A 55,139-nucleotide genomic window follows, 5' to 3' on the forward strand; every position below is an offset into this window, starting at 1 on the left:
TGGTCCGGCCGGAGGGCGGACCTTGCGTTGAAAGCGGTCCGCACCACGGGCGCGGGCCGTGAGGGACGATCGGCTCGCGGGCCGTCGCGCCCTGCGCGACGGCAGGGGCTGCCGCGCCCCCGCGGGGCGCGTCCGCTGCAGTCCGGTGCCCGTCGTCGGTCGGCGGAGCCGCCTGCGGCGGAGTCGGCCGGCGGCGGTGAACGCACCGGACCTGTCCTGCCGCCCCGAAGGGGTGTCCGCTTGAGTGCTGGGGGCCCGCCGGTCCGGAGGTGTTGCCCTCCCCCCGAACCGGCGGGGCCTTGGTCAGCTGCGGTGGAGCGTGTGGCGGGCGGCCGGGTCGGCGTCGGCCAGCCCGGTCCGCTCGCGCCATGCCTGGCGGACGGCGGCGCGGAGCGCGTCCCCGTCGTCGTAGGCGAACCGGCCCCGGCGCAGGCTGCGGACGATGTCGCGGAACGTGTCCTGGCGCATCGTGGTCAGCGTGTCGTCCAGCGGGGTCAGCTCGTGCGGGAACATCGCCTGGACGCTGTCGCCCGGCTGCGGGGCACCGAGGGTGAAGAACCAGACCACGGACATGGTGGCCTCGCCCGCGAACTCCGGCCCGCCGAACGGGCCGACGACGACGGCGGGGCGGGTGTCGAGCTGGCGGCCCCGGAACCAGGGTCCGCCGATCACGAGCGTCGCGGTGGGGAAGTCCTGGACGGTGGGCTTCTGGTCGGTGGTGAGCATGTCGTGTCCTGTCTGGTGAGAGATTCCGCCGGGGCCGGTCGGCCCCGGCGGGGGTGTCGGTCGGGGGGTTGCCCTCCCCCTTCCGATACCATTAATTAAACCATGTTTCTGGGCCTGGGTCAACCGGCCACGGCAAGTTCGCGGCGGCGCTCGGCGACCATCGTGACGGCGCGGGCGATGGCGCGGCCGGTCTCGATTGCCCGGACGGCGGATTCGTGTACCGGGGGCTTCTTATCCTGGGTGATGATGCCCGCGAGCGGTGGCATGACGGCGGGGCCCGGAGTGATCTTCAGGATGAGCGCGGCGACGTGGGCGGCTGAGGCGACTTCGGCGGCGTGCTGGCCGGGAAGGGGGGCGTCCGCCTCGCTGATACGTCGCCACGCGTGGCCGTACAGCAGGATGCGGACGGCGTTATCGGGGGCTTCCTGGGTGAAGTCGAACCCTCCGGCCTGCTCGGGGTCCTCGTGGTACTGGTCGCGGTACTGGTTCACCAGGACATCGCGGATGACCTCGGCGGCGAGCGGGGCGGCGGCGGGCGGCTCGTAGGCGTCGCCATCGGTCTGACTGATGTCGAAAACCGGCCCGGCTTTGAAGCCGGACACCTTGCGCGTCTCACCCCCGGCGGCCTTGCCGGTGGCCTCGCGCTGCCCGCCGTCGGCGGCTGCGGCCGTGGCCTCCTGACCCTCCTCGGGCCGCCGCTTGATCGGCGTCCAGATGCGGAGGGAGGTGGAGCCCTTGACCGGGAAGCGTCCGGCCTTTCGCCAGTCTCCGGAGCTGAGTACGTGGGTGGCGTTGGGGTGCTGGGCGGCGATGGCGATGCAGTTGGCGGGGCTGCGGTCGTCGCGGTCCGGGTGGGTCAGGTTCGCGGCCGTGCGCATGACGGTGGCCCAGAAGTCTTCACTGGCGACCATCGCGCCGTACGCGCGATCCATGACGGCTTCGAGTTCACCGCGCATCTTGGCGGAGTAGGCCCGGCGCTCTTCGTCGGTCATCTTCGGCTTACGGGGCATGTCGCGGTCCTCCTGGTGAGAGATCGTCCGGGGCCGGCTGGCCCCACGGTGTCAGTTGGGGGGTTGCCCTCCCCCTTCCGACACAATTAATTAAACCATGTTCTTAGGTGATCGGCAACCCCCCTAAATCCAGTACAACCCTGCTTCGTTGCTCACGGCCCGGTATGCGGCTATGACCTCATCCTCTATTTGCGTCCAGCGTTCGAGGATATCGGGGGCGGTCGTCTTGTCGCTGGCCGCGCGCCTGACCCTGCGCCACTCAATGGCGATTTTGAGTGTGCGGAGTTGGGAACGGGTCAGTTCCCATCGGCCGGAGTCCGGGAGTTGATCGCCGTAGGCCATCGCCACGGCGTTGTTGATGTGCTCGGTGCCGGACCACACGCCCTGTGTGGCCTGGAGCGCAAGGGCGCGTTTGAGGGTGCACCGGAGGTGCGGGGCCTGCACGATCCATTGCGGCTCGATCGTGAATACGTCGGCGCTCATCCTGGGGCCTGTCTGGGGGGCGGCGCGCTGGGGTAGCGCGCCGCCGTGACGCGTGGGAATTAGAGGGCGTATCCGTCGACGTATTCGCCGCGCTCTCCCTCGGGGGTCTGAACATGGGGAAGGAATCGGCTCACCGCGAATACGACGGCGTCAGCGATAAGCCGGGGCACGTCGTTGAGTACAAGACTCACCGTGTCGCCGTCGAGTCCGATACGGACTTCACCCGGTTCAAGATCCATGTAGACAAAGGCGGTTGTGCCGTCGATTCGGGTTTGCGCTCCGGGAAGTCGGGCGGAGAGATCGCGTGCGGCTTCCTCAACACCCCGACGCATTGCGGCCTGTGCACGGTTGTGCCCCTTCACCCGCTCGTGAACCTCGCGGTGCACGGGGATGAGGTCGGCAGCGATCCGGGCCGCGATGTCCGCCGGGTCCTCGCTCATGGCAACTCGGACCGTGTCACGCTCGCCCCTGCGGAACGGATAGTCGGTGGCGGGGAACGCGCCCCGGATCTGCAGATGTCCGGGGTCGTCGAACCGTTCGGAGAGGTGGAGCTGTCGGCCGTCCAGATGGGTGAACGTGGCGGCGTGGTCCAGCTCCTGGACGCCGTGGCGCGCGGGCTGCGGTCGCCAGTTTCCGCCGAGTTCGAGAGCGATCGGGTGGGACAGTTCCGCGACGGTGAGAGGCATGTTCATCGTCCATCTCCTGGTGAGAGAGGTTGTCGGCGGCCGGTCGGCCTACCGGGTGCCGGTCGGGGGTTGCCCTCCCCTTCCGGCATCACTAATTAAACCATATTCTAGGGGTTGGGTCAACCCGGATACATGCTCTGACCTGCTCTTTTCTCGCCCCATCGACCCGCACCCGCCCGGCCGGGCCCGGCCACAACGGGCCTGGGCGGGGTTCCCTCCTCGGTCGGACAGCTCCGCCGTATCAGGGTTCCGGGCGCGGTGTCCTGGCTCGCGCAGCGACCGCGCAGCGGCTCGGCCTGGACGCCGTGCCCGGGTTCCTGATACGCCCCCTGGGTGTCCGGCCGAGGAGGGAACCCCGCCTTCACCACCCGCACCACAACGCTCCCGCACCCGACCGACCAGCCCCCACCCCCTCCGAGGAGGACCCGCCGGAGGCTGCCTTTCGCCCTGGCCGGCACCCAAAGAATCTGTTCGCCGGAGTCGCTGTTGGTCGGACGCGGCGCCTGTGCGGCCGGGGTCCGCGGGTGGTGCGGAGGGCTCCTCGGATGCATCACCGTCACCACAAGGCGGGTTGCACGGCGGTGTGCCGGTGCAGGGGCAGGATGATCCGGACGGGCGGGTTCGCGGGGGCGCCTGCTGCGGGGCGCGGAGTGTCCGCGCCGGGGCAGTAGCCGCCCTCGTCCTCCCACCGGTCGACGGCGTCGCGCTCGGCGCGGGCCTGCTGTTCGGTGAGGGTGACCGGCTTCCGGTACAACTTCCGCGCGCTGGAATCGAGCGGCGGGAGCACTCGGGCGGCGGCTTTCTGGTCGTCGCGACGCTTGTGGCGTCGCCGTCCCCGGGCGAACCGTGCCTCGTAGGCGGCCTTGTCGCTGCCGTGGAGCCCGGCGGGATGGAGCCGGGCCAGTTCAAGGGCGACTTGGCCCATCGGGCTGGGCATCAGTACGCGGGTGCCGTCGTCCTGACGGACGGCGACGAGGAACCGCGATGCGAACAGGGCTGCGGTTCGCTCGCGGCTGATCCGCCGGCCACCGTTCCACACGCCGCGCCGTGCTGCCTGCCGGGCCCTCCCGTCTCGCCAGTATGGCGCCCGGACGCGGCGGCCTCCAGCACACGGACGTGTCCCGCCGTCCAACCGAGTTCGGCAACGTGCCCTTCGGCGAGATAGCGGTTCCTCGCCGCCCGGTCCCGGTTGTCCGCGTCCATGCCGGTGGCCGCACGCTCCTCGGCCTCCCGCTCGGCTTCTTCCCGGCGGCGTTCGGTCTCCCGCTCGGCGTACTCGGCCGCCGTCAACTTCCGCTCCAACTCGGCCCGCAGGTCGGCGGCCGTCGTCTCGACTCCGGCGGCCGACTGCGCCCGAACAGCGTGGTCGACGGCCGCACGGGCGCAGTACAAGGGGGCACTGCTCGGCATGGTGGGGTCGTCGGCGTATTGCTCGGCGCGGTCGGCGTGACCCTCGGCTTCGACGGCTTCCTTGTGGGCCGCGTGCATGGCCGCCTCCAGGCGGGCGGCGGCGCCGGATCGGCTACGGCACACGGCAGTCATGGCGTCGTCGGCTGCGGTGACGGCGAGGATCGCGGCCTGTCTGGCGACCTGGAGACAGGTCTGCGGAGACGTGTCTCCCGCGAGGGCAACCTGATGTTGGACGGCGGACGCGTTCTCGGGCATCGGCTGTTCCTCTGGATCTCGGTGGTGCGGTCGGCGGCGTGCCGTTCCTTCGTCGGGGAGGTGCCGCCCGTGGTCGCGCGGAGCGCGATGGACAGGGCCGTCGTGCCCGAAGGGCACGTCCATCGGCCCGGCGTCCGGACGGGGCGGGAGGGCCGCCTGCGGCCCGGACGTTCCGGCCGGCTGCGAGCCGGGCCGGGCTGAGTCGTCCCGGAGGGGGGCCGGTGAGCGGGGCCGGCCGCCGACGTGGGCGGCCCCGGTCGGTGGTGGGCGGAGCGTGGGGTGGGCGGCTCGATGCCGCCCACCCCACGGCCCGGCGGCCGGGGTCCGGCCGGGCGGTGGCTCCCGCCCGGCCGGGCTGCTGCTACGCGGCGACCGGTTCGTGTGCGGCGACGCGGCACCGGGTGAGCACGGTCTGTGCGGTCTCGCCGTAGATGCTGTGGTCCTTGACCGTGCCGGTCAGCTCGACCTCGTCGCCCTGGTCGGGGACGTCGGCGGCGGAGCTGAACCAGACGAACACGTTTCCGTCGCCGTCCTGGAACTTCACCAGTCGGCGGCGCTGGGTGTGGTAGCCGTACGTGCGGCCCTCCAGCTCGATCACGGTGGTGACGGTGGCGTTGGTGGTGATGCGCTCGCCCACGGTGCCCTGCGGCTTGCTGTTCTGGGCGGCTCGCTCGGTGGCCTCCTTCTCCTGGTCGCGGTACCAACCGGCGATGGCGGACACGAGCGTTGGCAGGTGACGCGGGTCGACCGTTTCCGCCTTGGCGAGCTGGCCCACCTTGTGGCGGTAGTCGGAGAGGCTGCCGTATCCCTGGACGGCCCATGCCCGGACGGCGGCGGCGGTGGTCGGCGCGTCGGGGTCGGCGTCGATGGCGGCCCGCCAGTCCATCGGGGCCTTGCGGTCGAAGAAGTACGCTTCGACGCCGTCGGCGGTCGGCATCGTGTTCTTCCACTGCTCGGAGCGGCTGTAGAAGCGGCCTTCGGCGTTCACGATGGCGGCGGTCACCCGCAGGACCTCGATCACCGGGACACGGAGATCGGCCGGGATGCCGCCCTCGTCGCCGTCCCAATCGGAGTCCTTCAGCGTGCCGAACCGCCACAGCGCCTCAAGCCCCTTGATCGGCAGACCGGTGTACGGCTCGACGCACGTCGTGCCCAACTGCCGCATCTCGCCGTTCTCGTGGCGCGCGAGATAGGTGGCGGTGCGGTGGCGGGCGACGGCGCACCCGTGGCAGAAGTTCTCGATGGCGCGGTACTGGCGCGCGGCCTCGGCGTCCTGCTCAGGAAGTCCGGGGAACAGGCTGGTGATCGTCTCGCCCTCCTCGTCGTGGTCCAGGCGGGCGATGACGGTCCAGCCGTGGTGACGGGGGATGTCACCGGAGATCGTCACGGTGACGGTGGGGCGCTGGCCGATCAGGCGGCCGTCGATGTCGTGGTAGTCGGCAAGGAACGGCTTGGAGATGTCGAGCGCGTACGCGGTGAGCTGGTGGACGGCGGCGCGGGCGTTGGCGGCCTCGACAAGCTGACGGACGCGGGACTGGGCCGTGGCCGGGGCGGAAAACCGCATGGCTGCGCTGGTCATCGTGGGTGCTCCTGCTGGTGAGAGAGGAATCGAGCGCCCGGCCGGGCGGGTTGCCCTCCGCGCACGGCCGGGGTCGGGGCCGACTTGCGGCCCGTGGTGTCGGAGGGGGTTGCCCTCCCCCTCCGACACCATTAATTAAACCATGTTTTGAGGTGTGGGGCAAGCATCCCGGCCGGGAATGTCGAGTGCGGCGCGGTCGCGCAGGAACGCGGCGAACAGTGCGGCGGTGTAGCTGTCGGCAGTGCCGTAGGTGCGGCGGCAGTCCAGTGCTCCGATGCGCTCGCCCCGGTGGCGGACGGGGAACGGCTGGCCGGGAGCCGGGATGGCGAGCGCGTACAGTCCGCGCGGGGTGTCCACGCGCAGGACGACGGCGGCGGCCTGGTGGTCGTAGGCGGCGGACCAGCGGGCGGGCCCGATGCCGAACTCCGCGAGTCCGCCCGCGATGGCGCGGGCCTGCATGATGTCGGCGGTGGTGCCGGGGTCGGGCTCGGCGGGGGCGGGGACGCATCCGCAACCGTGGTCGTCGGCGTGGGTCTCGAACGAAGCTGTACGGGTCACTGTGGGGCTCCCGGGATGGCCGGGGGCGGGAGGGTTCCGCCCCCGGCGTCGGACGGCTGAGGCGGTTAGGCGGCGGCTTCGTCGTCGCTGGCCGGGTCGTCGGCTTCCTCGGCCTCCGGCTCGCCCGTCTCCTCGTCGGTGCCGGGCTCCTGCTCGGCCTCCGGCTCACTGCCGGACGTGATCGCCGCGCGGGGCTTCTTCTTCGACGGGTCGTAGGGCTCATCGTCCACGACCGACTGCTCAATGGGCGTGAGCGGGTACCCGAGGGACGCGAGCACCTGGAACCACCGGCCGGTGGGCGTCCGCGTCCACGGGGCTCGCTGGCTGTCCGTCCTCCACGCGGACCGGTTCGCGCACTTCTCCCGGACGGCGGCGATGGCGGCGAACTGGAGCTGCGGGGCCCTGCGGGGGTCCTTGGCGACGTGCCCGGCGAAGCTGCCCCGGTCCTTGGCCTGCTCGCTGTTCAGGCCCAGGAAGGCGGCCAGGATCTCGCTCGTCGGCTCCTTGTTCAGGTCGTCGCAGATTCCCCAACTACCGTTCAGCAGAGCGTTATTCACGTGACCGATCAGGGTGTTGGTCGTGACCTTCGGGAGGTTCCGCCGCTTGATCAGGTCGGTGATCCACTTCCGCCGCAGGGCCTCTGCCGCGTCCCAGTCGATGTTCCCCTTCTTGACGGCGGCGCGGGCGGCGCGCTCGGCCTCCACCTCGGCGGCGGTCTTCGTGCCGCCGGTGCCGTTGCCGCCCTCGGGCACCGTGTGCCCGTACAGGCCGGGGGCGGAGCAGTAGGGCTCGTACCGGTCGCCTCGCCGCTCGTCGAACACCCACACCAGACCCTTGCACTCGGCGTGCTCCTCGGTGCTGATGCCGCGCAGTCGCCACACGGGCATGGTGCGCTCGGACAGCTCCTCGGCGTCCCGGATCTTCTGCCCGGCCGCCTCCAGGTCCGCGCGGTGGGCCTCGGCCTTGGTCCGCTTGTCGCGCTTGGTCCGCTCGATGGCGATGGCCCAGTCCACGTCTCCCTCGTCAGCGTCGTCCTCGGCGGCGGCCTCGGTGATCGCGGCGAGCGCTTCGGTGTCGTCGGCGAACTCCGAGAGCGCGGCCAGGTGCTCGAACGTCCACTCGTAGCTGCTCGCGCCACTGACGGCGGCCGACAGCTTCTCGTCGGATCGGACCTTGACCAGCGTCTTGACGTCCTTCTGCCGCACGCCTGCGGCCTTGGCGATGCGGCCGACCTGCGCGCCCGCCTCGGCGGCGCTGAACATGGCCTGGTTCATCTCGGCCATGGTGAGGCTCTTGCGGTGCTGAGCGGTTGTGATCATGTCGAGGAACTGCCCGGCCTCGTCGCGGTCGTCGTCCTCCCACTCGTACGGCAGATGGGTAAGACCCGCGTCCTTCGCTGCGTGGTAGCGACGGTTCCCGTCGTTGACCTGAAGTACTCCGCCGTCGAGCCGCTGGATCTTGACGGGGATGCGGCACCCCTCGGCGCGGAGCGATTCCACGAACGGCGCACTGAGGTCAAGGTCTTCACGGGCGTTCTTCGGGTGCGGGGTGAGCGCGTCGATCCGGATCACGGGGCGGGGCGTGACCGGAACGCTCTCCAGCCCTGCGGCGACGGCGGCGGCCAGCCGCTGGAACCCGTCAATGACCTGCGGCACGTCGCCGTGGGTCCGCACGACGTACAGCGGCTCGACGACGCCGTTGTCCTTGACGTCGGCCAGCAGATCGGCCGGGGCCTTGATGTCGCGGAGGTTGCCGGGGTGCGCGGCGAGTTCGGCGACGGTGAGGGTGAGGGTGGGCCACGGGACGCCGGCCTCGGTCTTGGTGATGGTCATCGGCCCTTCTCTTCCTGGTGAGAGTTTCGTCGGGCCATTCGGCCCGGTGAGGGGGTGCCGGTCGGGGTGTTGCCCTCCCCTTCCGACACCATTAATTAAACCACATTCTGAGGGGTGGGGCAATCGAAAGTCATGTGATCACCGTCACTCAGGTTCGCCTCGCAAGGTGTCCGCAAGGTCGTACAGGAGCGATATCACCCTGTCCTCAAAAGAGCTGGTGGCGCTTTCCGCATCCTCCTGGTCGCATTCACGCTGCCCCGAGGATGGGTCGGCGTCAGCTTCCCACTCAGCGAGAAGGGACTGCGCACGCTGGGCAAACTTCCGTTGCTGTGTGGTGAGTTCAGAACGGCCGAGAAAGTCATGAAGTGCACTTTCATAGCTCCCACCGTGATAGTGGCCGTGCCACCATTCGGCAGGTGCGGGACCGAAAGGCTTCGGGACGACAGCAGTAACCCACTCCTGTCCTTCACGGAGCAACACCGTTCGCATACCGGTCTGCTGGTTGGTGTGGAAGCTCAATGCCTCATGGTTTCCGATTCGCATTACGTTCTCCCCTGAAAGGATCTGGTGATCGACGGCGACGGCCCCGGCCGGGGCGGCGGGCTACCGCCCCGGCGGGACGGTCGGCTCAGGCTGTGAGCGCTCCGACCGTGGCGGCACCGACACGGCGAGTACCTCCGATATCGGCGCGGTCGCCTGCGGCGGCACCGTGGCCGTACCCGGCGCCGCTGTACGATCCGCGCGACGACCGGATACGCGGATGTTCCTGCCGGAACGCGGCCTGAACCATGGCCTCACGGTCGGCCAGTACGAGTTCGCCACTGCGGCCGGTGGCCGACGTTTCCCCGCTGGCTGCGGCTCGGGCGGCCTCCTCGATCGCCTTGAGCCGTTGGATGACACGCTCGATGAATCCGAGCTGCCAGGAGTTCCGCCACGCTCGCGCGCTGCGGACTCCGTACGGGACAGCCTGCGCACTGAGCCCGTGGAACATCTGGAGCAGGAGGGAGGCGTAAAGGATCTCGGCACGCTGGACGTCGGACTCGTATCCGACGATATGGACGCGACGTACGCCTCCGGCCCCCAGCGCTCCGAGGTGGATGGCCTGACATCCGACGGCTTCGGCTATGAGGTACATGAGGCGGACGCGGGACATGGACCACGGGTTGGGCAGGTCGATGTACAGGCTGGTGATCGCGTCTCGCGACGGCTGCCCGTCGCTCAACAGAGCTTCATCAACACCGTACTTCGCCATCATCTCCATCGCCCGCGTGCGGGCCAGCTCGGCTTCCGCCTCGGAGGTTGCGGGGTCCTCGGCCTTGGCCAGCAGTGCCTGAATGGTGGCCAACTTAGGGTTCACGCCTGCCTGCGGGGTGCTCATAGCTCTGCCTCCTAGTGAGAGTGGGACCCAAGGTCAGCTCGACGTCGGGGCGCCGGTCGGGGTGTTGCCCTCCCCTTCCGACATCATTAATTAAACCATGTTCTAGGGTCTCGGTCAACCCGAACAAGGGCCCTGACCTGCCCTTTTCACACCCCACCGGCCCGCACCCGCCCGGCCGGGCCCGGCCACAACGGGCCTAGGCGGGGTTCCCTCCTCGGTCGGACAGCTCCGCCGGACCAGGGTTCCGGGCGCGGTGTCCAGGCTCGCGAAGCGACCGCGAAGCGGCCCGGCCTGGACGCCGTGACCGGGTTCCTGGTACGCCCCCCGGGTGTCCGGCCGAGGAGGGAACCCCGCCTTCCACCACCTTCACCACGACGGCGCCGCACCCAACCAACCAGCCCCCACCCCCTCCGAGAGAGGACCCGCCGGAGGCACGAAAATTCTGAAGCCGGCACCCCTGGCCGGACGTGCGCTACCTAGGGCAGCGGAGGCAGAGGCCGAGACCCTCTGGTTCGAGATGTCCGCGGACTTGTGCCTACGGTGCGCCCGATGAGCAGCAGCTTCGAACGGGACTGGGGTAACAGGTGAGCACAACATCGGCAGCAGTGAGCGCGGCGGAGTTGCGGCGGCGGGTTCGCGCCGTTGAGGCGCTTCAGGCGAAGACGCGAGAGATAGCTGCGGCGAACGTCTTGGCCACGCGTGAGGCAGCAGTGAAGGCAGCGCGAGCGAAGGAGGAGGCCGACGTCGCGGCTCGGGAGGCCGCCGCGGTTGTCCTCCGGCTGTTCGACAACGATGCGGAATTGGTCGCTGCGCTGCTGGGCGTACCGGCGGAGGACCTGGAGCGTGAGGCGAAGCCTGTTACCGCCGCCCGCGCCAAGGAGATCATCGAAGCACTGCGTGCTCAGGCCGAGCGCCCGCGCACCCGTCGTACCCGCACGCCACGAGCAGAGGCTCCGGCTCCGCCTTCGCCTCCCATTGCCAATGTTCCGGCCTCAGCTGCTGTGCCGGATGACGGCCGGGCTGATGCCGCCTGAGAGCGACTTCGGCCCCGGACTGTTCCCGCACACTGCGGTCAGGTCCGGGCCCGCTCCTGTTGACGAACAACTGGCCCTGGTCGGCGAGCCAACGCCGGTGCGTATCCCGGCGGTTGAGTGGACAGCGTGGTTGGCCGACGAGACGGTTCGGGCCCGGTACTGGGCCAAGGTATATCGCACGTCTTCCGCCTCGCACTGCTGGTTTTGGGCGGCCGGCATCTCCAGTACGGGCCACGCCAGTTTCCGAGCGGCGTCACGGCCGGGCAGGACTCGCCGCGGCACCGTGCCGGGCCACCTGTACGGATACCAGCTGGCGCACGGCGTCATACCGCGTCTCGGCTGGGGGAACGACAGCCCGACCGTTTGCCACACCTGTGACAACCATTCATGCCAGCAGCCAGCCCACCTACGGCTCGGCACCGCGGCGGAGAACCGCGCCGAGTGGCTGGCTCGCCGCAGAGACCCCGGCAGCCCCCTGGCAGACCTCCGTGGACCTGCCGAACGATCACGCGCGATCGGTGCCACCATCCGCGCCGGCCGGGCCAACGGCGAGTCCCAGCCGGAGATCGCCGACCGCATTCGAGCCGCCATCGCAGAAGGCAGACCGCTCAGCCTCTGGTGAAGCGAAACGGATGACGTGGGGCGGGACACCCACACTGGTGAGTGTCCCGCCCCACGCCATCCGCGGAGAATCCTCAAGCCGCATCAGCGAGATCCTGCTGTACCGCGGCGCTCATCGCCCACTTAACGGCTGCCACGACCTCGTCATCCGAGGACTCCAACAGGTGCCCGTACCTGTCGACGGTCGTAGTGATCGACTCGTGCCCAAGGCGAGCCTGAATCACAGGAAGCGGAACCTTGCCTGCGATGAGCCAGGAGGCATGCGTGTGACGAAGATCGTGGATGCGCGGGCGCTTGGTCAGACCAGCCTTGTTCGCAGCATCCAGGGCGGGCTTCCAGCGGTGCGCGTGGAACACCCCGGAGTGCCAGGCACCGCCTTCAGGGGCCGTGAAGACCAGCTCGTCCGGCTTCTTCCCGAGGCAGAGCCGCTTGAACAACTTCACCTGGTCAGGAGTGAGCACGAGCGTACGGCGCGACTTCTTCGTCTTGGGTGCCCCAAGGAACGTTCCGCCGCCCTCCCCATGCCGCTTCCACGCGCGCTGCACGCGGAGGGTAGGCCGCTTGGAGACGAAGGTGAAGTCGCGGGATTGCAGCGCCGTCACCTCACCCCAACGGAGTCCGGTACTCACCAGGGCGTCGATGATGTCCACGGCGTCGGCGCGCAGGTGCGCCCGGAGCACGGCGTACTCCTCGGGTTCGAGGAACACCTCGTCGTCCTCGGTCTCGTTCCCCTTGGGCAGGCGGGTGTGCTGACAGGGATTCGAGTCACGCAGTGACGGGTCGGACTCCACAGCGGACTGGAGGATGCTGAACAGCAACCCGTGGAGGTTCGCGATCGTCTTCGGCGCGTACGGCCGACGCACGGTCCCAGGGTCGTGAAGTGGACCGCGCTTTCCGTTCTGGAGGTCGAGTATCCACTGACTGACGTGGTCGCGCGTGAGCCTGCTTCCGCGGTCGGAGACCGTCAGCTCCCCGAACCACGGGACCATGTGACGGTCAATGAACCTGGTGTAGTTGATCCGTGTGTGATCCGATATATCCGTCAACAACCCTACATAGGCATGGGCGTACGCCGAGAACATCTCGGCATCCGGTACCTCAGACTCGTCGGGTTCGACGAACCCCTCACCCTTGACCCACCCCGGCGGCCATTGCTGTCCGTGACCATTGACGAGGTCGCGGAAACGTTCCGCCGTCTTGAGATCGTCGAAGGTCTCCCTCTGCCGATCCCCCGACCGGGCGCCGCCGGCGTACCACCTGACGGTGTAGGAGCAAGCTCCATCCTTGAGTTGGTTGGTCAAAATTGAGGCCATGGAGGGAATCATACGAGCGCACGGTGTGTCGGCCGTATGTCGTTCGCCTCGACGGCGCTAGCGTGAGACCTGCGTTTCCGCAGGTCACGACGTTTCTTCTGTGGTGGGGCGGGTGGGACTCGAACCCACGGCCGACGGATTATGAGTCCGCTGCTCTAACCGGCTGAGCTACCGCCCCATAGCGGCGTGTCGCGTACACGTGTGCGCGCCGTCTGCCGCAGCATAGCCGCTCATACGATCTCCTGCTTCGGATGGTCGGCTTCTGCGCTGCTCATGATCCTGAGGACACCGCCGCGGCCGCGCCGGTTCCCGCGGACATGAAGCGGGCATGAAAAAGGACCCCTGAGGGGCCCTCGATCACTGCGCTCCCCCGACTGGACTCGAACCAGTAACCTGCCGGTTAACAGCCGGCTGCTCTGCCAATTGAGCTACGGAGGACCGAAGCTCCCCCGACTGGACTCGAACCAGTAACCTGCCGGTTAACAGCCGGCTGCTCTGCCAATTGAGCTACGGAGGATCGCCTCGATTGCATCGAACGCACCTACCTGGGTATTCGCCAGGGGGCGGGCGCTCGCTGCGACACATACATTAGCGCAAGCAGGGGGGTGCTCCGCCAATCGGTATCCCCAGGCGCCCCACGTCGCACCGCAGACCCAGGCAAGGGAAGGGTGGCAGCCATGCGCTACCGGCTCACGTTCGTCGCGGGACTGGCCGTCGGTTACGTGCTCGGCACGAGGGCCGGACGCGAACGCTACGAGCAGCTGAAGAAGGCCGCGCGCCGGATCGCACAGAGCCCGGCCGTCCGGAACACCGCCGAGACCGCTGCTCAGCAGGGCCGCCAGTACGCGGGCAAGGCCTTCCACACGGTCAGCGGCAAGGTCGGCGACCGGGTCCCCGAGACGGTGAGCCAGCGGGTCCGCAGCCTGCGCGAGCGCACCCTCAACGGCACCCCCGAGGACGACTGGGGCACGAGCAACACCTGAACCCCCCACTCCTTTGGACGTCCCTGGCCCGAGCATCCTCAGGAATGCTGCAAAATTCGGTGTATGGGGATAGTCGCCGGCTTGGACAGCTCGCCAGATTTCACGCGCATCGTCGTCTGTGACGCGGACACCGGCGCCGTACTGCGGCAGGGCTACGCCCCGCACCCGGTCGAGGGCCGCCCCAGCGACATCGACCCCCAGGCCTGGCTGCTCTCCCTCGGCGAGGCCGCCGGTGGCGGTCTGCTGGAGGGCGTGCAGGCCATCGGGGTCTCGGCCCAGCAGAACGCCCTCGTCCCGCTGGACGCCCAGGGCAACACCGTGCGCCCGGCGCTGGTCGGCGGCGACAAGCGGGCGCAGGTCGCGGGGGCCGATCTGCTCGACGCGCTCGGCGGGCGCGAGGCGTGGGCGCAGGCCGTGGGGAGCGTGCCGCAGGCTGCCGCGCCGGTCACCAAGCTGCGCTGGCTGGCAAAGAACGAACCCGAGAACGCCCGCCGCACGGCCGTACTGCTCCAGGCGCACGACTGGCTGGTGTGGCAGCTGCTCGGCCGGCCCGTGCGCCGGACGACCGACCGCGGCGGAGCCTCCTCGACCGGGTACTGGTCGGCCGCCACCGCCGCCTACCGGCCCGACCTGGTCGAGCTGGCGCTCGGGCACCAGGCGATGCTCCCGGAGGTGATCGGCCCGTCCGACGCGGCCGGTACGACGCCTGAGGGGCTGCTGATCTCGGCCGGGACCGGGGAGACCATGGCCGCCGCGTTCGGGCTGGGGATCGGGCTGGGGGACGCGGTGGTGAGCCTCGGGGCGTCCGGGTCGGTCATGGCCGTCCACCCGGAGGCGCTCGCCGACCAGACCGGGATGATCACCTCCCTCGCCGACGCGACCGGCATGCACCTGCCGGTCGTCACCACCCTGAACGCCGTACGGACCCTGCGCGGCGCCGCCGAACTGCTCGGCCTGCCCGACCTGGAGAGCCTGTCCGATCTGGCGATGAAGTCGACGCCGGGGGCGCACGGGCTGGTGCTGCTGCCCTATCTGGAGGGTGAGCGCACGCCGAACCTGCCGCACACCGCCGGGACGCTCGCGGGGCTGCGCCGGGAGTCGATGAAGCCGGAGCATCTGGCACGGGCCGCGTTCGAGGGCATGCTGTGCGGGCTCGGCGACGCGCTGGACGTGCTGCGCGGGCGGGGCGTGGACGTGCGGCGGATCTTCCTGCTGGGCCCGGCCGCCGAGCTGCCCGCCGTACAGGCCTCGGCGCCCACGCTGTTCGGCGCGCAGGTCGTCGTGCCGCAGCCGGCGGACTACGCGGCGATCGGCGCGGCCCGGCAGGCCGCCTGGGCACTCGGTGTGTCGCAGGGCACACTCGACCCGCGCACTCCGCCGGCCTGGCAGGGCGCGGCGGCGCAGGTGCTGGAGCCGGGCGACGAGCTGGCGGTGGGTCAGGCGGTGCGCCAGCAGTTCACGGCCGTGCGGGAGCAGACGCACCCGGGGGCGTTTCACTCGTAAGTGTCGTACGAGCTTCCGCACGCGTGGCTGTACACGTTCGTCCGCCGGGTAAATCACTTGAGGTAACGCGGGTGGAGTGTCGGACGATAGGGGCCAAGGGCAACCGAACCGCCCCTTCGCCGACTCCGAGAGACGCAGCGTGCTCATACGACTCCTACGGGCCTATCTCAGGCCCTACAAAAAACCCATCGCCCTGCTGGTGCTGCTCCAGTTCCTCCAGACGTGCGCCACCCTCTATCTGCCCACCCTCAACGCGCACATCATCGACAACGGTGTCGTGAAGGGTGACACGGGTTACATCCTGTCCTTCGGCGCCCTCATGATCGGCATCTCGCTGGCCCAGGTCGTGTGCAACATCGGCGCCGTCTACTTCGGTGCGCGGACCGCCTCCGCGCTCGGCCGGGACGTGCGCGGAGCCGTCTTCGACCGGGTGCAGTCCTTCTCCTCGCGTGAGCTGGGCCACTTCGGTGCCCCCTCCCTCATCACCCGTACGACGAACGACGTACAGCAGGTCCAGATGCTGGCCCTGATGACGTTCACGCTGATGGTGTCGGCGCCCATCATGTGCGTCGGCGGCATCGTGATGGCCCTCGGCCTCGATGTGCCGCTGTCCGGGGTGCTGGTGGCCGTCGTTCCGGTGCTCGCGATCTGCGTCACGCTGATCGTGCGCCGGCTGCGGCCGCTGTTCCGGTCGATGCAGGAACGTCTCGACACGGTGAACCGGGTGCTGCGGGAGCAGATCAGCGGCAACCGGGTGATCCGCGCCTTCGTGCGGGACGGTTACGAGCAGGAGCGGTTCGGGAGGGCGAACGGCGACCTGACCGAGATGCAGCTGGCCACCGGCCGGATGCTCGCGCTGATGTTCCCCGTCGTCATGACCGTGGTGAACGTGTCGTCGATCGCGGTCGTGTGGTTCGGCGCACACCGCATCGACAGCGGCGACATGCAGATCGGCGACCTGACGGCGTTCCTCGCCTATCTGATGCAGATCGTGATGTCCGTGATGATGGCCACCTTCATGTTCATGATGGTGCCGCGCGCGGAGGTCTGCGCCGAGCGCATCCAGGACGTCCTCGCGACCGACTCCAGCGTGGTGCCGCCCGCCGCGCCCGTCACCGAGCTGCGCACGCACGGCCATCTGGAGATCCGCGCGGCCGGCTTCCGCTATCCGGGGGCCGAGGAGCCGGTGCTGAAGGGCGTCGACCTGGTCGCCCGGCCGGGTGAGACGACCGCCGTGATCGGCTCCACCGGCAGCGGCAAGTCCACGCTGCTCGGGCTGGTCCCGCGACTGTTCGACGCGACCGACGGCGAGGTCCTCGTCGACGGCGTGGACGTGCAGCAGGTCGAGCCGCAGCTGCTGGCGAGGACGGTCGGCCTGGTCCCGCAGAAGCCGTACCTGTTCGCGGGCACGGTCGCGACCAACCTGCGCTACGGCAATCCCGACGCCACCGACGAGGAACTGTGGCAGGCGCTGGAGGTGGCGCAGGCCAAGGACTTCGTCAGCAAGCTGGAGGGCGGGCTCGGCGCGCCCATCGCACAGGGCGGCACGAACGTGTCGGGTGGTCAGCGCCAGCGCCTCGCCATCGCCCGCACCCTCGTCCAGCGCCCGGAGATCTACCTCTTCGACGACTCCTTCTCCGCCCTCGACTACGCCACCGACGCGGCGCTGCGCGCGGCGCTCGGCCGGGAGACCGCCGAGGCCACCGTCGTCATCGTCGCCCAGCGCGTGGCGACCATCCGGGACGCGGACCGCATCATCGTGCTGGACGAGGGCCGGGTCGTCGGCAGCGGCCGCCACCAGGAGCTGATGGCGGGCAACGAGACCTACCGGGAGATCGTGCTCTCCCAGCTGACGGAAGCGGAGGCTGCCTGATGGCCGGGCCCATGCGCATGATGGCCGGGCGCGGTCCCGACCAGCGCTCCATGGACTTCAAGGGGTCGAGCAAACGGCTCCTCGCCCAGTTCAGACCCGAACGGGCCACGATCTGTCTCCTGTTGCTGTGCACGGTCGTCAGCGTGGCCCTGAGCGTGATCGGCCCGAAGATCCTCGGCCGGGCCACCGACCTGGTCTTCTCCGGCATCATCGGGCGGCGGATGCCCGCCGGTGTCACCAAGCAGCAGGTCCTCGACCAGATGCGGGCCCACGGCCAGGGCGCGGTCGCGGACATGCTGGGGAGCACCGCGTTCACCCCGGGCAAGGGCATCGACTTCGGGGCCGTCGGCGACGTCCTGCTGCTGGCGCTCGGCACGTTCATGGCCTCCGGCCTGCTGATGGCGGTCGCGACCCGGCTGGTCAACCGGACCGTGAACCTCACCATGCTCCGGCTGCGCGAGCAGGTGCAGACGAAGCTGTCCCGGCTGCCGCTGTCGTACTTCGACAAGCGCCAGCGCGGTGAGGTGCTCTCTCGTGCGACCAACGACATCGACAACATCGGCCAGACGCTCCAGCAGTCGATGGGCCAGCTGATCAACTCCCTGCTCACCATCGTCGGCGTGCTGGTGATGATGTTCTGGGTCTCGTGGATCCTGGCGCTCGTCGCCCTCGTCACCGTGCCGCTGTCCGCCTTGGTGGCGACCCGGGTCGGCAAGCGGTCCCAGCCGCACTTCGTGCAGCAGTGGCGCACGACGGGCAAACTGAACGCCCACATCGAGGAGATGTACACCGGGCACACCCTGGTGAAGGTGTTCGGCCGGCAGCAGCAGTCGGCGCAGCAGTTCGCCGAGCAGAACCAGGCGCTGTACGAGGCCGGGTTCAGGGCACAGTTCAACAGCGGTGTGATGCAGCCGCTGATGATGTTCGTCTCCAACCTGAACTACGTGCTGGTCGCGGTGGTCGGCGGGCTGCGGGTCGCCTCCGGCTCGCTGTCCATCGGTGACGTGCAGGCCTTCATCCAGTACTCGCGGCAGTTCTCGATGCCGCTGACCCAGGTCGCCTCGATGGCGAACCTGGTGCAGTCCGGCGTCGCCTCGGCCGAGCGGGTCTTCGAACTCCTCGACGCCGAGGAGCAGGAGGCCGATCCGGTGCCGGGCGAGCGGCCCGAGGAGCTGCGCGGACGGGTCCGCCTGGAGCACGTGTCCTTCCGGTACGACCCGGAGAAGCCGCTGATCGAGGATCTCTCGCTCACGGTGGAGCCCGGTCACACGGTCGCGATCGTCGGCCCGACCGGCGCGGGCAAGACCACGCTGGTCAACCTCCTGATGCGGTTCTACGACGTCTCGGGCGGCCGGATCACCCTGGACGGCGTCGACGTCCGGCGGATGACCCGCGACGAACTGCGGTCCGGGATCGGCATGGTGCTCCAGGACACCTGGCTGTTCGGCGGCACGATCGCGGAGAACATCGCGTACGGCGCCGCGCGCGAGGTCACCCGCGGGGAGATCGAGGAGGCGGCCCGGGCGGCCCACGCCGACCGGTTCATCCGCACCCTGCCCGAGGGCTACGACACGGTGATCGACGACGAGGGCACGGGGGTCAGCGCGGGTGAGAAGCAGCTCATCACCATCGCGCGGGCGTTCCTGTCCGACCCGGTGATCCTGGTCCTGGACGAGGCGACGAGCTCCGTGGACACCCGCACGGAGGTCCTGATCCAGAAGGCCATGGCCAAACTGGCGCACGGCCGCACCTCGTTCGTGATCGCCCACCGGCTCTCCACGATCCGGGACGCCGACACCATCCTCGTGATGGAGAACGGCTCGATCGTGGAACAGGGCGCGCACGCCGAGCTGTTGGCGGCGGACGGGGCGTACGCGCGGCTCTACAAGGCGCAGTTCGCGCAGGCGGTGGCCGAGGTGGACTGACAGCACAGCGGGGCCGCCCGTCCCGGGCGGCCCCGCTTCAGTCCAGATAGCCCCGCAGCTGGTCCGCGAACGCGTGATCCCGCAGCTTGTTGAGGGTCTTGGACTCGATCTGCCGTATCCGCTCCCGTGTGACGCCGAAGATGCGGCCTATCTCCTCCAGCGTGCGGGGCCGGCCGTCGGCGAGGCCGTAGCGGAGCTGGACGACCTTGCGCTCCCGCTCCCCCAGCGTGGACAGGACCGCCTCCAGGTGCTGCCGCAGCAGCAGGAACGCGGCCGATTCGACCGGGCTGGCGGCGTCGCCGTCCTCGATGAGGTCACCGAGGGCCACGTCCTCCTCCTCGCCGACCGGAGCGTGCAGGGAGACCGGTTCCTGGGCGAGCCGCAGCACCTCGCTGACCCGCTCGGGCGGCAGGTCGAGGTGGGCGGCGACCTCGTCGGGCGTCGGCTCGTACCCCCGCTCCTGGAGCATCCGGCGCTGCACGCGCACGACCCGGTTGATCAGCTCGACCACGTGCACCGGGACGCGGATGGTGCGGGCCTGGTCGGCCAGCGCCCGGGACATGGCCTGGCGGATCCACCAGGTGGCGTACGTGGAGAACTTGTAGCCACGGGCGTAGTCGAACTTCTCCACCGCGCGGATCAGCCCGAGGTTGCCCTCCTGGACGAGGTCGAGCATGGTCAGCCCGCGTCCGACGTACCGCTTGGCGACCGAGACGACGAGCCGCAGGTTGGCCTCGATGAGCCGGCGCTTGGCCATCCGTCCCATGACGACGAGCCGGTCCAGGTCGAGCGCCAGCCTGGTGTCCAGGTCGGGGGTGTTGCCCAGCTTCTCCTCGGCGAACAGGCCGGCCTCGACCCGGCGGGCGAGTTCGACCTCCTCGGCGGCGGTGAGCAGCGGGATGCGCCCGATCTCGCGCAGGTACTGGCGGAACAGATCGGCGGAGGGGCCACCGGAGTCGGCCCGTGCGGCGACCGGTGCGACGGCGGGTTCGTCGGGCTCCTCGGGCTCTTGGGGCTCGTCCGTGAGGGCGTCCGCCGGCGGTTCGGCCGGCTCGGCGGGCGTGCCCTCCGGGTGCCGGTCACCGCGGCTCTGCGGGGGCACGGCCCCGAGGACGTCCGGCTCGGCGTCCGGCTCGTCCGCGGTGACGGGGGTGGCGCGGGTGGTGCGGGTGGCACGGGTGGCGCTGTCGGTCTGAGTGAGGGTCTGGGTCTGCACGGGGGCGACCTCCAGGATGATCGCTGCCGACCGAGTGCGACAGCGCTACTTCGGGAGCGGAGAGTCGACGGCCTGCGCTCCGAGGACTCGGGCACCGCCCCCAGTGTGGAGTACGACACATCCCCGCCACGAGGGGCGTGCGGTGACTTTTTGCGTTCGTCTCGTGACCGGGTGGTTACTCAGCTCGTCGGACTATCCGAATGACATATGCGGCCAGGAGTGGGCCGCACCGGCATGAGGCAGGATGGAAGGCATGAGCGAGATGGACGAGCTGCGGCGGCGTGTGGAGGCGCTGGAGGCGCAGGTGCACGACGTGGCGGAGGAACAGGCTGCCACCCGGCACCTCGCAGTGAACTCCGATCGCGACGTGGCCGCGCTTCAGGAGCAGCGCAGGGCGGACGTGCAACTGATGCAGGCACTTCGGCAGACGCAGCTTGAGCACGGCAAGACGCTGGAGGAACACAGCAAACTGCTCGGCGCCCTGGTGTCCGGCCAGGTGGCGATGATGGAGCAGATCGGAACGCTCACCACACACGTCGGCGCGATCACCGACCACCTCGGCATCGCACCGCCCGAGCAGCCCCAGGAAGCGGACTAGCCCCCTTCACAGCGCCTCCGAGCCCCGGGTCTTCAGGGACTGGTCGTACTGCTGGAGGACCCACAACTCGTTGTGCGCGGAGGCCAGTTGGGCCGGGTCGCCGCCGGCTTCCAGGCGGCGGGCGGTGATCTGGAGTTCCTGGACGCGGCGCTCCACGGCACGGCGGCGGACGGTCACGAGCTGTTCGCCCGCGTAGTTCTCGTCGACCGTCCGGCGCATGATCGCCTCCACGGCCAGCTCCGTGACCATGGCGCGGACCGTGTCGTCGGGGGCCGCCTCACGGACCCGGACCAGGTACTCCTGGCTGTCCTGCATGCCGTACTCGGCGCCGCCCGCGTCCAGGATCGCCTGGCGGACGGCGGCGTAGGGGGCGGCCGTGAACTCGTCCACGCCGTACGCGTCGAAGGCCGGGGAGACCAGCTCCGGGCGCTGGAGGGCGAGTTTGAGCAGCTCGCGTTCGGTGGCGTAGATCGGGTTGCGGAGCTGGAGGGCGGGGCCCGCCGTGGCGGGGCGGGCAGCGGCCTCGTACGACCGCGGGCCCGCCGGGGCCGGGCCCTGGCCGCCGCGCTCGCGCGCCCAGCGGGCCAGCTGGGCCACCCGCTTGACCACGAACTGGGTGTCGAGGATGCCGAGCATGCCGGCCAGTTGGACGGCGACCTCGTGCTGGGCGCCGCTGTTCTTGATCCGGGCGACGATGGGGGCCGCCTCGTCCAGGGCACCGGCGCGGCCCGCCGGGGTGTCCAGGTCGTAGCGGTTCACGATCTGGCGCAGCGCGAACTCGAAGAGCGGGGTGCGCGGTTCGGCCAGGTCGGCCACCGCCTCGTCGCCCTTGGCGAGGCGCAGCTCGCAGGGGTCCATGCCGTCCGGCGCGATCGCGATGTACGTCTCGGCGGCGAACTTCTGGTCGTCCTCGAAGGCGCGCAGCGCGGCCTTCTGGCCGGCCGCGTCGCCGTCGAAGGTGAAGATGACGCGGGCCGAGCCGTTGTCCAGCAGCAGACGGCGCAGGATCTTGATGTGCTCGCCGCCGAAGGCCGTGCCGCAGGTGGCGATCGCGGTCGTCACGCCGGCGAGGTGGCAGGCCATGACGTCGGTGTAGCCCTCGACGACCACGGCCCGGCTGGCCTTGGCGATGTGCTGCTTGGCCAGGTCGACGCCGTAGAGGACCTGGGACTTCTTGTAGATCGCCGTCTCGGGGGTGTTGAGGTACTTGGGGCCGTTGTCCGCCTCGTACAGCTTGCGGGCGCCGAAACCGACGACCTCGCCGCCGATGTCCCGGATGGGCCACATCAGGCGGCCGCGGAAGCGGTCGATGGGCCCGCGGCGGCCTTCTTGCGACAGCCCGGACAGGACCAGTTCCTTGTCCGTGAAGCCCTTGCCGCGCAGATAGCGGGTGAGATGGTCCCAGCCCTGGGGGCTGTAGCCGACGCCGAAGTGGACGGCGGCGGCCTGGTCGAAGCCGCGCTCGGCGAGGAAGACCCGGCCGGTCTCGGCCTCGGGGCTGGTGGCCAGCTGCTCGGCGTACCACTGCGCGGCGATCTTGTGCGCCTCGACCAGGCGGATCCGCTCGCCGCGCTGGTGGGCCGGGTTGTACCCGCCCTCCTCGTAGCGCAGCGTGATGCCCGCCTGGGCGGCGAGCCGCTCCACCGCCTCCGAGAAGGACAGGTGGTCCACCTTCATCACGAAGGTGATGGTGTCGCCGCCCTCCTGGCAGCCGAAGCAGTGGAAGAGCCCCTTGCTCGGGCTGACCTGGAAGGACGGCGACTTCTCGTCGTGGAACGGGCACAGGCCCTTGAGATTGCCGCCGCCCGCGCTGCGCAACTGGAGGTACTCGGAGACCACGGCGTCGATCGGGACCGCGTCCCGTACCGCCTTCACGTCCTCGTCGTTGATCCGTCCTGCCACGAGGTGATTCTACGGGGCCGCACCGACACCCCCGATGGTCAGGAGGCGAGGCCGTCCAGGGGTACGTGCGGGTCGGCCAGGGCCTCCGTGTCCACCTGGGCCCGGGAGCGGATCAGCTTCTGGATGGGGTCTGTGACGTCCCACACGTTCACGTTCATCCCGGCCAGCACGCGTCCCTCCTTCATCCAGAACGCGATGAACTCCCGCTTGCCGGCGTCGCCCCGGATCACCACCTCGTCGTACGACCCCGGCGGCGCCCAGCCGCTGTACTCCATCCCCAGGTCGTACTGGTCGGTGAAGAAGTACGGCACCCGGTCGTAGCTGATCTCCTGGCCGAGCATCGCGCGGGCGGCGGCCGGGCCGCCGTTGAGGGCATTGGCCCAGTGCTCCACCCGCAGCCGGGTGCCGAACAGGGCGAGCGGGAAGTTCGCCACGTCGCCGGCCGCGTGGATGTCGGGGTCGGAGGTGCGCAGCCGCTCGTCGACGACGATGCCGCCGCCGTGCGCCCGGTCGGCGATCTCCAGCCCGGCCGCCTCCGCGAGACCGGTCCGGGGCGCCGCGCCGATCGCCGCGAGGACGTCGTGCGCCGGGTGCTCCTCGCCGTCGTCGGTGCGGGCCGCGAGCACCATGCCGTCCTGGCCGACGATCTCGGTGAGGTGCCGCCCGAAGTGGAAGCGGACACCGTGCTCGCGGTGCAGCTCGGCGAAGACGTTGCCCAGCTCGGGGCCGAGCACGTGGTGCAGCGGGGTGGGCGACGGGTCGATCACCGTGACCTCCGCGCCGTACTCGCGGGCCGCCGCCGCGACCTCCAGGCCGATCCAGCCGGCGCCCGCGATCACCAGGTGCCCGTTGTCCCGGCCGAGCGAGCCGAGCACGCCCTTGAGCCGCTCGGCGTGCGCGAGCCGGCGCAGATGGTGCACGCCCGCGAGGCCGGTGCCCGGGATGTCGAGGCGGCGCGGCTCGGCGCCGGTGACCAGCAGCAGCTTGTCGTAGCGGACGAGGGTGCCGTCGTCGCCGAAGCGGACCGTCTTCGCCGCGCGGTCGATGCGGTCGACGAACTGGCCGAGGTGCAGCTCGACGTCGTTCTGCGCGTACCAGGCGGGCTCGTGCACGAAGACGCTGTCGCGCTCCTCCTTGCCGAGCAGGTAGCCCTTGGACAGCGGCGGGCGTTCGTACGGGTGGTCGCGCTCGTCGCTGATCAGTATCACCCGGCCGGTGAAGCCCTCCGCCCGGAGCGTCTCCGCCGCCTTCGCGCCGGCGAGACCGCCCCCGACGATGACGAATGTCTGATCCGCGTCGACCACTTGATGCCTCCTCGTAAGGGTGTCGCCATGTGTGAGCGTCCCGCACGCAGCGTCCCGCGGGAAGAGGGAGTGACCCGATCAGGCCACCGGAGGTCACTTTCCTCTCACATATGCCCCGTCAGTCTCGCGTGCAGGGACCGCGCGGACACGTCCGTGAGGGAGGCGATCTGGTCGACGATCACCCGCTTGCGCGCGTGGTCGTCGCCTGCCCCGTCGAACAGGGCCCGAAACTGCGGATCGAGACCGTCCGGCGCGCGGACCGTGAGCGCCTGCGCCAGCTCGGCCACGATCACCCGCTGGTCCGCGCGCTCCCGCTCCTGCTCGGCGCGCTGCATGACGTAACGGTCCGCGACCGCCTTGAGCACCGCGCACTCCATCCGGGCCTCGCGGGGTACGACGAGTTCGGCGCCGTAGCGGGTGAGCCGGCCGGTGCCGTACGCGGCGCGCGTGGCGCCCTCGGCGGCCAGGCAGAACCGGCCGATGAGCTGGCTGGTGGTGTCCTTCAGCCGAGCCTGGGCGACCGCGGTGCCGTCGTAGCCGTGCGGCCACCACTCCGCGTCCTGGAGGCGGTCGAGGGCGGCGGAGAGCTCGGCGGGGTCGGTGTCCGCCGGGACGTAGCGGCCGACGGCGACCTCGAACACCGCCTGCCGCTCCGACTCGGCGTACAGGCAGTTGGGGTCGATGTGACCGGCGTGCAGACCGTCCTCGACGTCGTGCACCGAGTACGCCACGTCGTCCGACCAGTCCATGACCTGGGCCTCGAAGCAGGTGCGGGTGCCCGGCGCCGGGCCTCTGACCCAGTCGAACACCGGGCGGTCGTCCTCGTACACGCCGAACTTCCCTGACGCCGGGTCGGTGGGGTGGGCGCCGCGCGGCCAGGGGTACTTGGTGGCGGCGTCGAGGGTGGCGCGGGTGAGGTTGAGGCCGACGGAGCGTTCCGCCACGAACCGCTTGGGCTCGATGCGGGTGAGGAGCCGCAGGGACTGGGCATTGCCCTCGAAGCCGCCGCAGTCGGCCGCGAAGTCGTTCAGCGCCTGTTCGCCGTTGTGGCCGAAGGGCGGGTGACCGAGGTCGTGGGCGAGGCAGGCCGCCTCGACCAGGTCGGGATCACAGCCGAGGGCCGCGCCCAGCTCGCGGCCCACCTGGGCGCATTCCAGGGAGTGGGTGAGCCGGGTGCGGGGGCTGGCGTCCCAGGCCTGGCTGCGGGTGCCGGGGGTGACCACCTGAGTCTTGCCGGCGAGGCGGCGCAGGGCGGCCGAGTGGAGGATGCGGGCGCGGTCGCGCTGGAAGGCGGTGCGGCCCGGGCGTTTGTCGGGTTCGGGCGCGTAGCGCTCCGCGGAGGTGGAGCCGTACGTTCCGTTCGGTGCGGTGCCTTCCATGGCTCGACAGTAAGCCAGGCAGGCCGCTCCCCTTCAGGCGGCTTGCGCCGACGGCGTCGCCAGGCTCTGCTCGTAACGCCGCACGACCAGCCGGGCCATCGCCGGATGGTCCCCGAGCGGGGCCGCGGCGAGCCAGGGTGCCGCGGCCGCGCACTGGGTCGCGAAGCGGCCCGGGGCGGTGAAACAGGAGGCGACCGCCACCCGGTGGCGGCCCCTCGCCGCCAGGGTGCGCAGGGCCGCCGGGACCGTCGGGCCGGCCGCCGCGGCGTAGGCCGCGAGGACGGGGACGCCCAGTCGCTCGGCGAGGAGGCGGGCGGTGCGGCGGGTGTCCGTGGCCGAGTCGGGGTCGCGGGAGCCTGCCGCGGCCAGGACCACCGCGCCGGAGCGGCGCATGGCCTCGTCCGGGGCCGTCGGCCAGCCGGCCTCCAGCAGGCGGTCGTACAGGGCCTCCGCCAGAAGCGGGTGCGGCCCGAGCGGGGGCGCCACGCGCGCGTGCGCCCGCGCCTCGGCCGCCATCGCGGGGATGTCCTGCTTGGCGTGGTAACCCCGGCTGAGCAGGAGCGGGACGAGGACGGCGGGGGCGCCGCCGAGCTCGGCGAGGGTGTCCGGCAGGAGCGGCGCGTTCAGCTCGATGTGGCCGAGGCGGACGGACAGGCCGGGGCGCAGTTCGCGTACGCGGTCCCTGAGAGCCGTCACGGTGGCGAGCGCGCGCGGGTCCCGGCTGCCGTGGGCGACCAGGACCAGGGCGGGCCGGTCCGGGCGGCGGCAGGGCGGGGGGACCAGGCGGATGCGGGGCCCGGAGCGGGGAGGGGTCGACGCCGTCATGAAACGATCCTGCCGGAGCCACGTTGCGTGGCCGTTGCCTGGCCGTCACGGGTATTTTCCGCGGGTTCACGTCGTACACCTGCGCGATGTGAGGCGAAACCGGATCCGGGCCGCCGGCGTCCTGAAGGGTCGGGACCGATCGCTTCGGAACCGGTCACCGGGGGACGTCGGGGGGATGTGACGTATGAGGATCCGTCGACCGCGGCTGCCGCGCACCCGTGCCGGGCAGCGGCGGCTGGTGCAGGCCGTGATGGCCGTGTGCGTGCTGGCGCTGCTGCCGGTGACGTGGCTGTACGCGTCCACGGCGGACCGGCTGCGCACGGCGGCGGACGTGCCGGCGGCGAAGGTCGCCGTGGTGTTCGGGGCCGGGCTGTGGAACGGGGAGCCGTCGCCGTACCTCGCGCACCGGCTGGACGCGGCGGCGGCGCTGTACCGGGCGGGCCGGGTGAAGGTCGTCCTGGTGACCGGCGACAACAGCCGCAAGGACTACGACGAACCCGACGCCATGCGCGCCTACCTCAGCAGGCACGGCGTACCGGCCGGACGGGTCGTGCGCGACTACGCCGGCTTCGACACCTGGGACTCCTGCGTGCGGGCCCGGAAGATCTTCGGGGTGGAAGGCGCGGTGCTGATCAGCCAGAGCTTCCACATCCGGCGCGCGGTGGCGCTGTGCGAGGCGGCGGGCGTCACCTCCTACGGGGTCGGGGTCGCCGAGAACCATGACGTGACCTGGTACTACGGCGGAACCCGCGAGGTGTTCGCGGCCGGCAAGGCGGTCCTGGACGCGGTGTTCCATCCGGACCCGCAGTTCCTCGGCCCGAAGGACCCGGAGGTGGCGCGGGCGCTCGCCGCGGGGCGGTGAACTTCGCCGACGCCACGCGCCTCACGGCGGGCCGGTCGGGCGCCCTGACCCGCCTGCCGGACACCGGAGTTCACGGCGTGCGCGGTACGGCGGGCAGGAGGCGGGAGGGCCGGCAGACCGTGACGGGGCGCGGCACCGCTGACGTAGATTGCCGGTATGGCTGACACCGGGCAGTTCGACCTCGACGCCTACCTGGGGCGGATCGGCTGGCAGGGCGGCCGGCGGCCCGATCCGCAGACGCTGCGGGGTGTTCATCTGGCCCACGCGCTGTCCCTGCCGTTCGAGAACCTGGACCCGCTGAGCGGCCGGGCGCCCTCGCTGGCGCCCGGCGATCTCATGGCCAAGATGATCCACGGGCGGCGCGGCGGTTACTGCTACGAGCACAACACGCTGCTGTGGCTCGCCCTGGAGGCGCTCGGCTTCCGGGTGGGCGGGCTGGCCGCGCGGGTGGTGCTGGGCGCCCCGACGCCGTGGAGCCGGCCGCGCACGCACATGATGCTGCGGGTCGAGGTGCCGGGCGAGCCGCAGCCGTATCTGGCGGACGTGGGCTTCGGCGCGGCCGGTGCGCTGCTGATACCGCTCCCTCTGGTCACCGGCACCGAGTCCGCGGGCGGCGGCCGACGGCACCGGCTGATGCCGCTGGCCTGCGAGCAGCCGCCGGACATGCTGGAGTTGCAGATGTACGACGGCCGGACGCGGGACTGGGTCGGGCAGTACGCGTTCACGCTGGAGCCGTTCGCCGCCCCGGACTACGAGATGTTCAACTGGTACATCGCCACCGGCCCCCGCTCCCCCTTCAACCGGCGGCCATATCTCCAGCGGACCACCGCCGGGCGCCATATCGCCCTGGACGGGGACCTGTTGACGCAGACGCTCGCCGACGGCACGGTCACCGAGCACAGGCTCGCGGACGCGGCGGAGGCGCGGCGCGTGATCGCCGAGGAGTTCGGGGTCGCCGTGCCCGAGGGGCTGACGCTGCTGCGCCGGCTCAGCGGCGGGTGAGCCAGTCGCCGCCCTCGATCCGGGTGCCGTGGGCCCGCAGTCGGGCGGCGACCGGCGGGGCGGCGAGGTAGACCCAGGCGGGGGCGGCGCTGCCGCCGGCGCGTACGACGTGCCGGGCGACGCGTTCGTAGAGGTTGCGCGGGTCGCCCGGGGTGTACTCCTCCAGCCGGTCCAGGGCAGCGAGCAGGCCGTCGTACGACTCGGGGCGCGCGGTGACCAACTCCCCCTGTACCTCCGCGCCTTGGTGCTCCACGGCGTAGGGGTAGCCGGGCCCGTCGTAGAGCACGGCGCCCGGCAGCCGGGCCGGTTCCTCGGTGATGGTGCGGCCGCGCAGGAACAGGTCGTGGTTGGCCTCGCCGGGACGCAGGGTGCCGTAGACGAAGAAGGGCAGCTGGGCCCCCGGTTCCGAAATGATCACGGAAACGATTCTGTACCCCCCTGGGCTCCACACACATCTCCATGAACAGGCTATGGACATGACATGTCCTGGCTCCTTGAATCTCTGTCGGCAGCAGCGCCCCCCACGCCTACCGGCGCCTTCCCTAGGAGACAGATGAGCCGGATACGCCAGCATGTCCGAGGACCCCGTCGCCTCACCACCACCGCCGGTGTCGCCGTCACCACCGCGACCCTGCTCACCGTGGCCCTCTCCCCCACCGCCCACGCCGACCCGGGACCGACCGCGGCGGGCGCGGTCCGCAACGCGGCCTCGGCGCTCCTGGCCCATGCCGCGAGCCTGGGCCTGACCTCCGCCGAACACACCAGCGTCCGTGACGTGATCGTGGACCGGGACGGCACCCAGCACGTCCGCTACGAGCGCACGTACCGCCAACTCCCCGTCCTCGGTGGCGACTTCGTGGTCCACCTGACGAAGGACGGCGGCTACCGGGGCGCCGACCGGGCGAGTCGCGGCACGATATCCCTGGCCTCGATCGTCCCGCACATATCCGCGCCGAAGGCCGCCGACCTCGCGGTGAACGCGCTGCGGGCGGTCCACCTCGGCGACGGGCTGAAGCAGGTCAAGGCCAGCCCGGAGCTGGTGGTCGACGCCCTGCACGGCACCCCGAAGCTCGCCTGGCGCACCAACGCGGCCGGCCTGGACTCACTCGGCAACCCGGTCGCCCGCACGGTGCTGACCGACGCGCGCACCGGCCGTCGGATCGACGCCTGGGACAGCATCGAGACCGCCACCGGCGACGGGAAGTCGCTGTACAGCGGTACGGTGCCGCTGGAGACGACCCCGTCGGGATCGTCGTACGACCTCACCGACCCGACGCGCGGCGGGACGTACACCGGCGACGCGGCGAACCAGACCGACCTGTGCGTCTTCGGTATCTGCATCACCCGCGCGCCCTCGACGGTGTTCACGGACGCCGACAACCACTGGGGCACCGGCACCACCGCCGACCGCGCCTCGGCGGCCGTCGACGCCCAGTACGGCACCGACATGACCTGGGACTTCTACAGACACGTCCTCGGCCGCAACGGCATCGCCGGCGACGGGAAGGGCTCGTACAACCGCGTCCACTACGGCAACGACTACAACAACGCCTTCTGGGACGACAGTTGCTTCTGCATGACCTACGGCGACGGTGACGGCACCACCTTCGGACCGCTGGTCGCGCTCGACGTCGCCGGGCACGAGATGACCCACGGCGTCACCTCCAAGACGGCCGGCCTGGCCTACACCGGCGAGTCCGGCGGCCTGAACGAGGCCACTTCCGACATCCTCGGCACGATGGTCGAGTTCTACGCGGACAACCCCGCCGACCCCGGTGACTACCTCATCGGCGCGAAGATCGTGAAGCCCGGCTTCGGCAAGACCGCGCTGCGCTACATGGACAAGCCGTCCAAGGACGGCAACTCGGCGGACTACTGGAGCAGTTCGGTCGGCAACCTGGACGTCCACTACTCCTCCGGCGTCGCCAACCACTTCGCCTATCTGCTGGCCGAGGGCAGCGGCGCGAAGACCATCAACGGGGTCAGCTACGACTCCCCGACCTACAACGGCTCCACGGTCACCGGCATCGGCCGCGACAAGCTCACCCGGATCTGGTACCGGGCGCTGACGGTCTACATGACCTCCTCCACCGACTACGCGGGCGCCCGCACGGCGACCCTGAACGCCGCCAAGGACCTCTACGGCGCGGGCAGCACCGAGTACGACGCGGTGGCGGCGGCATGGAGCGCGGTCAACGTCAACTGACGTGCGGGACCGGCGGATCGCCCCCCCCGACACGCCGGAACCCTGGAAGGCCGGAAGGCCGGTGCCCTGTGGGCACCGGCCTTTCCGTCCGGTCCGGTCAGACGGCCAGCTCCTGCTCCTGCCCCTGCTCCGGGGATTCGGCGGGCTGCTCCGGCTTGCGGTCCCGCATCACGGCCGTGGCCAGCACCGCCGCCGCCAGCACACCGGCGGCGCTGACCGCGAAGGTGGTGGACATCGAGGAGGTGAAGGCCTCGCGGGCCGCGTGGACGAGGTCCGGGCGGGCCGTGGCGACCGCGCCGGCGATGGACTCGCGGGCCTGGGCGGGGGCGCCGGCGGGCATCCGGTGCGTGTAGCCGCCGGCCAGCAGCGAGCCGAGGATCGCGATGCCGAGGGCGGTGCCCGCCTGCTGGATGGTGTCGTTCAGGGCCGAGCCGACGCCCGCCTGCTCCGGCGGGATCGTGCCCATCAGCGCGCCGACCGCCGCCGGCATGGCCGCACCCGCGCCGAGGCCGAGCAGGCCCAGGGCGATCGCCGGGACGGTGAAGCCGGAGCCCGCGCCGACCGTGGTGAGCAGGGCGAAGGAGGACACCATGACCAGCATGCCGACGAGGACGACGAGGCGGTTGCCGGTCTTCGCGGCCAGCTGCGCGCCGACCGTGTTGCCGAGGATCGCGGTCACGGCCAGCGGCAGGAAGGCGAGTCCCGCCTTGACCGGCGAGTAGCCGAGGACGAACTGCAGGTACTGGGTGAGGACCAGCAGCAGACCGCCGTTGCCGATCTGCACCAGCGCCAGGGAGAGCGAACCGCCGCTGAAGTTGCGCTGCCTGAACAGGGCGAGCGGGACCATCGGGGACGCGGTGACGTTCTCCCAGACGACGAAGGCGGCGAGCGCGGCCACCGCGACGGCGAGGACGGCCAGGGAACGGCCGCCGAAGGCGCCGTGCTGCGGGATCTCGATGATCCACCAGACCAGCGCGGTCATCCCGGCGGCGGACAGGACCGCGCCCAGCGGGTCGGGCTTCTGCCAGGGCGCCTTCGACTCCGGCATCAGCGTCACACCGGCGATCAGGGCCAGGACGACGACGGGGACGTTCAGGAAGAAGATCGCGTGCCAGGAGAAGTGGTCGATCAGCAGCCCGCCCAGCACGGGGCTGCCCACCAGGCCGAGCATCGACACCGAGCCCCAGGCGGCCATCGCCCGGCCGCGCTCCTCCTCGTCGAAGACCGTGATGAGGATGGAGAGGGTGGACGGCATGATCAGCGCCCCGCCGACCCCCATCGCGATCCGCAGGGCGACGACCTGGCCCGGATCGGCGGCGAACGTCCCCGCCAGTGACGCCGCGCCGAAGAGCAGCAGTCCGGTCAGCATCACCTTCCGGCGGCCGAAGCGGTCGCCGAGGCTGCCGGAGGTGAGCAGCAGGCCGGCGAAGACCAGGACGTAGGAGTCGAGGATCCACTGGATGTCCTGGGCGCTCGCGTGGAGGTCCTCGGTCATCGAGGGCACGGCCACGGTGAGCGCCATGCTGTCGATCGTCAGGACGAGGGTGCTCAGGCAGAGCACGATGAGGATCCACCAGCGGCGCGAGCTGCGATGTTCCGAGCTTTCCCTGCTCTTCATGGGTTTCCCTCCCTGGCGCGTACAGCGTTCCCGCTGCGCGTACGCCGTTCCGTTCGATGCGCACACTGTACGCACTACGGAACAGCGTGCGCAACCCATGCCCTCTGTACGCTGGATGCGAACGACGTACGCACGAAGGCACGCAGAGGAGTCCGCCGATGGCCCCACGGACCGACCCGAACCCGATCCCCTCCGTCTGGGCCCGGCAGCGGCGGGAGCCCGACCAGCCGTCGCTCAACCGGGAGGCGATCGTGCGCGAGGCGATCGCCATGCTGGACACGGACGGCGTCGAGGCGCTCAGCATGCGCAAGCTCGGCGCCCGGCTGAACGCGGGCGCGACCTCGCTCTACCGGCACGTGGCCACCAAGGACGAGCTGATGGAGCTGGCCGTGGACGAGGTCGCCGCCGAGATCCGCGTACCGGCGGCCACCGGGGCCGACTGGCGGGCGGGCGCCACCGAGGCCGCGCAGTCCTTCCGGGCCACCGCACTGCGCCACCCATGGGTGTCCTCGGTGATGGGCCAGGCGGGCCTCGTCTACCTGGGGCCCAACCTGATGGCGTTCAACGAGCAGCTCGCCGCGCTGTTCGTCCAGGCCGGCTTCCCCGAGGCCGACGCGGCGATCAGCACCCTGCTCGGCTACGTGCTGGGCATGAGCACCACCGAGGCGGCGTGGCTCACCACGGTCGCCCGTTCCGGCCACACCGAGGCCGAGTTCGTCTCCCGCCTGCTGCCCGCCGCCCAGCAGGCCGCGGCCGGCCACGACAACCTCTCCGCCGCCTACGCCGCCACCGACGTGACGGCCGTCCGGGACCCCGCCCGGGAGCGGGACGCCAAGTTCGGGTACGGCCTCGACGTCGTCCTGGACGGCCTGGCCGCACGGCTGCCGCACGAGGGGTGCCGTTCGGATCATCCCGGCGTCGCCGGCCCCGGCCCGCGCGTCGGCTCCCGCTCGGGTCGGCCCACAGGCGCCGCTCCACACGGCCGGCCCGATCCGCACGACGCCCCCTGACCCCTGCCGCTTCCCGCGTGCCGCCGGGACACGACGTCCGTCTCCGTACGGCCGCCGCCCGAGCGGCCGCCGGAGACCTGAGGGACCCGGCCGTACGCCGGCCGGCCGGGGCCGTGGAGCGCTGACATGCCGTCATCGGTTCCATGACACCCGTCGCGCCATTCGTGTGTTCTTCACGACGGCCGCTTCCGTGTGCCCTCCGCACCGCTGTGACCTGCTGACACACCGCTCGGGTTGGGCCGTTCGGGGGTCGGGGGCCGGCACCCGTTCGCCGCATTCCTGATGGGTCATCAGCAGGCGGAACCCCGTGACTGCGACTTACCTCGATAGCGAACAGCCGAATCGCGAAGGTCTGGGGAACACCATGCGCCGCACTGCCCGTCTGCTGACCGGTATCGCGCTCGTCGGGGCGGCCGCGGCGCCCGCCTGGGCCGGCACCGCCGGCACCCTGGACGTCACTCCCGGCACGGTGGTGCCGGGCAGCCACGTCACGGTGAACACGGCCGCGTGCGGGAAGGACAGCGGCGGCGCGACCGGGGACGCGGGCGCGGTCGGCGCCGGCACCTTCCTGCTGGCGCCGAGCGCGCACGAGGGCGATGTGATCGGCCAGTTCGCGGTGCCGGAGAGCGCACAGCCGGGGACGTACGAGATCGTCGCCAAGTGCGCGGAGGGCAACCGGCAGGTGACGGGCGACCTCGTGGTGGCCCTGACCGCGGCGCACGGACAGGTGCAGCCGCACGGAAGTCTCAAGACGGGGGTCGGCGGCGCACTCGGCCCCGACCCCGTGCACACCGCGGCGGGTGTGGCGGCGCTGGCCGTCGCCGCCGCGGGCGGTACCTGGCTCCTGCATCGCCGGGCGAGAGGCGACGGGATCTGACGGACACCCTCCGCTGTCCGTCCGCCGGTACCGCACTTCCCGCCCCCTCCGGGTCCGATGCCCCTCGCGGCCCGGAGGGGGAAGGGATTTTCGGGGGTCCGCCCCCGGGAGAGGGATCGACATGCGCAAGAGCGCCAGCAGAGCCGGGCGCGCGAGGAGTGCCGGCCGCGGCCGCGGCGCCCGGCTCGGCGACACCGCGATAGCCACGGTCACCGTCGTGGCCCTCGGTTCCGGGGTGTGGCTGCTCGGCGGCGGCACCGGGACGCACACACCGCCGCAGCCCGCCACCGCGGAGGGCCGCCCCGACCTGGGCGGCGAGCCCCCGGCGGCCCGCGCCCTGGCCCCCTCGCCGCCCACCCGGATCCGCATACCGGGGATCCGCGTGAACGCCCCGCTGATGGGACTGGCCCTGACCGGCTCGGGCAGCCTGGACGTGCCGCCCGCGCGGAACAAGAACCTGGCCGGCTACTACGAGGCCGGCACCCTGCCCGGCGAGACGGGCACCGCGATCGTCGCCGGGCACGTCGACAACGCCCAGGGGCCCGCCGTCTTCTACGACCTCGGCGCGCTCAAGCGGGACGCCCGTATCGAGGTGGACCGCCTCGACGGCTCCGTGGCCGTGTTCAGCGTGGACGCGGTGGAGGTGTACGCGGCCCGTGACTTCCCCGACGAGAAGGTCTACGGCGCGGCCCACCGCCCGGAGCTGCGCGTCATCACCTGCGGCGGCGGCTACTCACCGACGACGGGCTACCAGGGCAACGTGGTGGTCTTCGCCCACCTGACAGGAAGCCGCGCCCCGTAGGGGCGCGGGGAACTGCGCGAGCAACCACGACGCCGCAGCAGACGCACGACGCCCCACGCCACCCACGACCTCACACGCCGAGCCGGCGGCAGCTGAGGGCAGCGTTCCGCACGGGAAACAGACGTGATGCCGCCGGGTAACCTCCGCGCCGCACGCTCGGGAGCATGACCTCGCATACACGTGCCCCCGGGGCCACCCCCACGATCGTGCTCGTCGGCCACGGCATGGTCGGCCAGCGCTTCCTGGAAGCCCTCGCCGAGCGCGGCCTGACCGCCACGCACCGCGTGGTCGTCCTGTGCGAGGAACCGCGTCCGGCGTACGACCGCGTCGCCCTCACCTCGTACTTCTCGGGCAGGACCGCCGAGGACCTCTCCATGACCGACATGGCGTTCATCGACACCCACGGCATCGAGCTGTACGTGGGTGACCCGGCCGACGCCGTCGACCGCGTGGCGAGGACGGTGACCGCCCGGTCCGGCCGGGTCTTCGCGTACGACACGCTCGTCCTCGCCACCGGCTCGTACCCCTTCGTGCCGCCCGTGCCGAACAAGGACGCCGACGGCTGTTTCGTCTACCGCACGATCGAAGACCTGCTCGCGATCGAGGAGTACGCGAAGGGCGCCCGGACCGGTGCGGTGGTCGGCGGCGGGCTGCTGGGTCTGGAGGCGGCCGGCGCGCTCAAGGGGCTCGGACTCGACACGCACATCGTGGAGTTCGCGCCGCGTCTGATGCCGGTGCAGGTCGACGACGGCGGTGGCGCGGCGCTGCTGCGGACCATCGAGGACCTGGGGCTGAGCGTGCACACCGGCGTGGGCACGCAGGAGATCCTCACCGGGGCGGCGGGTGCCGTCAGCGGGATGAAGCTGTCGGACGGGTCCGAACTCGGCGTCGACATGGTCGTGTTCAGCGCCGGTGTCCGCCCCCGCGACCAGCTGGCCCGGGACTGCGGTCTCACGGTCGGCGAGCGCGGCGGCATCAGCGTGGACGAGCGGTGCCGTACGGTCACCGACCCGCACGTGTTCGCGATCGGCGAGTGCGCGCTGGCGGCGGACGGCCGGGTGTACGGGCTGGTCGCGCCGGGGTACGAGCAGGCGGAGACGGCCGCCGCCGCCATCGCCGCCGACGAGGGCGAGCAGGTGACGTTCACGGGTGCCGACCTGTCCACCAAGCTGAAGCTGCTCGGAGTCGACGTGGCGTCGTTCGGCGACGCGCACGGCACCACCGAGGGCTGCCTCGACGTCGTGTACGCCGACTCCCGCGCGGGCCTCTACAAGAAGCTGGTCGTCGGCCGGGACGGCACGCTGCTCGGCGGCGTCCTGGTCGGCGACGCGGAGGCGTACGGCACCCTGCGCGCGCTGACCGGTTCGGTGCCGCCCGTCTCCCCCGAGTCCCTCGTCCTGCCCGCCGGAGCGGACTCGGGGGCCCGGCTCGGGCCGTCCGCCCTGCCGGACGAGGCGGTCGTCTGCTCCTGCAACAACGTCACCAAGGGCGCGATCCGCGACGCGGTCACCGGGCACCGGTGCACCACCGTGCCCGAGGTCAAGAAGTGCACCAAGGCCGGTACGACGTGCGGCAGTTGCGTCAAGGTACTGGGCCAGTTGGTGGACGCCGAGCTGGCGGCGTCCGGCGTCGAGGCCGACAAGGGGCTGTGCGGCTGCTTCGCGCAGACGCGCGAGGAGCTGTACGAGATCGTCCTGAGCCTGCGCATCACGTCGTACCAGGACCTGCTCGACCGCTACGGCCGCGAGGGCGCCCGGGGCGGCGAGGGCTGCGAGACCTGCAAGCCGGCGGTGGCCTCGGTCATCGCCTCCCTCGCCCCGACGATCGGCGCGAGCGGCTACGTCCTCGACGGCGAGCAGGCGGCCCTGCAGGACACCAACGACCATCACCTCGCCAACCTCCAGAAGAACGGCTCGTACTCGGTCGTGCCGCGCATCCCCGGCGGCGAGGTCGCGCCCGAGAAGCTGATCGTGATCGGCGAGATCGCCCGGGACTTCGGCCTCTACACGAAGATCACCGGCGGTCAGCGGATCGACATGTTCGGCGCGCGCGCTGAGCAACTGCCCTTGATATGGGCCCGGTTGGTGGACGCCGGCTTCGAGTCCGGGCACGCCTACGGCAAGGCCCTGCGGACCGTGAAGTCCTGCGTCGGCTCGACCTGGTGCCGTTACGGCGTCCAGGACTCGGTCCGCATGGCGATCGACCTGGAGCTGCGCTACCGGGGCCTGCGCTCCCCGCACAAGCTCAAGTCGGCGGTCTCCGGGTGTGCCCGCGAGTGCGCCGAGGCCCGGTCGAAGGACTTCGGCGTGATCGCCACGGCGAACGGCTGGAACCTGTACGTCGGCGGCAACGGCGGCGCGACCCCGCGCCACGCCGACCTGCTCGCCCAGGACCTGTCGGACGCCGAACTGGTCCGGCTGATCGACCGGTTCCTGATGTTCTACATCCGCACCGCCGACCGCCTGGAGCGCACGAGCGTGTGGCTGGAGCGGATCCCGGGCGGCCTGGACCACGTACGCGACGTGGTGGTGCACGACTCGCTCGGCATCTGCGACGAACTGGAGGCGCTGATGCGGGCGCATGTCGCGGGCTACCGCGACGAGTGGGCCGAGACCATCAACGACCCCGAGAAGCTCACCCGGTTCGTGTCCTTCGTGAACGCCCCCGACACCCCCGACCCGGTCGTCGCCTTCGTCCCCGAGCGCGACCAGATCAAGCCCGACCTGCCGCTGCTCGCCATCGGCAGGCGACCCGCCGCCGACGTCCTGGAAGGAAGCACCCCGCGATGACCCTGGCTGTCGAGACCACGACCCTGAAGGTCCAGCTCCGGCTCGCCGGGGGCTGGTTCACGGCCTGCGAGCTGGACGCGCTGCTCCCGGGCCGGGGCGCCGCCGTCCTGCTGCCGGACGGCCGCCAGGTGGCTCTGTTCCGCGATCGCGCGGACCGCCTCTACGCGATCGACAACCGCGATCCGTTCACCGGCGCGGCCGTCCTCTCCCGCGGCCTGACCGGCACCCACGAGGGCCGCCCCTTCGTCGCCTCCCCCCTGCTGAAGCAGCGCTTCGACCTGGCCGGCGGGGAGTGCCTGGACGACGAGACGGTCCGGGTGACGGCGTACGAGGTCCGGGCGGCGTAGGCCCTCCCACCGCACCGGATAATTTCTTGACCGATCGTTCCCGAAAAGCCTAGGCTCCGACATGTGGCCAGGACCAAGGAATTCGATCCGGACACCGCGCTGCAGGCAGCCCTGGAGCTGTTCTGGCGGCGCGGCTACGAGGCGACCTCGATGGCCGACCTGGTCGAGCACCTGGGGATCGGCCGCGCCAGCCTGTACGCGACGTTCGGCAGCAAGCACGACCTGTACCTGAAGGCGCTGGACCGCTACCAGGCGGGCAGTGCCGCACCCCTGGTGCGGGAGCTGTCCGGGCCGGGCCCCGCCCTGCCGGCCGTGCGCGCCGTCGTACGGCGCTTCGCCGCCGAGGCCACGGCCGAGAAACAGCGCCTGACCGGCTGCTTCGTCACCAACACGGCTGCCGAACTCGCCCCGCACGACCCGGCCGCGGCCCGCCGTGTCGAGCACAGCTGGGACCAGCTGGAGACCCTGCTGCGCGCGGCGCTGGTCCGCGCCCGGGCACAGGGCGAGCTGGCCGCCGACCGCGACCCGCTCACGCTCGCCCGCATGCTGCTGGTCCTGATGCAGGGTCTGCGGGTGGTCGGCAAGGCCTCCTCGGACCCGGCCCGCGCCAGGGACGCGGCGGAGCAGGCGCTGGCCCTTCTGGACTGACACCGGGCGCCCCTGCGGGATGCGGGGGCGCTGTTTGTCGCCTTCAAATTGAACCGATCGTTCAAAAAAGGAGATCTGATCATCATGACCAACCGTTTCTCCGGCCGGACCGCCCTCGTCACCGGCGCCGGCTCCGGCATCGGGCGGGGCGTGGCGCTGGCGTTCGCCCGGGAAGGCGCGAACGTCGTCGTCGCCGGACGCCGGCGCGAGCCGCTCGACGAGACGGTGGCGCTGATCGAGCGGGCGGGCGGCAAGACACTGGCCGTCACCGCCGACGTGACCCGCGCCGACGACCTGCGCGGCCTCGTGGCCGGCGCCGTGGACCGGTTCGGCGCGCTGGACGTGGCCGTGAACAACGCGGGCGTCCTGGAAGCCGGCGGGCAGCCGCTCGCGGACGTGCCCGAGGAGGCCTGGCGCCGGATGCTCGACATCAACGTGACCGGCGTCCTCCTCGCCCTCCAGGCCGAGGTCGCGCAGATGCGCACCCAGCCCGGCGGCGGCGCCGTCGTGAACATCGCCTCCCGGATCGGTGTCCACAGCCGCGTCCCCGGCACCACCGCGTACGCCGCCACCAAGGCGGCCGTGTCGGTCCTCACCCGCGGCGCCGCCCTGGACCACATCGCCGACGGCGTCCGCATCAACGCCGTCAGCCCCGGCCCGACCGCCACGGCCATGTCGTTCAAGCCCGGCGAGACGGAGGCCGGGCGGGCCGAGCGGATGCGCGGCGCGGTCCCGCTCGGCCGGGTCTGCACCGTCGAGGAGGTGGCCGCCGCGGTGCTGTACCTGGCCTCGGACGACGCGGCCTCGGTGGTCGGCACCGACCTGGTGGTGGACGGCGGCTCGACCGCCTGACCACGCGGCCGTCGTCAGTCGATCCCCGAGCGCTCCACCCCCGCCACGATCCACCGCTGGAAGCACAGGAAGACGAGCAGCAGGGGCAGGACGGACACGACGGCGGCGACGAACAGTTCGTGCAGCCGCACGACCTGGGCCGTGGTGAAGGACGACAGCGCGACCTGCACCGTCCAGGCGCGCTGGTCCTGCCCGATGACCAGCGGCCACAGGAAGGAGTTCCACGCGCCGAGGAACACGATCGTCCCGACGGCCGCGAACACCGGCCGCGCGTTGGGCACCACCACCAGCCAGTACGTCCGCCAGCACCCGAGCCCGTCGACCTGCGCCGCGTCCTCCAGCTCCCGTGGGAAGCCGAGGAAGTACTGCCGGAAGACGAAGCAGGCGAACGCCGAGAACAGCGTCGGGACGATCAGTCCGCGGAGCGTGGAGATCCAGCCCAGTGACGACACCAGCACGAAGCTCGGTACGAAGGTGACGGCGGCCGGGACCAGGAGGGTACCGAGGATGCCGTAGAAGACCTTGTTCGCGTGCCGGTAGGGAATACGGGCGAGCCCGTACCCGGCGAGGGAGGCGAGCAGAAGCGTCCCGGCGGTGGTGGCCACGGCGATCAGCGCGGAGTTGAGCAGGGACCGGGCGAAGGGCACCGACGGATCGGTGAACAGCTCCCGGACGTTCCCCCACCTCAACTCCCCCGGGAAGAAGGTCCATCGGGGCGAGGTGATGTCCTGCTCGCTGGCCAGCCCGTTCCGTACGAGCAGATAGAAGGGGATGAGGAAGAGCAGGGCGAGCGCGATCAGCAGCACCGCCCGCAGGGCCCGCCCGGCCCGCACCAGGGCGTCATCCATCGGCGTCCGTCCTTCCCAGCCGCAGCCACCGCGCCTGCCCGACCGTGACGACCGCGATGATCAGCGCGAGGATCACCGCTCCCGCGCTGCCGAGCCCGAGGTTCTGCCCCTGCCCGAGCGCGATGTAGTAGAGGTAGACGAGCGGCGGCCGGGCGTACGGCGGATAGCCCCGGGCGTCGGACAGCAGGTTGTAGAACTCGTCGAAGGCCTGGAAGGCGTTGACGACGAGCAGCAGCAGCACGGCGACCGAGGTGGCCCGCAGCTGCGGCAGGGTGATGTGCCGCAGCACCGTCCAGCCGGGCCGGGCCCCGTCCACGGCGGCCGCCTCGTAGAGCACCGGATCGATCCGCTGGAGCCCGGCCAGGAAGAGGATCATGTAGAAGCCCGCCTGGAGCCACAGCCGTACGGTGACGATGACCAGCCAGTACCAGGGCGGGTCGGTGGTGGACAGCCAGGCCACCGGATCGCCGCCGAACCACCCGAGCACGGTGTTGGCCAGCCCGAACCGTACCCCGTTGAAGATCGACATCTTCCAGACCAGGGCCGCGACGACGTAACTGCACGCGGCCGGGAGGAAGAAGACGGACCGGAGGAACGCGCGCGCCCGGCGGACCCGGTTGATCATGAGCGCGAGCGACAGGGACAGCAGATAGGTGACGGGCACGATGAAGGCCGTGAAGACGAGGAACGTCCTCAGGCTGCCGGTGAACGCGTCGTCCCCCAGCATCGCCGTGTAGTTGTCCAGGCCGACGAAGTGCGTCGGCGTGACGGTGCCCCGCGCGTCGAAGAAGCTGAGGCCCACGCTCCACAGCAGCGGGACGTAGGTGAAGAGCGCGAGCCCGGCGGCGAAGGGCCCGACGAACACCCAGAACCAGAGGGTCCTGCGCCGCCTCACGACTTCTTCTTCACACGCTGGAGTTCACTTGCCACCTTCCCTGCGACACCCCGCAGCTCGCTCTCCGGGTCCGCGCCGCTCTTGATGATCCGGCTGAGCGCGTCCTGGTAGGCGGTCTGCGCGGCCGGTGTCCACAGCAGGGGCTGGGCGTACCCGTGCTCGGTGGCGAGGCGGACGGCGTCCGCGGCGGGGCCGCTGTGGAGCTTGGCGGCCTTCTTGGCGAGGGAGATCCGGGCGGGAATGTGGAAACCGTACGAGAGAGCGAAGTCCTCCTGGTAGTCGGTCCGTTCGACCCACAGCCACTTCACGTACTCCTTGGCGGCCTCCCGACGCCTGCTGCGGGCGCTGACGGCGGCGCCGTACGCCCCGACGGGCACGGTGGGTCTGCCCTGGCCGCCGTCCGCGGGGAAGGGCAACACTCCGAAATCGTCGCCCAGTTGCTGCTTGATCTGGGGCAGCGCCCACAGCCCGCACCACTGCATCGCGGTGAGGCCTTGAAGGAGGGCGGACGGGTCCGACCAGTCCGCGGGCGCACCGAGGAGGAGGGACTCGTCGGCGTAGAGCCGGCGCAGCTTGCCGAGGGTGCGGGCGGCGGCCGGGTCGTCGAAACCGACCTTGCCGTCCGCGGTGACGAGCTGAAGTCCGGCGGCGTAGAGGGGAGTTCCGCCCAGCACCCCCGCTCCCCCGTCGTTCCCGAGGAATAGCCCCTTGACCTTGCTGGTGGTGAGCGTGCGGGCGGCGTCCACGAGGGCGTCGAGGGTGGCGGGCGGCGTGACCCCGGCCGCCTTCAGCAGGCTCTTGCGGTAGTAGAGGAGCTGCATGTCGACGACCTGCGGGATGCCGTAGACCCGCCCCTCGTACGTCTTGGGCGTGAGCACGGCGGGGTTGAAGTCGCCCTTGACGCCGTCGAGCAGGTCGGTGAGGTCGACGACCTGTCCGCCCTGGATCTGGTCGAGCGTGGGCCCGTTGACCTCGAACACATCGGGCCCGGAGTCGGTCAGCAGCGCGGCGGCGGTCTGCTGGTCGTAGTTCCCGGGCCGCCACTCGACCGTGACGTGCGCCTTCCGGTACGCGGCGGCGTACCGCTGCACGGCCTGCTGGGTGCCCGGCTCGCCGTACTGGTGGTACCACTGTGAGAGCTCCGACCCCGAACTCCCGCCCCCACGCCCGGTGTTGGAACCGCACGCGGCGAGTGCCCCCGCCCCGATCCCGGCCCCCGCGACCAGCAGCGCCCTACGGCTCACGGCCATCGTCCGTACCCCCTGTCGTATCGGTGTCGGTCATCGATGCACGGCCCAACGATCAACCTTGCGCGATGATTACGAAAGAGGTGTTGCAGCCGTGTGTCACGGTGCGGGGGCACGGTGTCACGGCCTTCGGCCGATTCCCACCGGAATCGTGCGGCCCGAGGCACAACTTTTCCGGGCCGCGGCGCATCCAACACAGTGACCTTCATCCACCCATTCGCCCGATGGAGACGGATATGTCAGTTCACGGTCCGAACCCTCTGAAGTTCTTCCGGACGTCCCCGAGGCGCGGCGCGGCGGCCGTCCTCACGGCCGCTGTCGTGGGCCTGACGGCGGCGGGAGCGGCCTGGAGCGCACCGGCGGCGCCGTCGGCCGCCAAGGCCCTCCGTACCTGCGCGGCGAGCGACCTGTACCTCTCCATGGGCCGCAAGGAGGGGGCGGCCGGGTCGCTGTACTGGCCGGTCCGGTTCACCGACACGAGCACGAGCAGCTGCACCCTGCGCGGCTACCCGGGCGTCAGCGTCCTCGACACCGCCCACCACCGGCTCGGCGCCGCAGCCGCCCGCAGCGGCACCCCCTACCGCACGGTCACCCTCACGCCGGGCCACTCGGCCTCGGCGGTGCTGCGCACCACGAACGGCCCGGTGGGCGGCCCCTGCCTGCGCACCGGCGCCTACCTGCGGATCTACGCCCCGGCGTCCCGCACCCCGGTCCTGATACCGGCGTCGTGGACGACGTGCTCGGGACTCTTCGAGGTGGGGCCGGTGAACACGCAGGGCACGATCTGAGGGGGCCGGGAAGGCGGGGCGGAACGCCGGAGAGGCGACACCCCCGCACAGGGTGGATGGCCGACTTCCTGACCAGGGAAGTCGGCCATGCCAAGGCGTCAGAGGGCACAGTCAGGGCACATCGCTTAGGACTGCCTCCATCATGTCGGCAGTCCGGTCCGCCTCCGCCTCCCACAAGTGGGTGTAGACGTTCAGCGTGATCGATGGCTTAGCGTGACCAAGCCTCATCTGCACCTGCTTCGGTGTCGCCCCGTTCTTGATCAGGACCGAGGCATAGAAGTGCCGCAGATCGTGAAGCGTCGTGCCCTCGGGGACACGGACCTTGCTGCCTGACCTCTTCAGGTGGGCGTTGGCCCGCTTGACGTTCCGCTTCCACACTTTCGCCCAGCTGGCACGCCGGATCGCTCCACCAGTCTCGCTGGTATAGAGCAATCGAGCACGGCGCCATACGGGCTTCCTGGGGTTCGTCCGATCCTCGATGTACACGACCTGCGGCGGGAACTCCTCACGGTGCCGTGCGATCTCGTCTACGACCGAACGTCCTTGAGGAACAGACCGATAGCTCTGTCTGGTCTTCGGTTCCCCGAGATACGGCACCCCCCTGTCTGGACGGTTCAACTGTTGTTTGACCGTCACAGTCTCGGCAGGGTCTCCGTCCTCCAATCCGAACAGTTCGCCTTGCCTTAGGCCCGTCGAAGCGGCCTGCCTCACCAGGGCACGATATCGGGGAGACGCGGTCACGATTAGCGCCTTCACCGCCTCCGGATCAAGCGGGTGGATCTCCGGATAGAAGACCTCTGGCGGTTTCAGCCCCTCCCATGGGTACTTCGGAATGATCCCCTCTTGGTGGGCCATCTTCAGGATGCTGGTGCATACGTTCCACGGGGTCGCAAAGGTCGACGGCGCGATGACTGCCGACCGCTCTTTGATCCACCTCATTCCGTCGGCCCGCTGAATACGGCCGATCTCACGGTTGCCGAACGTCGGGTAGATGTGCAGACGTAGGGCTCGGTCAACGTTCGACTCCGTCCGCTCGCGGTGTACGGCCGTCTCCTGCCAGCGTTCAGCGATGGTTCTGAACTTCTGCTTGCCCAACTCCCGGTTCACGAAGGTGCCGCCGTCGAGTTCAGTCGTCACCTTGGCGGCACGGGAGTCCGCCGCAGTCTTCTTCTCGAAGTTCTCCTTGCACTGCTTGCCGGACAAGTCCCGGTAGCGCACCTGCCAGCGCTTGCCTGTGCCATGGTCCCCGCTGGGATAGACCTTCTGGGTCTTGGTGCTGTGTGCCTCGCACGGCTCGGCGTCGGCCGGCGGTCGGGAGAGGTGCCAGCGGTCGTACACCTCAGCCATCCGTTCGCCTCCTTTCAGGGTGAGCCGAGTCAGTTATGAGGTGTGGTCGGTTGCTGTTCCGGGTCATGCTGCGCGTCGGCCTCCGATCTCCTCAGCGTCGTACTTGTCCAGCGCATCGGCGTCGTACAGAACATGTCGACCGCGCCTGATGAAGCACTGCGGGCCGGTTTCGGCGTAGCGCCAGTAGCGGACGGTCGAGGGCGACGTGCGGTAGCGCTCGGCGACTTCCGCGGTCGTCAGGTACTTCTTCATGACGTCCTTCCTGTGGGGAAGGGGGGAGAGCGAGTCCCGCCCTGGCATTCCGGGCTGTGTCCGAGGTGTGGATTTCTGCGTCATCGCGTCACGCACGTCATTTACGTCTCTGACCTGCTGTTATGTGGTGACGCTGTCCGCTCGGGGCGTGTCACAGGGCGTCGCGGGGTTCTGTCACCTGTGACGCGGGTGACGCGAGATGACGCGGGTGTCGGCCGTCTGCGTCACCGATCTAGCCCCAGGTCAGGGGCCGTTTCCTGGTCCGTGGTGACGCGGGTGACGCAGCTTCTCTGCTCTTAGGAAAGAGAGGGGGTGGTGTCTGTGGTGGTGCGCGGCTCAGGACGTGAAGAAGGAGCCGCCTTGCGGCGCGTCTTGTGCAGCGGCGGCAAGCCGCCGGAACAGCAAGAGGAGCACGCCGGGCGCGGGGTGCTCCTCTTGCTTGTTCGGTGCGGCACCGCCGTGGTGGCGCGGGTCAGAACGCCGCTTCCTGCTCGTGCGGGGGCGGGAGCGTTGTCGCGGGGCAGCGGGTCATTTCGATGTAGCGGGCGGCGCTGGTGCGGCCCCAGTCGATGAGGACGCCGCGTGCTGCGAGGGTCGGTTGCAGCCGCTTGAGCCGGTCGGAGAGCACCTTGCCGGTGGTGGGCCAGCCCTTGGGTAGGGGGCGGCACTCCTCGCCGCTATAGAGGGTGGTGAGGCAGTGCAGCCACTCCGAGGACGTCATACGGACTTCCGCGTCTGCGTCGAGCCCGGCGGCGTGCTTGAGGACCGTCTGTGCGAGGAGGTCGCCTTCGATGACGTCGTCGTTGAGGTCGTCGAGGCTGGCCCGGTAGGCATTGAGCGCGCCGAAGCTGGTCACCGCGTCGAGCTGTGCGCACAGGTGGGCGAAGTCGGCCATCCGCAGGTCGGTGGGGGTGTCCGCCTCGGCGGCCCGCACCTTCACCGTCAGGTCCAGCAGGGAGCCGAGAACGACCGGCAGATGTTCCGCGTACTCGGCCCACAGCTCCGCCTCGGTCCGCCGTACCCGGGGCCGTACGAGGCGGAGCGGGAGGAGGCGTTCAGCGAGGTCGGGGCGGATGACGCCGACGTCGATGCCGGTCAGGAGCATGGGGCGCCGGTAGCGGGAGCGGACGACGTCGCCATCGGTGAACAGCGCGCGCTTGATGCTCTCGGCTCCGGTCACGATGCAGCACATGAGGTCGGACAGGTCCGGGGGCAGGTGGGAGAGGTTGTCCAGGGCGGTGACCCATCCTGCGGCCACGGCCGTGATCATGTTCTCCTCGTCCTTCGGCGCCCGGCGCAGGTCGCCACTCATCCCTTCGATGATCCGCACCAGCATCCGGCCGCCGGTGGACTTGCCCGCGCCCTGCGGCCCGGTGAGGAACGGCGCGGGCACGGGCACGGACGGCTCCAGGCAACCGATCAGCCAGGCCAGGGCCAGGCACTCGGTCTCGGCGCCGGCGAAGTTGCACAGGCGCAGCAGGAGATCGATGCCCTTGCCGTTCGTGTCCCTGGCTGGCAGGGGGAGTTCGCCGGTGAGCTGGGTGCGCCGCCAGCAGACTTCCTGCGGGTCGGGGGTGAGGATGTCCCAGCCGGTGGGGTGGATACGGACGCACTGGCCGTCGTCGCGGCCCAGGTCGAGCCAGGTCGCGCCGTCAAAGCCCGGGGCTACGCGGATGTGAGTGGGCTGTACGTCCTCGGTCAGGGCGAGTGCTTCGATCAAGTCCAGCGCCTCCTTGAGTGCCGTGCCGTTGAACACGCCGACCCCGTCCTTGAAGAGGCCGACCATGAGTTCTTGCCGGTGGCTCCCGGTCGTGCCCTGGGAGCGGATCGGGCGGGCGACGGGGTGGCCGTTCTTCTGCGCGTAGACGGTGCCGTCGATGGTGCGGAAGTACCGGAAGTGCGCTTGGGCGTAGTCGGTGATGATCTGGCGGGCCGGAGTCTTCTCGTCCTCGGACATCGCTCACATCCCCAGTGCGGTGCGGGCGTTGGTCCACGCGTCGGCGCAGTGCCGGGGCGATTCACCCTTGCCCTGCGCGGCGGCGAACAGCCGCGCGATGTGAGCCTCGGTGAGGCAGCCGCACCGGCCGTGCGTGGACAGCACCGCGAGGAATGTGCGGTACACGGTGGTATGGATGGCGCTGCGGGCCTCGGTGATGCGCTGCTCGGCCATGGTGATGCCACGTTCCAAGTAGGCGGGCGTGCGATGACGGCATGCCCCGCCCCCGCCCCCGGCCTGGGCGGGGACGGCGATGGAATGCAGCGCCGGCCGGAACGTGGCGGGTTCCTTCACGGCCAGTGCACGCACGACCCCCGGCAGCGCCGTGATGGTGCCGGTGCCGGGACCGAGCCACCGGGCGTAGGCCATCGTGGACTTGATGTCGACGCCGTCCCGTACGCCGTTGACGGACTGCATCGTGCCCCGGTAGATCCAGTGTTCTCCGCGCGTGGTGGTCACGCTCTGGGTGGACGGCAGGACCTCGCGCGCCCAAGCGACCGCAGCCGGATTGTCGAGGTCCACGACGGTGAGTCCGGCGCCGCCGGGGTGGTAGGCGACCGCCGCAGCCTCGCGCCACGCCCGCGCCCACTGAGCCGAGTTGATGACGTGGCAGTCGGTGGTTGCGGCGGCCCAGCCGTGGCAGGGCGCCGGGCAGGCGCAGGGGCCCGGAGTCTTCATGTTCGGCCGGCCCCCGCACGCGTTCTTGGCGCATGCCGGGCAGTTGCCGAACGGCACCTTCCCCGCCCGCAGGGGCAGCACCGGCACGCCGGCCGCCGCGAGGTACAGCGCGATGCGCAGGTGGCTGCTCGGGGCGAGCACTCGCCCGATGTCGGTCGGATGGGTCATGCTGGGTGACCTCCACTGTTCAGTTGGATGGGTGGAACGAGGGCGGCCCCGGACTTTGGCGAGACGGGGGCCGCCCTTGGTCTTTGTGGGTCGTGGCCGGTGTCCGGCCGCTCGGTGTACCTAGTTGAGTTCGATGTGGGTGGCGTGCCAGGTGCGGTTCTTGCGGGCGCCGTCTTGGCGGACCCAGTCGGCGACGAGGGCGCGGGCTTCGGCATCGGTGTCGGCGCGGACGGTTCCGGCGGCTTCGCCGTCGTGGTGCTTGCCGTCGCTGATGGTGGCGGTGAAGCGGTAGGTGCGTTTCATCGGTCCGTTCCGTCACTGGTGGTTGTTGGTCTTGGCCCACACGCCGCGCGTGGTGGTGTGGACGTTGCGTTGGTCCTGGTAGACGGGGCCCTCGTAGTGCTGGTGGATGTCCGGGGCGGGTTGGGCTCGTTTGGCGAGTTTGGCGAGGGCGAGGACGAAGGCGGTGGGGGCGCCGAAGACGATGGCGCACACGACGGGGTTGGCGGTCTGGGAGACGTACATGAGCACGGCGGCGGTGAGGCCGGTCATGGAGGTGGCGGCGGCGCCGGAGAGGATGAGGACGCTGGCGTCGGTGGCGCCCTGGCTCATCGGCGGCCGACCCGGCTGGGCCACGGGCGGGGTGCTGCCGTAGCGCGGGAGCGGGGTGTCGTCGCGGTGCGCGGTGGGCGTCTCGGGGGCGGGCCGGTAGGCGTCCGCGATGATCCGGCGTGCCTCGACGGTGGCCTCGTCCTCGGTCATCCCTGCGGCCACGGGGACGGCGTTGTGAGTGCTTTCGGGGGTCATGCGGAATCCCTTCCGGTGCTGGGTCGGGGAGGCGACGGCACCCCCTGGGGGATGCCGTGCGGAGGGGGTTTCGGGGGTCTGAGCTGGGCGCCTCCCCGCCTCCCCGAAATGATGTTTTCGCTGATCAGTGCGGGGGAGGCGGGGTGGGGAGGGGGTTGGGGAGTTCTCCCCGCCTCCCCGTCCCGGGAGGGTCCGCCTCCCCGTCATCCGGCGGCGGAAGCGGAACCCTCGTCGTCGCGTTCGGCGAGCGCCCGAAGGACGTCGTCGCGGCGGACGTTCATCAGGCCGTGCGACTTGTACGCCTCGACACCGGCCGCCTCCAGCACGCGCTTGAGGTCGTTGAACGTCCAGTCGCCGTAGGCGTCGTGGTTGAGCACGTCGAGCCGCTTGAGGATGTCCCGCGTGAGCACCCGGTCCGCGTCGCCGAGCACGGAAGCGATGTCGGCGAGCGGGTCCCGCTCCTCGTCATCGCGTTCGACGGCGTGCAGGGTGATCACGCCGGACCGCAGGGCCTTGGCCCGGTCGGCGACCTCGGCGGCCGGCTCGTCGTCGATGAAGTGCGTGCGCACGGTGATGGACGACTGGCCCTTGGGCATCTCGATGCCGTCGGAGGCGACGACCAGCGTGCCCTTGTCCAGACCCTGGCGCAGCAGGTGCGGGGCCGCACCGTCATCGACGGCCTTGTCCCCCAGCGCCATCCGCGACTGTGTCTCGGTGCCGAGCACGAGGGAGGCGCGGGTGTGGGCGCCCTCACGGACCAGCTTGGGAAGGTTCTGGTCGGTGGGGTCCTGCGTGCCCTGCCACATCAGCACGTCCACGGCCCGCCCCTGGTTGTGGATCTTCCGGACGGCCATGAAGTAGCGGGAGGTGGCCTTGGCGCCGCCGTAGGGCCGCCTGTCCTCGTCCACGGCCGGGCACATGAACGCCACCTGCGCTTCGTCCACCAGGACAATCAGCGGCGGGAACACGACTTCCGGATCGGTGCGGCGGGCCTCCATCCGGCGGTTCATCTCCTCCACGGCGGCTTCCACCATCTCCGTGACCTCGATGACGTGCTCGTCGGTCGGCCCCTGGATCAGCACGTCGGCGATGCCGTCGAACATGGCCCAGTCCCCGATGCCCTTGAGGTCGCCCACCCAGAACAGCACCGAGCGGTCCAGCGCCAGCCACAACGCGAGCGCCCGCAAAGAGGCGGTCTTGCCCTGGTTCGAACGCCCGGTGACCAGCAGATGCCGCTGATACACGCTCAACTCGGCCGCATCACCGCGCAGGTCAACGCCCCACGGCGCCTTGCCCGTCTTGTAGTTGGCGGTCATCGTGGCGTCGGTGACCAGCGGCGACGGGCCGATCGGCTCGTCCAGCGCACCGGAGTCGGCCACCCACAGCCGGACCGTGCGGGCCGCCTGCGGGATGGTGATGAACACCTCGTGCTCATGCCGGGACAGGTTCTCGGCGAGCTTGCGCCGACGCTGCTGCACCTCGTTCGTGGACACCCCGGAGGGCAGGGTCACGTCGACCTCGACCCCGCATCCGGCGATGGTGATCGGACCGAGCATGGACGCGCCGGCGTCGCCCATCTCCGTGATGGCCTTCCGCAGCGCGGGGACACCCAGGTCGCGCAGGGCCTTGACGACGATGGACGGGGTGATCGGCTCGCCCTCACCGTTGCGGACGTTGGCGGGCAGTGCCCACTGTGGTGCGGCCTGCTGGTGGGCGCCGACCGACCACAGCGCCAGCAGCGCCAGCAGCGGGCCGAGGGTGATGGCGGGCCCCCACACCACGCGCACGATGCTGATCATCAGGTTGATGAACTTGATGACCGCCATCAGCGGCGTGACGACCTCGGTGGCGTCCTTCGTGGCGATCGCCATCACGACACCCAGCAGGACCAGGCCACCGACGCCCATACCGGCGCTGAGGGCCGCACCCTTGGCCGCGTCGAGGGGCGAGTGGAGCAGGTCCATGCGGCGGCGATGACGTGCCTCGCGGTAGCGCTGCCCGCGCTCTTCCCACTCGGCAGCGGCCTCGTGGTTCCCCGCGGCTTCCGCCGCACGCAGCATCCGCTCATAGCGGGCGGCGGTGCGGCCGTCCCAGGTGCGGCGGGCCGCGATCCGGGCCCCGCCGGCGACGTAGAGGGTGTGCCGGGCGACCGCGCGGGCGGTCGTCCGGGTGGTCTCGTGGGTGACGAAGGCCTTGATGGCGCGGCCGGAGCGCACCCACAACGGCAGCACCGAAGCGGGCGGTTCGGCCGGCGGGTCGGCGACGAGAGTCAGAGTCGACCCCTCACCAGCGGGAGAGCCGGTGGGCTCGTGGTCGGGGTCGGTGGCCTTGTAGAGGTGAACGACGTTCTCGGACATGCTGAGACTGCTCCAGACTGCCCCGATCGGGGCGGGAGTTGAAGAAGAAAAAGGAGCGCCGGGGTGGCCGGGACCGTGGCAGGGACGGCCGCCCCGACGTCGCACAGGAGTCGGGGGCGGCCGACGAGATGGGCCCCGAAGTGAGTGCGCGTCGGACACTGCTCGGGTTGGCGGGTGGGGTGTCGAATCGTTCGAGTGAACGTCCGTGCCCGAGAGATCAACTGCGTGTTGGGCTGGGAAGTCGTCCGGGCGGGGTGGCGCTCCTCCCGCCGGGACGGCGTGCCGGGTGCTGCCTGAGACGAACCCTCGCCCTCTCTAGCTCAAAGAAAGCGAGTCATGATCGTCATGAAGAAGATGCTTGCGGTTGCCGCCGCTGCCTGTGCCGTCGTCCTGAGCGGAGCGGGCCTCGCGTCCGCCGACACCGGCGCCTGGGGCGCCGCAGTGAATTCCCCCGGCGTGGTCTCCGGCAACGTCGTTCAGGTCCCGGTCGAGGTCCCAGTCAACGTGTGCGGCAACACCGTCAACGTCGTCGGTGCGCTCAACCCGGCGGCCGGCAACTTCTGCGTCAACAAGTGACCTGACTGGTCAGGCAGAACGGGTCCCAGCGGGGCTTCGTGTGTCCGAGTGAGCGTGGGCGGCCGGGCTCCTTTTCCCGGCCGCCCACACCCCCGGCGCGGCGGGGTCAGACGGCGGTGGGCGCCTTGACCGAGATCGCGTGCAGCCACGCGTGGTCGGCGAGGGTGAGCCCGTAGGGGTCATCCGGGACGTCGGGGTCCTCGGGGTCGTCGTCGGGGCCGTCGTCGCCGTCGTCGCAGAGCGGGCACGCGATGCTCTTCCAGATGCGTCCCCGGTGCCAGGCGACGTGCGCGACCATGCCGAGCAGATCCAGGCCCAGCGAGAAGCCGCCGATGACCAGCACCATCACGGCGGGGATCAGTCGTGGCTGATAGCCGAACCATGCCGGTACGGACAGAGCCGTGAGGTACAGGGCACCGACCCAGCGGTGATGAGCCCGCACGAGCAGCACCTCACGGGGCGAGGCGATCAGGTCATGGGCCAGGGCGGCCACGTCGGCGAACGGACGGGTCAGCCACTCGGGGAACCTCACCGTCACCACCACCCGGAGGACTTCTTCGCGGCCTTGTCCTGGGCGGCCTCGGTCACCAGGCGCTGACGCTCGGCCTTGAACGCGGCGATCTCCGTGATGAGCCGAGTCTCGGCCGAACCGAACAAGTTATCGATTTTGCTGTCCGCGCGGGCGGTGCCGTTGCCCCGGTGGAGGCTGTAGGCACCCCCGGCGACGGCCCGCAGGATCGCGCGCCGCTCGTGGCCCTCAAGCGGCCACATCTCCTGGTTGCGCACGGCCTGGAGCTTGCGTTCGGCGTTCTGGATCGCCTTGTCCAAGCGGCGGATGTCGGACTTGCTCACGGTCAGGCACTCCTCGCGGATTGGGAGAGTTCGGGGAAGGTGCAGGGCGCGCACGTGCCGAGCGAGGGCGGGATGACATATCCGGCATCCGCGCGGCAGGCGGGACAGACGCGGCGCGCTGCGTTGGCCTTGGCCAGGGCCGCCCACTTCGCCGGCGTCATCGGCCGCACGGGCATGGCCAGGTCGACGCGGTACAGGTAGGCGACCAGCGGGCCGCGCCGGCGGCGCGGGCGTTCGAGCTGAGCCGCCACCGGCTGACCGCCCGGGCGCAGTCCACGCGCCCGAAGTTGGCGATAGGTGGCGTATCCGTCCGGCGCCAGGCGCCACCGGAACACCGGCAGCGCGCCCATCACACGGCCCGTTCAGCGATCAGGGCATCCCGCAGCGTGCGGGCACGGGCCGGAGAGACGTGCAGCTCCCGGCGGATCCGCTCCCCGGTGAGGTGGATCTGCGGCCAGTCGGCCGTCAGGGTCCGCGCCTCGTCCAGGAGCTGTTCCGGAGTGCGCTTCACACGAGGCGTCTTCGCCGACTCCGGCACCCGGAACGTCGCCCGGACCGCCGGTCGGGCCGACTCCGCCGCCACCGGCCGCTCCGATCGAACCACCCCCGCCGGGGTCGATCCGATCGGAGCGGTGAGAGCCGGGACGGGCTTGAACGGCAGACTCGACTTCCCCGCATCGGCCGGGACCGGATCGGGCACCGGAAGCCGGGTCAGCGTGACCGTGAGCGGGGTCGATTCCGGCAGGTCAGCCGTAGACCGAATCCTCCCAGTCAGGGTCGATTCCACCGCATTTGTGGAATCAGGGATGGCCGGGTCGATCGAGGGGACCGAGGACGCCGGAACCGGTTCGGTCGGCCCCCAGACGGGGAGCTCCCAGCAGGGCGTGCCACCGGGTGCGGGGTGGCTCGCCACGCTGGCCAGGGCCCGGCCGGTGTCCTCGCCGGCGCGCGCCCTTTCCAGCTCGGACCACGCGCCCGAGAGCGTCTTGGCGGTCTTGGCCTGGACGCGGGCGACGCGGGCACCGGCGCCGGTCACGGCCGTCAGCCGGGTTTCCTCGGTGACGGCTTCCGCCCGCAGCCGGGCCCGGTTGAGGGCCGCCTCGTCGCGGGCTTCCTGCTGGATGCCCCGGATCGACTCCAGCGCGGTCGGGGTGAGCGCGGTGCGCTCCCACAGCCCGTGGACCAGCCACAAAGCCTTGGCCGCGATGGGGAGCCAGGACACGGCCAGCCACGCGGCGGTAGAGCCCGTAGTGGTGAGCGCGTGCGCCACCAGGACACCGGCCGCGATGAGACCGAAGCACCAGCCGACGCCCGTCACGATGCGGGAGTGATCGCCCTGCGCGGCGAGTCGGCGTTCGTAGGCGAGGGTGGCCAACCAGCCGCCGTCGATCCCCAGACCGACGACCAGCGCGACCGGCCACGGCATAACAGTGCCCAGCCACATCACGATCACGGCCAGGGTCAGGACCATGGACACCGCCGTCATCGCGACGGCGGGCAGCGCGGTCTTGGCCCTCATGCGGCGCCCCCGATCTCCAGCAGGGCGGCCAGGACCAGCAGGGCACCGCCGGTGAGGGTCAGGTCGACCGCGCGGCGCAAGGTGGTGAACTTGGCGACCGCGAGCCGGGACAGGCCCGCGATGTCGGCGGCCAGGTCCTGGGAGAGGGTGTCGGTGATCTGTTCGGGGCTCAGGGTGGCCCACAGCGGGAAGCCGTGTCCGCCGCCCAGGTTCGGGCGGACCGAGCGCAGCAGCAGCCCGGCCGCCGCGAGCAGCAGCAGCATGCCGGCGCCGCCGACGATGAGGGCGGGGCGGGTGACCGGCATGCCGTGGCCGACGCTCCACGCACCGGCCAGGACCGCGCCGACGAACGCCAGCAGAAGACTCGTCTTGCCGTCCGTGCGGGCGATCTCCGCCTTCACCTCGGCGTGCGCGGCCGACAGGCTCTGTCCGGTGGGGTTCATGCCGCACCGCCCATCGGCTGGACGTTCACCGACGCCAGTAGCTCCACACGGTCCATGACGCCGCTGGGGATCTCCTGCCACTCCCACGCGACCTCGTCCGCGACGGAGTAGCCGAGCAGGGCCAGCGCATCCGCCCGTTCCTGCAAGGTGGGCACCGGTGCGGTCCGCTCAAAGGAGTGCTCGGGCCAGTCCAGGCTCGTACCGTCGGTGACGACGTACAGCTCCCACTCGCCGGCGAAGCTGTTGGTCAGACGCGCGCTGCACTTCATGCCGCACCGCCCGGCAGGCTCGCCGTGGCGATGCGGTTGGCCAGCGTGGCCCGCTCGGCCAGCACCCGGCGGCGGGCCCGGCGGATCCGGCGGGCGTCCACCTCGTTCGGGGTGCGGCCGAGGGTGATGATCCGCGCGTCCAACAGGTCGACGTCCGCCAGGATCAGCGGCATCTCCTGCTCGATCGCGTCCAGTTCCGCGTCCGTCGGCTCCATGAAGTCGGCGAACGCGGTAACAGCGTCCTGAACAGTGACGATGGGGTTCATGGGTCGTGGTTCCTCTCACAGGCGGAACGGCCCGAAAGCACCCCCGGAGTAGCCGCTCCGGGGGTGCGCGCCGTTGTGGTGGGGATCAGCCCCGTGGGGGCGGAAGAGATCTGGCTAGCGGCCGTTGGCCTTGAACTTGGCGATGTGCCGCTGGCCCCTCTGCCTCGCGAGGAGGCGGGTGGGGTCCGTGAAGCCTTCGGCGCCGCAGGTGCAGCAGTATCTGTATCCACGGCCACGCGCGCCGGGCAGAACGGAGATGCTGTGGCTCTTACCGAACACGTGATGTCCTCTCCGAGGTGGTTTGGTTGGTGGTGCGTGCCCCGGGCCGCATTCGAAGCGGCGCCCTCGCGGCGAGATGCCGGGGCGAAGTGGGTCTCCTTTGGGCGCCGCGCCCGTATCAGGTAGCGCGGCATGACCCGTTGAAG

52 protein-coding genes, 3 tRNA genes and 2 pseudogenes are annotated in these 55,139 nt (G+C 70.8%); 18 read left to right on the top strand and 39 right to left on the bottom strand.

All coding sequences use genetic code 11. The features are described from left to right. Positions 1–303: 303 nt before the first annotated feature. The 11 genes from BIV25_RS03075 to BIV25_RS03125 all read right to left on the bottom strand — a co-directional run bounded on the left by BIV25_RS03075 (position 304) and on the right by BIV25_RS03125 (position 9,917). Positions 304–726 carry a DUF6409 family protein gene (locus BIV25_RS03075; protein WP_071370508.1) on the bottom strand — a complete coding sequence of 141 codons (423 nt, stop codon included), beginning with the start codon at positions 724–726 and terminating at the stop codon, positions 304–306. Positions 727–845: 119 nt separating this feature from the next. Then, complete coding sequence (locus tag BIV25_RS03080) at positions 846–1,736, bottom strand: hypothetical protein (protein WP_143076575.1); 891 nt, start codon at positions 1,734–1,736, stop codon at positions 846–848. Positions 1,737–1,859: 123 nt separating this feature from the next. Continuing rightward, entirely contained in the window at positions 1,860–2,219 is a 360-nt protein-coding gene (locus BIV25_RS03085) for a hypothetical protein (RefSeq protein WP_071370510.1), read from the bottom strand. A gap of 59 nt (positions 2,220–2,278) precedes the next feature. Further along, complete coding sequence (locus tag BIV25_RS03090; protein ID WP_071370511.1) at positions 2,279–2,911, bottom strand: hypothetical protein; 633 nt, start codon at positions 2,909–2,911, stop codon at positions 2,279–2,281. A 550-nt stretch (positions 2,912–3,461) separates the two neighbouring features. Further along, a complete protein-coding gene (locus tag BIV25_RS03095; protein WP_143076576.1) occupies positions 3,462–3,842 on the bottom strand; it encodes a hypothetical protein in 381 nt (126 codons plus the stop codon). Beyond that, a complete protein-coding gene (locus tag BIV25_RS03100) occupies positions 3,842–4,570 on the bottom strand; it encodes a hypothetical protein (RefSeq protein ID WP_071370513.1) in 729 nt (242 codons plus the stop codon). The genes BIV25_RS03095 and BIV25_RS03100 overlap by 1 nt, the downstream gene beginning before the upstream one ends. 361 nt (positions 4,571–4,931) lie before the next feature. Next, complete coding sequence (locus BIV25_RS03110) at positions 4,932–6,149, bottom strand: hypothetical protein (protein WP_071370515.1); 1,218 nt, start codon at positions 6,147–6,149, stop codon at positions 4,932–4,934. 135 nt (positions 6,150–6,284) lie between these two features. Next, positions 6,285–6,707, bottom strand: a complete 423-nt coding sequence (locus BIV25_RS03115; RefSeq protein ID WP_071370516.1) for a hypothetical protein — start codon at positions 6,705–6,707, stop codon at positions 6,285–6,287. A 65-nt stretch (positions 6,708–6,772) separates the two neighbouring features. After that, the gene (locus BIV25_RS03120; protein WP_071370517.1) at positions 6,773–8,539 is read right to left on the bottom strand and encodes a ParB N-terminal domain-containing protein; all 1,767 of its coding nucleotides are present in this window, start codon (positions 8,537–8,539) and stop codon (positions 6,773–6,775) included. A gap of 144 nt (positions 8,540–8,683) precedes the next feature. Beyond that, positions 8,684–9,058 carry a hypothetical protein gene (locus BIV25_RS50245; RefSeq protein ID WP_143076577.1) on the bottom strand — a complete coding sequence of 125 codons (375 nt, stop codon included), beginning with the start codon at positions 9,056–9,058 and terminating at the stop codon, positions 8,684–8,686. A 109-nt stretch (positions 9,059–9,167) separates the two neighbouring features. Then, on the bottom strand, positions 9,168–9,917 hold the full coding sequence (locus BIV25_RS03125) for a DUF2786 domain-containing protein (protein WP_071370518.1): 750 nt from the start codon (positions 9,915–9,917) through the stop codon (positions 9,168–9,170). Between the two features lie 605 nt (positions 9,918–10,522). Here BIV25_RS03125 and BIV25_RS50250 point away from each other — a divergent pair. After that, entirely contained in the window at positions 10,523–10,951 is a 429-nt protein-coding gene (locus tag BIV25_RS50250) for a hypothetical protein (protein ID WP_143076578.1), read from the top strand. A 695-nt stretch (positions 10,952–11,646) separates the two neighbouring features. On the opposite strand, the gene BIV25_RS03130 is transcribed toward BIV25_RS50250, so the two are convergent. From BIV25_RS03130 to BIV25_RS03145, 4 genes are all read right to left on the bottom strand, one after another. Then, a complete protein-coding gene (locus BIV25_RS03130; RefSeq protein WP_071370643.1) occupies positions 11,647–12,885 on the bottom strand; it encodes a site-specific integrase in 1,239 nt (412 codons plus the stop codon). Positions 12,886–12,986: 101 nt separating this feature from the next. After that, positions 12,987–13,063, bottom strand: a tRNA-Ile gene (locus BIV25_RS03135). A gap of 187 nt (positions 13,064–13,250) precedes the next feature. After that, a tRNA-Asn gene (locus BIV25_RS03140) sits at positions 13,251–13,323 on the bottom strand. Positions 13,324–13,329: 6 nt separating this feature from the next. Next, a tRNA-Asn gene (locus BIV25_RS03145) sits at positions 13,330–13,402 on the bottom strand. A 160-nt stretch (positions 13,403–13,562) separates the two neighbouring features. On the opposite strand from BIV25_RS03145, the gene BIV25_RS03150 reads away from it, so the two are divergent. The 4 genes from BIV25_RS03150 to BIV25_RS03165 all read left to right on the top strand — a co-directional run bounded on the left by BIV25_RS03150 (position 13,563) and on the right by BIV25_RS03165 (position 19,169). Continuing rightward, a complete protein-coding gene (locus BIV25_RS03150; RefSeq protein WP_071370519.1) occupies positions 13,563–13,868 on the top strand; it encodes a hypothetical protein in 306 nt (101 codons plus the stop codon). 63 nt (positions 13,869–13,931) lie between these two features. Further along, a complete protein-coding gene (locus BIV25_RS03155) occupies positions 13,932–15,371 on the top strand; it encodes an FGGY family carbohydrate kinase (protein ID WP_071370520.1) in 1,440 nt (479 codons plus the stop codon). Positions 15,372–15,510: 139 nt separating this feature from the next. After that, entirely contained in the window at positions 15,511–17,244 is a 1,734-nt protein-coding gene (locus BIV25_RS03160) for an ABC transporter ATP-binding protein (protein ID WP_071370521.1), read from the top strand. Further along, positions 17,244–19,169: an ABC transporter ATP-binding protein gene (locus BIV25_RS03165; RefSeq protein ID WP_071370522.1), complete on the top strand. Its 1,926-nt coding sequence runs from the start codon at positions 17,244–17,246 to the stop codon at positions 19,167–19,169. Before BIV25_RS03160 ends, BIV25_RS03165 begins: the two co-directional genes overlap by 1 nt. A gap of 37 nt (positions 19,170–19,206) precedes the next feature. On the opposite strand, the pseudogene BIV25_RS03170 reads toward BIV25_RS03165, so the two are convergent. Next, a pseudogene (locus BIV25_RS03170) lies at positions 19,207–20,506 on the bottom strand (RNA polymerase sigma factor). Positions 20,507–20,638: 132 nt separating this feature from the next. Between BIV25_RS03170 and BIV25_RS03175 the strand changes: the two are divergent. After that, positions 20,639–20,983: a hypothetical protein gene (locus BIV25_RS03175; protein WP_071370644.1), complete on the top strand. Its 345-nt coding sequence runs from the start codon at positions 20,639–20,641 to the stop codon at positions 20,981–20,983. A 6-nt stretch (positions 20,984–20,989) separates the two neighbouring features. On the opposite strand, the gene dnaG is transcribed toward BIV25_RS03175, so the two are convergent. The 4 genes from dnaG to BIV25_RS03195 form a co-directional block, all read right to left on the bottom strand. Then, complete coding sequence (dnaG, locus tag BIV25_RS03180) at positions 20,990–22,885, bottom strand: DNA primase (protein WP_071370524.1); 1,896 nt, start codon at positions 22,883–22,885, stop codon at positions 20,990–20,992. Between the two features lie 38 nt (positions 22,886–22,923). Then, positions 22,924–24,189: an NAD(P)/FAD-dependent oxidoreductase gene (locus BIV25_RS03185; protein WP_071370525.1), complete on the bottom strand. Its 1,266-nt coding sequence runs from the start codon at positions 24,187–24,189 to the stop codon at positions 22,924–22,926. Between the two features lie 104 nt (positions 24,190–24,293). Next, a complete protein-coding gene (locus tag BIV25_RS03190; protein ID WP_071370526.1) occupies positions 24,294–25,568 on the bottom strand; it encodes a deoxyguanosinetriphosphate triphosphohydrolase in 1,275 nt (424 codons plus the stop codon). Positions 25,569–25,601: 33 nt separating this feature from the next. After that, on the bottom strand, positions 25,602–26,393 hold the full coding sequence (locus BIV25_RS03195; RefSeq protein WP_071370527.1) for a sirohydrochlorin chelatase: 792 nt from the start codon (positions 26,391–26,393) through the stop codon (positions 25,602–25,604). Between the two features lie 184 nt (positions 26,394–26,577). Between BIV25_RS03195 and BIV25_RS03200 the strand changes: the two genes are divergently transcribed. Continuing rightward, positions 26,578–27,255: a vancomycin high temperature exclusion protein gene (locus BIV25_RS03200; protein ID WP_071370528.1), complete on the top strand. Its 678-nt coding sequence runs from the start codon at positions 26,578–26,580 to the stop codon at positions 27,253–27,255. A gap of 156 nt (positions 27,256–27,411) precedes the next feature. Then, a complete protein-coding gene (locus BIV25_RS03205) occupies positions 27,412–28,257 on the top strand; it encodes an arylamine N-acetyltransferase (RefSeq protein WP_071370529.1) in 846 nt (281 codons plus the stop codon). Here the strand turns inward: BIV25_RS03205 and BIV25_RS03210 are convergent. Next, the gene (locus BIV25_RS03210) at positions 28,244–28,675 is read right to left on the bottom strand and encodes a gamma-glutamylcyclotransferase family protein (protein WP_371272980.1); all 432 of its coding nucleotides are present in this window, start codon (positions 28,673–28,675) and stop codon (positions 28,244–28,246) included. The genes BIV25_RS03205 and BIV25_RS03210 overlap by 14 nt on opposite strands. A gap of 135 nt (positions 28,676–28,810) precedes the next feature. On the opposite strand from BIV25_RS03210, the gene BIV25_RS03215 reads away from it, so the two are divergent. Further along, positions 28,811–30,463, top strand: a complete 1,653-nt coding sequence (locus tag BIV25_RS03215) for a M4 family metallopeptidase (RefSeq protein ID WP_071370530.1) — start codon at positions 28,811–28,813, stop codon at positions 30,461–30,463. Positions 30,464–30,560: 97 nt separating this feature from the next. Here the strand turns inward: BIV25_RS03215 and BIV25_RS03220 are convergent, their stop codons facing one another. Then, a complete protein-coding gene (locus tag BIV25_RS03220; protein WP_071370531.1) occupies positions 30,561–32,081 on the bottom strand; it encodes an MFS transporter in 1,521 nt (506 codons plus the stop codon). 158 nt (positions 32,082–32,239) lie between these two features. On the opposite strand from BIV25_RS03220, the gene BIV25_RS03225 reads away from it, so the two are divergent. The 7 genes from BIV25_RS03225 (at position 32,240) to BIV25_RS03255 (ending at position 39,406) form a co-directional block, all read left to right on the top strand. Further along, positions 32,240–33,091 (top strand): TetR/AcrR family transcriptional regulator, encoded by an 852-nt coding sequence (locus tag BIV25_RS03225; protein ID WP_079176403.1) that lies wholly within the window; start codon positions 32,240–32,242, stop codon positions 33,089–33,091. Between the two features lie 364 nt (positions 33,092–33,455). Beyond that, on the top strand, positions 33,456–33,968 hold the full coding sequence (locus BIV25_RS03230; protein ID WP_071370532.1) for a hypothetical protein: 513 nt from the start codon (positions 33,456–33,458) through the stop codon (positions 33,966–33,968). Between the two features lie 121 nt (positions 33,969–34,089). Beyond that, positions 34,090–34,770, top strand: coding sequence for a class F sortase (locus BIV25_RS03235; RefSeq protein ID WP_071370533.1), 681 nt, complete (start codon positions 34,090–34,092; stop codon positions 34,768–34,770). Between the two features lie 164 nt (positions 34,771–34,934). Further along, positions 34,935–37,559 (top strand): nitrite reductase large subunit NirB, encoded by a 2,625-nt coding sequence (gene nirB / locus BIV25_RS03240; RefSeq protein WP_071370534.1) that lies wholly within the window; start codon positions 34,935–34,937, stop codon positions 37,557–37,559. Continuing rightward, complete coding sequence (nirD, locus tag BIV25_RS03245; protein ID WP_071370535.1) at positions 37,556–37,906, top strand: nitrite reductase small subunit NirD; 351 nt, start codon at positions 37,556–37,558, stop codon at positions 37,904–37,906. Before nirB ends, nirD begins: the two co-directional genes overlap by 4 nt. Positions 37,907–37,969: 63 nt before the next feature. Then, positions 37,970–38,554, top strand: coding sequence for a TetR/AcrR family transcriptional regulator (locus BIV25_RS03250; RefSeq protein WP_071370536.1), 585 nt, complete (start codon positions 37,970–37,972; stop codon positions 38,552–38,554). An 84-nt stretch (positions 38,555–38,638) separates the two neighbouring features. Beyond that, complete coding sequence (locus BIV25_RS03255; RefSeq protein ID WP_071370537.1) at positions 38,639–39,406, top strand: SDR family NAD(P)-dependent oxidoreductase; 768 nt, start codon at positions 38,639–38,641, stop codon at positions 39,404–39,406. Positions 39,407–39,420: 14 nt separating this feature from the next. On the opposite strand, the gene BIV25_RS03260 is transcribed toward BIV25_RS03255, so the two are convergent. The 3 genes from BIV25_RS03260 to BIV25_RS03270 are packed head-to-tail and all read right to left on the bottom strand — an operon-like array spanning position 39,421 to position 42,399. Further along, positions 39,421–40,254, bottom strand: a complete 834-nt coding sequence (locus BIV25_RS03260; protein WP_071370538.1) for a carbohydrate ABC transporter permease — start codon at positions 40,252–40,254, stop codon at positions 39,421–39,423. Continuing rightward, complete coding sequence (locus BIV25_RS03265; protein ID WP_071370539.1) at positions 40,247–41,149, bottom strand: carbohydrate ABC transporter permease; 903 nt, start codon at positions 41,147–41,149, stop codon at positions 40,247–40,249. Before BIV25_RS03265 ends, BIV25_RS03260 begins: the two co-directional genes overlap by 8 nt. Continuing rightward, the gene (locus BIV25_RS03270) at positions 41,146–42,399 is read right to left on the bottom strand and encodes an ABC transporter substrate-binding protein (RefSeq protein ID WP_071370540.1); all 1,254 of its coding nucleotides are present in this window, start codon (positions 42,397–42,399) and stop codon (positions 41,146–41,148) included. Before BIV25_RS03270 ends, BIV25_RS03265 begins: the two co-directional genes overlap by 4 nt. Positions 42,400–42,632: 233 nt before the next feature. Between BIV25_RS03270 and BIV25_RS03275 the strand changes: the two genes are divergently transcribed. Continuing rightward, positions 42,633–43,184, top strand: a complete 552-nt coding sequence (locus BIV25_RS03275) for a DUF4232 domain-containing protein (protein ID WP_071370541.1) — start codon at positions 42,633–42,635, stop codon at positions 43,182–43,184. A 111-nt stretch (positions 43,185–43,295) separates the two neighbouring features. Here the strand turns inward: BIV25_RS03275 and BIV25_RS03280 are convergent, their stop codons facing one another. The 7 genes from BIV25_RS03280 to BIV25_RS03310 form a co-directional block, all read right to left on the bottom strand. Then, the gene (locus BIV25_RS03280) at positions 43,296–44,531 is read right to left on the bottom strand and encodes a site-specific integrase (protein WP_071370542.1); all 1,236 of its coding nucleotides are present in this window, start codon (positions 44,529–44,531) and stop codon (positions 43,296–43,298) included. 63 nt (positions 44,532–44,594) lie between these two features. Then, a complete protein-coding gene (locus BIV25_RS03285; RefSeq protein WP_071370543.1) occupies positions 44,595–44,783 on the bottom strand; it encodes a helix-turn-helix domain-containing protein in 189 nt (62 codons plus the stop codon). Between the two features lie 472 nt (positions 44,784–45,255). After that, a complete protein-coding gene (locus BIV25_RS03290) occupies positions 45,256–46,740 on the bottom strand; it encodes an ATP-binding protein (RefSeq protein ID WP_071370544.1) in 1,485 nt (494 codons plus the stop codon). A gap of 3 nt (positions 46,741–46,743) precedes the next feature. Further along, positions 46,744–47,625, bottom strand: a complete 882-nt coding sequence (locus BIV25_RS03295; RefSeq protein WP_071370545.1) for a bifunctional DNA primase/polymerase — start codon at positions 47,623–47,625, stop codon at positions 46,744–46,746. A gap of 120 nt (positions 47,626–47,745) precedes the next feature. Then, positions 47,746–47,928 carry a hypothetical protein gene (locus BIV25_RS03300; RefSeq protein WP_071370546.1) on the bottom strand — a complete coding sequence of 61 codons (183 nt, stop codon included), beginning with the start codon at positions 47,926–47,928 and terminating at the stop codon, positions 47,746–47,748. A gap of 12 nt (positions 47,929–47,940) precedes the next feature. Continuing rightward, complete coding sequence (locus tag BIV25_RS03305) at positions 47,941–48,432, bottom strand: hypothetical protein (protein WP_071370547.1); 492 nt, start codon at positions 48,430–48,432, stop codon at positions 47,941–47,943. Positions 48,433–48,635: 203 nt separating this feature from the next. Further along, positions 48,636–50,789 carry an FtsK/SpoIIIE domain-containing protein gene (locus tag BIV25_RS03310; protein WP_071370548.1) on the bottom strand — a complete coding sequence of 718 codons (2,154 nt, stop codon included), beginning with the start codon at positions 50,787–50,789 and terminating at the stop codon, positions 48,636–48,638. A gap of 336 nt (positions 50,790–51,125) precedes the next feature. Here BIV25_RS03310 and BIV25_RS03315 point away from each other — a divergent pair, with 336 nt between their 5' ends. Further along, positions 51,126–51,365, top strand: a complete 240-nt coding sequence (locus BIV25_RS03315) for a chaplin (protein WP_071370549.1) — start codon at positions 51,126–51,128, stop codon at positions 51,363–51,365. 106 nt (positions 51,366–51,471) lie between these two features. Here the strand turns inward: BIV25_RS03315 and BIV25_RS03320 are convergent, their stop codons facing one another. From BIV25_RS03320 to BIV25_RS03350, 7 genes and pseudogenes are all read right to left on the bottom strand, one after another. Further along, on the bottom strand, positions 51,472–51,897 hold the full coding sequence (locus BIV25_RS03320) for a hypothetical protein (RefSeq protein WP_143076579.1): 426 nt from the start codon (positions 51,895–51,897) through the stop codon (positions 51,472–51,474). 2 nt (positions 51,898–51,899) lie between these two features. Continuing rightward, entirely contained in the window at positions 51,900–52,217 is a 318-nt protein-coding gene (locus BIV25_RS03325) for a hypothetical protein (protein ID WP_071370551.1), read from the bottom strand. A 2-nt stretch (positions 52,218–52,219) separates the two neighbouring features. Beyond that, entirely contained in the window at positions 52,220–52,567 is a 348-nt protein-coding gene (locus BIV25_RS03330; RefSeq protein WP_071370552.1) for an RRQRL motif-containing zinc-binding protein, read from the bottom strand. Positions 52,568–53,016: 449 nt separating this feature from the next. After that, positions 53,017–53,736 (bottom strand): annotated as a pseudogene (locus tag BIV25_RS54200) (protein spdB); the annotation flags it as partial. Then, complete coding sequence (locus BIV25_RS03340; protein ID WP_071370553.1) at positions 53,733–54,179, bottom strand: Pycsar system effector family protein; 447 nt, start codon at positions 54,177–54,179, stop codon at positions 53,733–53,735. The pseudogene BIV25_RS54200 and the gene BIV25_RS03340, both read right to left, overlap by 4 nt. Next, on the bottom strand, positions 54,176–54,448 hold the full coding sequence (locus BIV25_RS03345; protein ID WP_071370554.1) for a DUF6303 family protein: 273 nt from the start codon (positions 54,446–54,448) through the stop codon (positions 54,176–54,178). Before BIV25_RS03345 ends, BIV25_RS03340 begins: the two co-directional genes overlap by 4 nt. Further along, positions 54,445–54,714 carry a DUF6284 family protein gene (locus BIV25_RS03350; protein ID WP_071370555.1) on the bottom strand — a complete coding sequence of 90 codons (270 nt, stop codon included), beginning with the start codon at positions 54,712–54,714 and terminating at the stop codon, positions 54,445–54,447. Before BIV25_RS03350 ends, BIV25_RS03345 begins: the two co-directional genes overlap by 4 nt. Between the last annotated feature and the right edge of the window lie 425 nt (positions 54,715–55,139).

It is taken from the genome of Streptomyces sp. MUSC 14 (assembly GCF_001866675.1).
Classification (GTDB): Bacteria; Actinomycetota; Actinomycetes; order Streptomycetales; family Streptomycetaceae; genus Streptomyces.

What these genes read in the sequence shown, in the direction of transcription:
- BIV25_RS03075 (WP_071370508.1), bottom strand. Translation starts at nt 726, where the DNA reads ATGCTCACCACCGACCAGAAGCCCACCGTCCAGGACTTCCCCACCGCG.
- BIV25_RS03080 (WP_143076575.1), bottom strand. Translation starts at nt 1,736, where the DNA reads ATGCCCCGTAAGCCGAAGATGACCGACGAAGAGCGCCGGGCCTACTCC.
- BIV25_RS03085 (WP_071370510.1), bottom strand. Translation starts at nt 2,219, where the DNA reads ATGAGCGCCGACGTATTCACGATCGAGCCGCAATGGATCGTGCAGGCC.
- BIV25_RS03090 (WP_071370511.1), bottom strand. Translation starts at nt 2,911, where the DNA reads ATGAACATGCCTCTCACCGTCGCGGAACTGTCCCACCCGATCGCTCTC.
- BIV25_RS03095 (WP_143076576.1), bottom strand. Translation starts at nt 3,842, where the DNA reads ATGCCCAGCCCGATGGGCCAAGTCGCCCTTGAACTGGCCCGGCTCCAT.
- BIV25_RS03100 (WP_071370513.1), bottom strand. Translation starts at nt 4,570, where the DNA reads ATGCCCGAGAACGCGTCCGCCGTCCAACATCAGGTTGCCCTCGCGGGA.
- BIV25_RS03110 (WP_071370515.1), bottom strand. Translation starts at nt 6,149, where the DNA reads ATGACCAGCGCAGCCATGCGGTTTTCCGCCCCGGCCACGGCCCAGTCC.
- BIV25_RS03120 (WP_071370517.1), bottom strand. Translation starts at nt 8,539, where the DNA reads ATGACCATCACCAAGACCGAGGCCGGCGTCCCGTGGCCCACCCTCACC.
- BIV25_RS03125 (WP_071370518.1), bottom strand. Translation starts at nt 9,917, where the DNA reads ATGAGCACCCCGCAGGCAGGCGTGAACCCTAAGTTGGCCACCATTCAG.
- BIV25_RS03130 (WP_071370643.1), bottom strand. Translation starts at nt 12,885, where the DNA reads ATGGCCTCAATTTTGACCAACCAACTCAAGGATGGAGCTTGCTCCTAC.
- BIV25_RS03150 (WP_071370519.1), top strand. Translation starts at nt 13,563, where the DNA reads ATGCGCTACCGGCTCACGTTCGTCGCGGGACTGGCCGTCGGTTACGTG.
- BIV25_RS03155 (WP_071370520.1), top strand. Translation starts at nt 13,932, where the DNA reads ATGGGGATAGTCGCCGGCTTGGACAGCTCGCCAGATTTCACGCGCATC.
- BIV25_RS03165 (WP_071370522.1), top strand. Translation starts at nt 17,244, where the DNA reads ATGGCCGGGCCCATGCGCATGATGGCCGGGCGCGGTCCCGACCAGCGC.
- BIV25_RS03175 (WP_071370644.1), top strand. Translation starts at nt 20,639, where the DNA reads ATGAGCGAGATGGACGAGCTGCGGCGGCGTGTGGAGGCGCTGGAGGCG.
- BIV25_RS03190 (WP_071370526.1), bottom strand. Translation starts at nt 25,568, where the DNA reads ATGGAAGGCACCGCACCGAACGGAACGTACGGCTCCACCTCCGCGGAG.
- BIV25_RS03195 (WP_071370527.1), bottom strand. Translation starts at nt 26,393, where the DNA reads ATGACGGCGTCGACCCCTCCCCGCTCCGGGCCCCGCATCCGCCTGGTC.
- BIV25_RS03200 (WP_071370528.1), top strand. Translation starts at nt 26,578, where the DNA reads ATGAGGATCCGTCGACCGCGGCTGCCGCGCACCCGTGCCGGGCAGCGG.
- BIV25_RS03205 (WP_071370529.1), top strand. Translation starts at nt 27,412, where the DNA reads ATGGCTGACACCGGGCAGTTCGACCTCGACGCCTACCTGGGGCGGATC.
- BIV25_RS03215 (WP_071370530.1), top strand. Translation starts at nt 28,811, where the DNA reads ATGAGCCGGATACGCCAGCATGTCCGAGGACCCCGTCGCCTCACCACC.
- BIV25_RS03220 (WP_071370531.1), bottom strand. Translation starts at nt 32,081, where the DNA reads ATGAAGAGCAGGGAAAGCTCGGAACATCGCAGCTCGCGCCGCTGGTGG.
- BIV25_RS03225 (WP_079176403.1), top strand. Translation starts at nt 32,240, where the DNA reads ATGGCCCCACGGACCGACCCGAACCCGATCCCCTCCGTCTGGGCCCGG.
- BIV25_RS03230 (WP_071370532.1), top strand. Translation starts at nt 33,456, where the DNA reads ATGCGCCGCACTGCCCGTCTGCTGACCGGTATCGCGCTCGTCGGGGCG.
- BIV25_RS03235 (WP_071370533.1), top strand. Translation starts at nt 34,090, where the DNA reads ATGCGCAAGAGCGCCAGCAGAGCCGGGCGCGCGAGGAGTGCCGGCCGC.
- nirB (WP_071370534.1), top strand. Translation starts at nt 34,935, where the DNA reads ATGACCTCGCATACACGTGCCCCCGGGGCCACCCCCACGATCGTGCTC.
- nirD (WP_071370535.1), top strand. Translation starts at nt 37,556, where the DNA reads ATGACCCTGGCTGTCGAGACCACGACCCTGAAGGTCCAGCTCCGGCTC.
- BIV25_RS03255 (WP_071370537.1), top strand. Translation starts at nt 38,639, where the DNA reads ATGACCAACCGTTTCTCCGGCCGGACCGCCCTCGTCACCGGCGCCGGC.
- BIV25_RS03260 (WP_071370538.1), bottom strand. Translation starts at nt 40,254, where the DNA reads ATGGATGACGCCCTGGTGCGGGCCGGGCGGGCCCTGCGGGCGGTGCTG.
- BIV25_RS03270 (WP_071370540.1), bottom strand. Translation starts at nt 42,399, where the DNA reads ATGGCCGTGAGCCGTAGGGCGCTGCTGGTCGCGGGGGCCGGGATCGGG.
- BIV25_RS03275 (WP_071370541.1), top strand. Translation starts at nt 42,633, where the DNA reads ATGTCAGTTCACGGTCCGAACCCTCTGAAGTTCTTCCGGACGTCCCCG.
- BIV25_RS03280 (WP_071370542.1), bottom strand. Translation starts at nt 44,531, where the DNA reads ATGGCTGAGGTGTACGACCGCTGGCACCTCTCCCGACCGCCGGCCGAC.
- BIV25_RS03285 (WP_071370543.1), bottom strand. Translation starts at nt 44,783, where the DNA reads ATGAAGAAGTACCTGACGACCGCGGAAGTCGCCGAGCGCTACCGCACG.
- BIV25_RS03290 (WP_071370544.1), bottom strand. Translation starts at nt 46,740, where the DNA reads ATGTCCGAGGACGAGAAGACTCCGGCCCGCCAGATCATCACCGACTAC.
- BIV25_RS03295 (WP_071370545.1), bottom strand. Translation starts at nt 47,625, where the DNA reads ATGACCCATCCGACCGACATCGGGCGAGTGCTCGCCCCGAGCAGCCAC.
- BIV25_RS03300 (WP_071370546.1), bottom strand. Translation starts at nt 47,928, where the DNA reads ATGAAACGCACCTACCGCTTCACCGCCACCATCAGCGACGGCAAGCAC.
- BIV25_RS03305 (WP_071370547.1), bottom strand. Translation starts at nt 48,432, where the DNA reads ATGACCCCCGAAAGCACTCACAACGCCGTCCCCGTGGCCGCAGGGATG.
- BIV25_RS03310 (WP_071370548.1), bottom strand. Translation starts at nt 50,789, where the DNA reads ATGTCCGAGAACGTCGTTCACCTCTACAAGGCCACCGACCCCGACCAC.
- BIV25_RS03315 (WP_071370549.1), top strand. Translation starts at nt 51,126, where the DNA reads ATGATCGTCATGAAGAAGATGCTTGCGGTTGCCGCCGCTGCCTGTGCC.
- BIV25_RS03330 (WP_071370552.1), bottom strand. Translation starts at nt 52,567, where the DNA reads ATGGGCGCGCTGCCGGTGTTCCGGTGGCGCCTGGCGCCGGACGGATAC.
- BIV25_RS03340 (WP_071370553.1), bottom strand. Translation starts at nt 54,179, where the DNA reads ATGAACCCCACCGGACAGAGCCTGTCGGCCGCGCACGCCGAGGTGAAG.
- BIV25_RS03345 (WP_071370554.1), bottom strand. Translation starts at nt 54,448, where the DNA reads ATGAAGTGCAGCGCGCGTCTGACCAACAGCTTCGCCGGCGAGTGGGAG.
- BIV25_RS03350 (WP_071370555.1), bottom strand. Translation starts at nt 54,714, where the DNA reads ATGAACCCCATCGTCACTGTTCAGGACGCTGTTACCGCGTTCGCCGAC.